This window comes from Paenibacillus sp. FSL M7-0656, from assembly GCF_038003225.1.
Classification (GTDB): domain Bacteria; phylum Bacillota; class Bacilli; order Paenibacillales; family Paenibacillaceae; genus Paenibacillus; species Paenibacillus amylolyticus.
In genome coordinates, this window is record NZ_JBBOOT010000001.1 from 5,997,823 (window position 1) to 6,055,493 (window position 57,671).

Genomic DNA, 57,671 nt, shown 5'->3' on the forward strand with positions numbered 1-57,671 from the left:
TGTTTGGAACGGTAGAGACATGTCAAGTCATGGTAGACGAGCTTGTTCATATCGGAGTCAATGAAATTGCAAGCCTAATTGATTTTGGAATTGATTCTGTAAAAGTCTTGGAAGGGTTAGAACGATTAAACGAATTAAGGATGAAGAGTTTCAAAGAATACGAGAAGCTTCAAGTTCATAAGGAGAAGATGAGACCCATTAATTATTTTCAAACCACTCCTTCTCGGCTACAACATATTCTAAATGATTCATCCTCACACGAATTTTTAAAATCTCTGACAACAATCATTATTGGTGGGGAAGCATTTCCAGTGGAAATGTTCCACAAGCTCCGTCATATTACGGATGCCCGAATCGTAAATGCTTATGGCCCTACGGAGACAACGATCTGGTCGGCGTTATTGGATGTGGAGCAGAATAAGCGTGATTTTATACCGATCGGAAACCCATTACCCGGCGAAATGATCTATGTGGTGGATGAAAAACTCAGACCTTTGCCCCCTTACATTCAAGGTGAAATTGTAATTGGTGGAGGTGGGGTTTCGAGAGGTTACTTGAACAGAGAGCAACTAACGAACGAAAAATTTATTTACCTTCCTTCTGACCTGCGACAACAACAAGGAAAGTTCTTTAGAACTGGAGATCTTGGAGTCATACGGTCCGATGGATCGCTTGAATACCTCGGAAGAAAAGATAATCAAGTGAAAATTTCTGGATATCGCATCGAGTTGGAGGAAATAGAAGCTTTCATCCGTGCGATTGAGGGAGTTGTGAAAACCGTTGTGTTCGAAGGTGAATTCCAGGAAGGGTCAGATGCAGTGTTGCACGCCCTAATTGTTGTTCAACCACCTCTTAACAAAGAGTATATTCGTGAAATATTATATCAGCGGTTACCACGGTATATGGTTCCAAGGAACATTGTTCTCGTTGATGATATCCCCCTCAACACAAGTGGCAAAATTGATCGGGGTGCAGCAAAAAAAATGGATTTGCGGCAATTTTATGTGGAGGAAGAGAACGTTCTTCCCCAAAGTGAGGAAGAAATATTAGTCGCTGAAGTCTGGAAGCAGGTTCTTGCCCGTGATGAAATCAGTATTTCTGATGACTTTTTCTCACTCGGTGGAGATTCTATCAAAGCTATGCGCGTTGTAGCACTATTGAAGAAAAAAGATTATGAGATTGATGTGAAAGATATATTCCAACGCTCTACCATTAAAAGTCTCATTGCGAGCAAAAACAGTATTGGACGGAGTACGATACCTAGCGTAGATACTGGCAAAAAAGTGCCTTACAGCAAGCGGAGAAGTCATTATCAATATGGTCAATTAAATAATGAGCAATTGCAACAGGTGGAACATATCATTCAAGAAAATAAAAAAATGGGAGGTTCACATCCATGAGTGATGTTCAAAGAATAGATGTTGTCCCCCCAATACAGGCAGGATTGATGTTCCATCTTATTAACGATGAACATCCTGATGGGACATATATTGAACAGTTTGTTGTTCAGATCGAGGGACTGTTCCAATACGATAAATTTATAGAGGCTTTGCACGGCATCACGAAACGGTGTGAAGTAATGCGAACTACTTTCTTACATGAAGATCTTGATCAAGTGGTAAGGATAATCAGGAAGGAAGGATTCACAAGAGTGAATCACATGGATGCTTCCAAACTGGAGGGAGACGATGTTGAAGACCTCTTATGTAAGCTGCTGGTTGAAGACCGTACAAAGCCTTTTGTGGTATCAGAAGAAGCGCCCATACGATTTTCTATCCTCTCGACCAGCGACAACTCATTTAAACTGATTTGTAGTTATCATCATATACTCATTGATGGTTATTCCTTCAAAATTTTGTTGAGGGATCTTTTGGTTAATTATGACAATGTGTTGCATGCCCGTGGAACGGATATCCAGCTGTTGGGTATGCCAGATGCCCATTTCATTCAATGGTTGAATGAGCAAGATTGGATGGGAGCATCCGATTATTGGAATTCTTATTTGGCCAATTACGATTCCAATTATTCAATTCCAAAGAGAAATTATCAAGATGTTATATCCGAGTATAAAGAATTGAAACTTGTAGTTGATCCAGAATTGTTCAAGAACTTAAAAACCGTTGCTGCTGCATATCGTGTAACGATTAACGTAGTGTTCCAAGGAATATGGGCAATGATGTTACAACGATACGCTAATTCGGAGGACGTTGTATACGGATTGGTCACTTCACTTAGAGATCCCGGAATTGAGAATATCGAACATGCCTTAGGGGTATTCTTAAACACGATTCCAATGCGAGTGATATCAACCTCAAATACAACTCTGGTAGATTTGCTTAGAAACATTCAAAATGACATGTTCAAATCGAGAGAGTTTTCATATTATCCGCTGCACCAAATCCAGGGGGAAAGCGAAATTTCTCAGGATTTAATTGATCACATCTTAATTTTTAATAATCATGGGGATATTCCTGCTGAGGATCAACTTTCTTTTGATCTGAACGATCAAATTACAGGAATGAATGTGAGTAATGTGACATTTGCTTCAAAATCACACTATCCATTAGAAATGATATTTGATATATATACTAACCATGCTGAGGTATCCATTATTTATGATCGTAACCGTTATGATTCGGAGTTGCTCAACTTGTTTAAAGGCCACTTCCTTCGAATTGTCCAATTGGTAGCTGACCAAAAAACGGAATTGATCAGAAATTTTGATATGTTGACTGCTGAGGAAAAAGGGAAGTTATTGAGTAGGCAGGAGCTTACTAGCATGCCGGAGTTCTCATCCGTTTTTCATATGTTTGAACAACAGGCTAATGCTCATCCTAATGAAACTGCTGTAGTCAGTATACAACGGACTATGACCTATAGAGAACTTCTAAGGGAATCAACCAATCTCTCCAATGAAATGATTTCAATGGGGTTGCCTAAGGGAACGGCAGTGGGTTTGTTGTTTGATCGTAATGAATGGTTCATCATTGGTGCTCTGGCAATATTAAGATCTAACTTACGTTATGTTCCTTTGGATCCGGAAGCGCCTGAAGATCGGAATCTATATATTATGCAGGATAGCGGTATTCAATTATTGCTTTCGGAGAAGAAACTATGGGAAGCACAAGACAGGAATTATGAAGGAATGAACTGTCTGTTTATTGACAAAGCTTCCCTTTCCGATTCGGACCAAAAACCGAGCGCTTTAACTTATCCAGTTCTGTCTGATGACGGAGCTTACATTATCTACACTTCCGGAACAACAGGAAGGCCCAAAGGGGTTGAGATGCAACATAAGAGTATTATCAACCTAGTAAGAGGCCTATCTCTTGAGATATATGCACCCTTTGAGAAGAGATTAAATGTGGCTCAGCTTGCGCCATTTTTCTTCGACCAATCCATAGAGGAAATTTTCGGTTCTTTATTGCTTGGTCACACCCTGTTCGTTGCGACAAACGAAGAACGTTTGAATCAGGAGCAATTAGTTCACTTCCTTGATAATCATGCAATTCAAATGATGAATGGCAGTCCTAGTTATATCAGATCTGTTCTTTTTGAAAACAAACAACCACGATTTTTGCGCCGCTTATTAATTGGTGGTGAAAAGGTGCCTCATCAGTTGCTGGAGGACTTGTTTCAATTATACGGGCAGGAAGATCTGGAAGTATTTAATGTATATGGTCCAACGGAATGTTGTGTGGATGCAACGTACTACAAAGTAAACCTGAATGAGATCAAGAGTTGGCAAACTACGCCTATCGGTAAACCAATGATGAATAAAACGGCATATATTCTGGACAAATATGATCGTTTGCAGCCAGTTGGCATTTCAGGAGAACTCGTAATTGGAGGAGAGGGCCTCTCTACGGGTTATATACGCTTGCCGGATATGAGCCGGGCCAGATTTGTGCCGAATCCTTTTTTGCATAATGAACAAATGTATCGTACAGGAGACCAAGCTAAATGGTTATCGAGCGGTTATATTGATTTTTTAGGCCGTAACGATCGAATGGTAAAGCTGCATGGTTATCGAATTGAATTGGAAGAAATCGAAAAATGTCTGTTATCTCATAGTGCTATAGAAGAAGTCGCTGTCTTATTGAAAGATACCGAAGATCGAAAATTTCTATGTGCATTTGTTGTTGTAACTGAGGGGAAAGAGATATTGGACCATGACTTGAAACTATGGGCCTCACGGACTTTACCTCCTTATATGGTGCCAACAAAAATAGTCTTTTTAGAGGAGTTTCCTCTCTCTGATCGTGGTAAGGTGGAACATCATCTACTAGAGCGAATGAATGTAACGGGTGGTAGTTCAGAACAAGTTACTCGAGATCCTGAAGTGATGAAAATCATTCATCTATGGGAGGGGATTTTTAAGTTTGAGGGCATTGGGCCACAGGATCACTTTTTCGAGCTTGGAGGGCATTCTCTATATGCGGCTAACTTCATTTCTAAGTTGAAAAAAGAGATGGGAATCAATGCAACACTCAAAGAGTTATTTCTATATCCTACACCCGCCGATTTTGCAAAATTAATCAAACACAAACTTGTTCAGGGTTCCTCTGTTGAAGAACTCGAACCGATGTTTGAAGCAACGTCTACGCAATATTCGTTGACACCTGCTCAGACACGTATGTTCCTAATGCACCAAATGAACATGAACAGTACAAAGTACAATATCTCTGGGAAATTTAGGATTAATAAACCGTTGGATACTAGTAGACTTCGGACTTGTTTTCATCGTTTGTTGAAAGAACACGAGATTCTAAGAACACGCTTTTCGGTCGTGGATGGGACCATCATGGCAAGCATATTGCAGGAGTGGAATTTCAATGTACATGTGTGGCAATCTGAGCCAGCTGATGACGAATGGATAACAAGTTTTGATTTGAATGATGCTCCTTTGCTGCGAGTCTCTGTTTTTGAAGTAACCGAAGAGTGCTTTGACTTATTTATTGATATGCATCATATCATAACTGACGGCATATCAAACTTGAATTTAATCAATCAATTCATTCTTTTATATGATGGCGAGCCTGTAGAAGTAAATTACAGCTCTTATAAATATTATGCCTTATGGTTTGAAAGTTATATGAAATCGCAGAAATCTCGGGACGATCAGGCGTACTGGTATGGAAAACTAGAGGCTGAACGGACAGATTTCACTTTATTACCTGACTACTCAAGAACATCGGAACAAGATGGAAAAGCCGAGACTGTTTGGATTGAACTGAACGCTGCGATGACTGCTTCACTTCGAGAGTTGGCGAAGGGGCAAGACGCGACCTTATTTAGTGTATTGCTGGCCGCTTATAACGTGATGATATACAAGTATAACGGACAAGAAGATGTATTATTGGGTACAGCTGTGTCAGGACGGACTCAGCCCGGCTTTGAAGAAAGTGTGGGCTTATTTGTAAACACCATCGCTTTAAGGAATTACCCATCTGGTGGGAAGACATTTACCGATTTTTTGAATGAAGTAACGGATTCATTAATGAATGATCTTGAACACCAGGATTATCCGTTTGATCAGCTTGTTGACGATCTCTCAATCAAGAGGGAGCAATCCCGCAATCCTATTTTTGACGTCATGTTTATTATGCAGAATAGGACACATGCAGACAATCAAATGAATGAACATGATGATATTGTTGAACACGTCGTTGCGAGCGGTGATGCCAAATTCGACTTATTGATCGAAGTATTCGAACATACAGATGACATGTTAATCAAACTTGAGTTTAATAGCAGTCTGTATACAAAAAATACGATTGAAAAACACGGTGAATATCTCGTTCATTTAATTGCAGATATCTTGTCAAAACCTCATGAGAAACTTGCTAATCTTAACTTTATGAGACAAGTAGAGGTGGACGAGATCATCCATGCGTTTGATCGTACACAGATGGAATTCCCTGTTGGCAAGACGATTCAGCATCTTTTTGAACAACAGGTTGCAGCAGTACCTGACCATATTGCTGTTAACGATCAAGTTGAAGCGCTTACGTATCGTCAACTGAACGAACGTAGCAACCAATTGGCAAATGCTTTACTAAACAGGGGCGTATCTGCTGGGCATTTCGTTGCCTTGCATATGGACAGATCTATCCATGCAATCGTCAGCATATTAGCCATCCTAAAGGTCGGGGTAGCATATGTACCCATTAATACGAAGTATTCCGATGATTTGATTCGTTACATTATGGAAGATTGCGGCGCAGAATTTGTTATCGCTGACTTACCATCTGACGTATGGGATGCACTCGATACATCCGGAAAGAAAATAAGCTTGAGTGATCTGGTTGAGATCTATGAGACCGGAGATACAACAAATCCGGGGATAGCCCTTACACCTGAACATCTCGCATACCTAATCTATACATCTGGAACTACAGGCAAGCCTAAAGGAGTTATGATCACGCACGCCAATATCGTTAGATTGTTTGAGAATGAAGCACCGTTCTTCCCATTTCATGAGCAGGAAGTCTGGACCCTTTTTCATGCATTGAGCTTTGATTACTCAGTATGGGAAATGTACGGGGCTCTTCTCAAAGGTGCCAGATTGGTCATTGTTCCAAACGAGGCTGTGTACGATAATCGTGAATTTTTGGAGTTGCTAATTCGGGAGAAGGTAACCGTGCTTAACCAGACCCCGGGAGCATTGTATGCATTAATTAAGGTCATTTTGGAGCAAGACGTGGATCTGCCTTTGAGATATGTTATTTCTTCAGCAGAAGCGGTTCACCCGATAAGATTGCTTGCTTTTCATGAAGCTTATCCCGAAATAAATATCTTAAATATTTACGGGATCACGGAAACAACCATTTTTACAACATATAAGGAACTTCGACATGAGGATATGGCTAAGGATAATCGGAGTGTTGGAAGACCAATTCCTACTCTAAGCACGTATTTGCTGAATAAAGATGGACAGCTTTCTCCACAAGGTGGAATAGGCGAACTTTATGTGGGTGGAGCAGGTGTGGCAAGAGGTTATTTGAACCGAGAAGAACTGAACCAAGAGAGGTTCCTGGACAACCCATTCGCTGCGAACCAAAAAATGTACAGGTCCGGAGATTTAATGCGTATGTCGTCTGCGAAGGAGCTTGAGTATGTTGGTAGAATTGACGATCAAGTAAAAATAAGAGGATACCGCATAGAGTTATCAGACGTTGAAGAAAATTTAATGACGTATCCTGATATTGACGAAGCTTCGGTTCTGTCCCTGGGAGAACACCCAAATAACTACTTGTGTGCTTTTTATGTTTCACAGAGCCAGCTGCCAATCGAGGAGCTGAAAAGTCACCTTAACCAAAAACTTCCTTCTTATAGTGTGCCCTATAAATACGTACATCTAAATACCTTTCCCCTTACATTAAACGGGAAAATAGATCGTCGAAAGCTGATTGAGTTAGCCGAGCGTACGGAAGCGAATCCCAAAACTTTACCAAGGAACGAAATGGAAATGAAGATAGCCACGTATTGGTCTGTTCTCTTGGAGAAGCAAGGATTCGGGATTGAGGATGATTTCTTTGAATTAGGCGGAAATTCGTTACAAGCTATGCAGTTGGCGGATTATTTGCAGAAGGAATATCAGATCAACTTCACAATCAAAGATGTATTTGATAATCCAACGATTGTTTCGTTATCAAATGAAGTTGCTAAATCGGCCAGAAGGAATAGAGATGACCTTATAGCGACGAATGTAATTACCGGAGCTCGGTATCCATTATCTCTAGCCCAAAACAGAATTTTTCTACTGAGTCAACACCCTAATATCGGGATGTCATATAACATTGTAAGTAAGTTTGATTTGTTTGGGACATTTGACTTTTTACGCCTTGAATCTGCTCTCAAAACAATCATAGAGCGGCATTCCGTATTGCGTTATCGTTTTGGATATCACAAAGGCATGCCTGTGCAGTTTATGGGCGATTACGATAATTTCTTATACTGGTTTGATTCGACACTCGAAACGCGAGATCAGTTAATGGCTCAGTTATTGCAACCTTTCGATGTTGTTGGGGAAGAACCTCTCTTCTCAGCAGCAGTCATACGGATGGAGAATCATCATCATATATTGGTTATAAATATTCACCATCTGATCAGTGATGGAATCTCTATGGGGATTTTGGAACGTGAGCTGATGGCGTTGCTTAGGGGAGAAACATTGCCATCCATTGAATACCAGTATCATGATTATGTGATTTGGGAAACGGAGCGTTACAAGCGACAAATGTTGGACATTGACAAAAACTATTGGCTTACGACCTTCAGCGATTTTAAGCCTACTATCGCCTTGAATACAAATACTCATGTTCAGTCCTTTAGAGGCGGAGCGGTTTCATATAGCCTGCCCCAATCCCTCCTCGAAGACTTGGCAACTTTATCAAACGACAAGAAAACAACCTTATTTAATGTGCTGCTTACCTTATACAAATGTACCTTGCATTTACTATGGGGATCTGAGGACATCGTTGTAGGAACACCAGTCTCAGGAAGGGTGGACCAGGAATTTTCCGATACCATGGGTATGTTTGTTAATACATTACCTGTACGCAGCAAGCCACATGGAAGCATGAACTATAATGACTACTTGAATCACATAAAAATGGTTATGCAGGAGGCATTGAAACATCAGCTTTATCCGTTGGATAAGTTGGTGGAAGAGCTTGGGATTGCCACCGTTCCGGGACGATCACCTTTATTCCGTTTCATGTTTGCTTATGAAGTATGCCGGCCTTCTGTGTTCTACATTGACGAATTGAAGATCGTCGCTAATGAGACTATGGATGATGGAAGCGCCATGATGGATCTTTCATTTGTAATCCTGGAGAGCCCTACAGGGACGGAAATTCAGGTCGAATATGATACCTCCCAATTCAGCAAGGATATGGTCGAGTATATAGTTGAAACTTTCGTTGAGATTGCGGGCCAAGTTCGAGATGATCATGATATTAAATTGAATCAGATTAAAATTAGGCAGCAGAACGAGAGTGAAGGCGGATGGAATACGCAGCAGTTCGAGTTTGATTTTTGATCTACTGATCTACTGTAATTGTAACAGTCGTCGGCAATATGATTGTCGACGACTAATCAAATGGGAGAAAGCGAGGGATTATGGTGCCTACTGAAAAGAACATGGATGAAGCAAAACAGTTTTGGGAAAACGTGCTGGGGAACGAATCATATCCAGCTACAGATATAACCATGCGAGTACACCCGTACACCTTGTCAGAAGGACAAGGGATGGTTCGAAGAACGGTGGATCAACAGACAGCCGATCTTTTGAAACAAAGATGCAAGCATAATGATTCATTAATATTTACTTATCTTCTCACCATATGGAATACGATGTTCGGCCAGTATACAAGAAGCAGACGTATCGCTGTTGGTATTCCTAATATGAAATCTAATTACAGAATCCCTCAAGTGAGCCTGACATTACCTTACTTTCAAGACTTGAAGCCCGAGGCTAGTTTAAAAGAAATGTTGATTGAGACCAAGAGTAAACTGGATACTCTGTATGCACATGCTTCATTTCTTCCATTCGTTGAAGAAAATAATCAGCCTATGGACACACTGTACAATGTAATTATCGGCTATAAGCCTCTTCATGGAAGCCACATCATGGATAGTCTCTCACGACAGTATCCGATCGTTCTTTGGATGAGTAGCGCGTTGGACGAATTGGAAATAAGCGCAGCTTATCAAGCCGATTTTAGTGAAGAGCAAGTGCGAGTGATGTTGGGTCATTATGAACAACTACTTAGTAATTCACTTAAAGGTTCATCGGACGTCAAAATAAGTGAACTGTCAATGTTATCGCAGGAAGAACATACACAAATAGCTTACGTGTTCAACGAAAGAAAAATAGTGGAGGAACCAGAATTACCGCTACATAAGTTGTTTGAGGAGTATGCTCTTAGGTTTTCTCAGCGGAGAGCCGTACAAGATTCATATGAAGCATTAACTTACGAACAGCTGTCTGAACGCTCAGATCATATCGCTTATGCTTTGCTGGCTCAAGGCTTGAGACCAGGAGAGGTAGTTGCTTGTATCTGTGAACGATCTGTTAATACCATTTCCAGTTTGTTGGGGATACTGAAAGCGGGTGGCGTCTTCTTACCCATTGACCCGTCATCTCCAGCAGGAAGAATGGAATACATGTATAGAGATAGTGAGGCTAGAATGGCACTTGTCTCGGCAACAATGGTTTCCAAAATGGAAAAATTTGAATCTGAGATCCTCGTCATAGAGGATGTAATACAGTTTGCTTATGAAAAAAATCAAGAATTCCCCTCTATTCCAATTCAGCAAGGTGCATGCATTGTATACACATCTGGAAGTACAGGAGAGCCGAAAGGCATTTTGTTCGAACATCAGATGTTACTGCATCACACTAGTGCTTTTGGTAAATATGTCGTTTCATACGAAGAACCTAAACATATTGGTTTGATTGCACCTTACTTTTTTGATGTTTTTTTGGAAGATGTATTCTATGGTTTGTTTAACGGACATACCCTCATTGTCATATCTGATGAAGCTCAACGAGACGGTAGATTATTAATGGAATACTTAGGTGATAACGAGGTTCATACATTGAATGCTACACCTACTCAGATTCGCATATTAATGTCTTCCCCCCCTCATTTATTTCAGAGGTCCCATTTAGAATTACTTTTAATTGGGGGAGAGCTCCTAAAGGAATCTTTAGTTCATGAGATTCGGGCAGTTTTTGGACAAACTGCACCAACCATTATCAATTGTTATGGACCAACAGAATGCTGCATTGATGTGACGGCTTATAACGTGGTTGAGACATCGGACTTACAGGGTGGCGCCATCCCTATAGGTAGACCTATCAAAAACGTAGGTGCATACATTCTTGGGTCGAACAATGAAATCTTGCCTGTTGGGGTGATAGGTGAACTCTGCTTTAGTGGAGACATATTGGCCAAAGGCTACATCGGAATACCTGCGGAATCTGACAGGGTCTTCATGCCTTCGCCATTTGTGTCAGGTGAAACATTGTACAAAACCGGTGATTTAGCGATGTGGCTCGCTGACGGTAACATTGTATTTATGAATCGGATGGATTCACAAGTCAAAGTCCGGGGTCATCGAGTCGAACTCAACGAAATTGAATGGGTTATTCAACAGCATAGCCAGGTTAAAGAAGCAGTGGTATTACATCAGAATGAGGAACTTTTTGCGTTCCTTGTTATGAAAGATGACTCTGCATTGATGGAGCTTGAAAAGGGAATTAAAGAAAAATTGCCATTATATATGCAACCTAAAAACTTTACATTGTTAGAGTCTTTCCCCACAAATGCCAATGGAAAGTTGGATAAAAAGGCATTATATCCGTTGGTGAAATCAGAAGTTTCGGATAATGGGCGTTCAGAACTCATAACAAATACCGAGAAAGTGCTTGGAACGATATGGAAGAATGTACTGGATATCGAAACCGTAGGCAGAGAGGATCACTTCTTTGAGCGGGGTGGACATTCTCTAAGTGCAGCTGTATTGAGCGGTCAAATATATAAACAATTTCAGACAAATGTATCGATTAAACAATTGTTTGCGACACCTGAGCTGTATCATTTGGCCAAGTTTATTGATGACAGCGAAAAGGAGCAGAATACCCCAATATCGCCGGCTCCTGTGGCAGCGTTCTATCCATTATCGCTGGTCCAAGAGAGACTATTCACCTTACACTCAGCCCATCCTGACAGTACGGCATACAATATGCCAGGGATCATTGAAATAAAAGGTGCTTTGGATCGTCAGCGGTTGGATATGGCCTTGGAAAGAATAATTCAGAAGAATGAAATACTTCGAACCAAGTTTGAGGTGCATGATTACGAACCTGTTCAACGTATCTTGGATATTACAAAGTTCAGTTTAGACTGGCATCAGCTTAACTATGATAAGCTTCAATCTTTCATTGATTCATTTGTGAAGCCCTTCGATTTGGCGAATGCTCCGCTATTCAGGGTAAGTGTGGTCGAGTTGGATAAAGATTGGTTCTATGTACTGTTTGACATGCACCATATTATCGCAGATGGACGAACCTTCGAGATTTTAGTTCAAGAAATATTTGATTTTTATAATGGCACAGATGTTCCAGAAAAAACGATCCAATACAAAGAATTTGCATATTGGGAGAAAGAGCATACGAATAGCTCCGAGTACTTCCATTTGAAGGATTTCTGGATGAAATACATGGGTGGAGCTCTTCCCCAATTGTCTTTACCTTATGATTATGATCGTAGCGAACATCAAACGTTCACAGGCTCCGTATGTTTCAAGGAGATCAAAGGCGAGACCGTACACATGCTTAAACAGCTTTCCAAGAAAAATGAGACCACGATGTTTATGAATATCCTTGCTGCTTACTATGTATTATTGAACAAATATTCAGGAGATCAGGAATTTATCGTAGGAACAACTTCATCTATACGCGATGATAGCAACCTGGATATGGTTATGGGACCGATGATTAATGCCATAGCTATCCGGCAAAATGTTGATCCCGAGATTGCCTTCTCGAAGTTGCTAGACCAGGTGAAGGAAAACGTGGTGAATGTATATGAGCATAAGAGCTATCCATTCCACCAACTGGTAGAAAATATTTCATTTGATCGGATGAACAATCAGAATCCTATATTTAATACCATGGTCATTATGCATCAGTTTAAGGAAGACTTTGATACCGTAGTCGAAGAGATGACGATCAAACCTGTAGCATTCGAAAATAAAATTTCAAAGATGGATCTTTCATTGGAGTTAACAGAACATCAAAATAGCATGACAATCTGCTTTGAATATAACACGCAGTTGTTTGCTCAAAGCACTATAGAAAGATTAGCCTATCATTTTGTTGAACTTTTAGATTGTATTGCGCAAAAACCTGATGAATGTATCAAAACATATAACCTTCTTTCTACAGATGAGCAAAATTGGCAAATCTACGAATTGAACCGTAACGAAGTTTCATTATCATTCGAGAAACCAATACATCATCTGATTAGAGAGCAGGCAAGGACAAATCCTGAACGAATTGCAATACGAGAAGGAAATGAAAAGTGGAATTACCGGGAGCTGATGCAGCAAGCTGATGCTTTAACCAATCAATTGGTAATGAGGGGCGCTAGTGCTGGGAAAATTGTCGGCATCATGATGGAAAGATCCTCTTCATTGATTGCAAGTATTTTGGCGGTGCTTCAAACGGGAGCAGCCTATTTACCAATAGATCCAATGTATCCTGAAGAGCGAATCAGTTACATTTTGGAAGATAGTCAATGTTTTGCATTAATTAGCGATAAACCTGTTGAGAAATTAGTAGGTGAGTGCAAATTCAACTTGGTTGTAAATTCAGAATTGGAACCTTTCGTGGAAACCCAGTGTGATGATACACCCGAAATTAGCATTCTCGAACCGGCGTACATCATTTATACATCAGGTTCTACTGGACAACCCAAAGGCGTAACGATTAGCCACCGGTCATTGTTGAATTATTCTTTATGGGCTGCCAAGGTGTATGTAGGCGGAGAACAGGATATCGCCTTCCCTTTATATTCTTCCATCGCTTTTGATTTGACGATCACCTCTTTATTTACACCATTGATCACAGGAAATAGCATCGTTGTATACAACGATCCACCCGAGGAGTCTCTCAAACGGATCATTCAGGATAACTTGGTCGATATTATCAAATTAACTCCGTCCCATCTGCGACTAATGAAAGAAATGGAACTTGAGGGTAATCGCATTAAACGTTTCATTGTCGGGGGAGAAGCTCTGGAAACCAAGTTAGCTCGTGATATTGAGTCGATATATGGTAAGGGTACAATTAAAATATATAACGAATATGGCCCAACTGAAACAACCGTAGGTTGCATGATCTATGAGTTGGAGCCTGATTATGATTCACCATTCGTATCTATAGGTGTGCCAGCGGACAATACAAGGGTTTATGTTTTGGATGAGTATCTCAAGCCTTGTCCTTTAAGCGTGATTGGAGAATTGTACATCTCCGGAATGGGAGTTGGGATGGGGTATATTGGACAAGAAGAGCTCACTAGAGAGCGCTTTATTCCAAATCCATTTGAGAACGGAGAATGGATGTATAGAACAGGAGATTTGGCCAGGTTAATGCCGGATGGCAAACTTGCATATGTGGGTAGGATAGATACCCAGGTCAAAGTAAGAGGATATCGTATTGAACTAGGCGAAGTGGAGCATTATTTGAATCAGAACCCAAATATTAAGGAGTCAGTAGTATTCGTTGAGAATGATTCTATTGGTGGATATGCATTAATAGCTTGTGTAGTACCGGCTAAATCGAACTCTCCCGATGGATTGAAAAACGTCGAAGAAGAGTTGCAATTGTATTTACCCCGGTACATGATACCGGACCAAATATATATTATGGATGAAATTCCGTACACTTTAAATGGAAAAGTGGATCGTAACGCTCTCGCCAAAAAACAGATTTCCACCAATCTTAAAACGAAGGAAAGCACAGATATCTCTGATACAGAACGTATGGATACGTTGACAACGGCATTATCTGAGATGTGGACTCCTTTATTAAATGTTTCGGAGATAAGCATCAATGATAATTTCTTTGATCTAGGGGGGCACTCGCTTAAAGCAATCATGCTCCTTTCCAGAATCAAAAAGAAATTCGAAGTTGAGATTAGTTTGGAATTGTTCTTTGCCAATCCAACGATTGAGATGTTATCGGAACTTGTTGTGAGCCGCCAAAAACCAGTTATCCCAGCAATTAAACCTGTCGAGAACCAAGGTCATTACCCGTTGACATCTGCACAAGTGAGAGTATATTTTCTTCAACAATTCAATAATGGAACCGTCTATAACATCGTTGAAAGCTTTGTTATTGAAGGTAACTTAGAGAAGGAAAAGTTCGAGTTTGCCTTGAGAAAAATGATTGAACGACACGAAATCTTACGAACCAGTTTTCATTTTACAGAACAGGATGGTTTGGTACAAATTGTTCATGATCCAGATCGTGTTCAACCACTTTTGGAATGGTGTAACTCGGCGTTGGATATCTCTGAATATGTACAACCGTTTGATTTATCTGCTGCGCCATTATTTAGAACAAGAGTGGTCCGATTGGGAATGGAGCGCCATGAAATAAAATTTGATTTCCATCATATTATTTTTGATGGCATTTCTATGGAATATTTCATCCGTGACTTTGTGAGTTTTTACAATGCAAAACATGAACTTCCTCCACTTAGCATTCAATATCGGGATTATTCCGTATGGCAGGAAGCGTTTTTACAAACGGAAACCTATGCTCAACAGGAAAAGTATTGGTTGGAACAATTGTCTGGAGAACTGCCTGTTCTTGCTTTTCCGACAGATTTTCCAAGGCCAATGGTAAAAAGTTTCAAAGGATCAGCTTTTCGATTCGAGGCAGATTCGTCCGTATCATCCCAGTTTTCACAGTTGTGTAAACGGAACGGAATTACATTATATATGGGACTGATTAGCCTCTTTGGATCGACCCTGTACCGCTACACTCAACAAGAAGATATTTTAATAGGGACACCTCTAGCTGGAAGAAAGCAACAGGAATTGGAAGGCCTTATAGGGATGTTTGTAAATACGACAGTACTTCGTCTTGCACTTTCAGGAGAAATGACCTTTACACAACTGATAGAAGCAGTCAAGAAAAATACTGTTCAGATGTTAGAGTACCAGGATGTTCCTTTTGAACAATTGGTTGAACGTCTCCATGTGGAGAGAGATACTTCGCGTAACCCCATTTTTGATGTTATGTTTGCTTTGCAAAATTATGATGATGGGGGCCTTGCAATTCAAGACTCCATAACGATTGTACCTATAAGTCCAGAAATGGAAAGTTCAAAATTTGATTTGACACTGTTTGCTTGGGAAGAGAATGAACAGATCTCGTTCTGTTTTGAATACAGTACTGATCTTTTCGAAGAACAAACGATTAAACGTCTCTCGACGCATTTTATCAATTTAATGCTCGATGTCATTGGACAGCCCAATGCGCCTATAGCACATTTAAATATGCTTGCAGATCATGAGAAGAGACATTTGAATGTGGATATTCGTTCTAGCGGGAAGGAAACCCAACCCATAACACTCTATCACTGGTTTGAACAGCAGTGTGAGCGTACGCCAGAGGCTGTTGCATTAATTCACGATGACATTCAACTTACGTATTCCGAATTACATCGGCGTACTCAGACGGTGGCCGGAGCGCTTGCTTTAAAAGGAGCTGAAGCAGGGACGATTGTGGGTGTGATGATGGAGCGTTCCCCAGAAATGATTATCTCGATTCTGGCGGTGCTTCAAACGGGAGCAGCTTACTTGCCATTAGATCCCGAATATCCCGATCAACGTCTGCAATACATGCTGGATGATAGCATGACGGATGTGTTGATGACGGATAATCAATCCAGCACAAAGATGCTTGCAGATTTTCAGGGACAGCGCTTTAACGTGCAGGATATCGAATACGATTATGTATCGGAGACTATTTCTGGAAGTTATCCGGACACCGAAGCATTAGCCTATGTCATCTATACTTCTGGATCAACAGGAAATCCAAAGGGAGTCAAGGTAAGCCATGCAGCCATTTGTAATACGCTGAAATGGAGAATAAACCATTATTCGTTTGGGTTAGGTGATAATACGCTTCAAGTACCTTCTTTATCCTTTGATAGTTCTGTAGAAGATATTTTCTGTGCATTATTGTCAGGAGCAACGTTGACATTAATGTCGTCGAAGGATCGATTGGATGTTACAGCACTAACTAAAATTGCAGAGCGACATAAAATTACTCATTTTCTGATGGTCCCTAGTATGTATGCCGCTATATTGGAAACTAAGCCGGATTTCAATTATCTTAAATCGGTAACTGTAGCTGGAGAATCAGTTCATGCGCATCTCGTAAACAATCATTTTGCATTAATCCCTGACGTGAGGTTGTTTAATGAATATGGGCCAACCGAATGCAGTGTTTGTACGACAGTTCATGAATTCAAGGCAGAAGATACACAAATTCGCATTGGAAAACCTATCGATAACATGGAAGTTTATATTCTGGATAACCATGAAAGAATAGTACCCATTGGAGTACCTGGAGAACTGTATATAACAGGAAAGGGCCTTTCCAAAGGTTATTTGAATGACGATGTAAAAACGAGTCACCGTTTTGTTCATGTAACCGAATTGCCAAATCAATTATTGTATCGTTCGGGTGACCGGGGGAGATGGTTATCAGATGGTACACTGGAATATTGGGGTAGAACTGACAATCAGGTGAAAATCAGGGGATATCGGGTTGAGCTTGAAGAGATTGAACGCAGTGCAATGCAGATGGACTGTGTTACACAAGCTGCTGCAGTAATGAAGAAAACCGATGACAGCCAACGTCTTGTTCTTTATGTCATCATGGATGCGAGCCAACCAATAGAAGATTCACAATTAAAGAAAGAACTTGCTCAGAAATTACCACCATTTATGACACCCGAAGATGTGATATTCCTGAATGAATTCCCTCGAACGGCTAATGGGAAGATTGATAAGTTGGAGTTGTCCTTGCGTGAGGATCTTACGGGTTTGATTGATCGTCCAATGGAGAATGAGTCGTTGAACCAAACGGAGGCTGTTTTGTTTGATGCATGGAACATTGTATTAAAACATCATCATATAAGCAGACATGACAACTTCTTTGAGGTTGGTGGTAACTCGCTCCTGCTAATACAGTTGCATGCCAGACTAAATGAAGCATTCTCGGGATTGTTGACGATTACGGATTATTTCACTTATCCAACCATTCGAGAAATGGCTCAATATCTGGATGACACAGTTACGGGTAAGGAAGGGTCCCGAACCAATGAGGCAAGCAGAGTTACTTTGGGAAGCGACCTTGCCGCTATGGGATTATCGGATGGAGCAATGTATCGGGTGATTTTGGCTGAGGAGAAAGTAAGTATTTTGAATGAAATGGCTAAAAGCATGGCTGTGGATATTCAAGATATTACGTTTGCTATTTGGGTATATACACTGAATCAGTATGCTCAATTGGAGAATATCTCCATTGATTTAGGGGTTTCCGAAGATTCTATCGTGCATTGTGATGTTCACTTGCCTGAATTTGAAAGCTTGGAGGAATTGGTGAGCTATCTCTATGAAAAAAGATATGATCCGAAGTCAAACAAACATGACTTTGAGATGCATTATCCAGATGGAGAAGCCAGTATTTTATATACATGGAAATCGTCCAGTTCCTTGTATCAAAAATACGATATTACATTGTTAGCACAAGAAAATGAAGAAGGACTAACCATTCAATTTATCGGCAGCTCCAGAATACGTGAGCAAACAATACAAGAGATTACCGAACTCTACGTCGCTATGATATCGGCTGTTTGTGACCAGGTTTCTAACAACACAACAGTTTGAGGAGGGGTTATATTGACAATTGCAGAAGAGAACACTCGTAAATTAGTGATTACATCGACTTTTGAATCGGACCCTATTGTGCCGCATATGGAATGGTGGGCAGAAAGAATGTTACCTTTCAAACTGAACGTTACGCTCCATAAGCAGCGGATGTTACCTGATTTGTTATACCCTAGAAGTCAGTTCATGAACTCATTCGATTATCGCGTTGTTTTTAATAGATTTGAGGATTGGATTCGTGACGATGACCACATGATGGAACCACAAAAATGTGAAAAGTTAGAGTATGCCTTTAAAGAAACATTAAATGCTATTGAGAGTGCCTCCCAAAAGGAGGCGCTCATCGTAGCCATCTTCCCTATATCCACCGAAGCAGGTTTAAGTAACACGCTATTTAGCTATATTACAGAGTTGAACCAACGATGGAGAAATGCTCTAAGTGGCATTTCCGGTGTTCACCTTGTGGATTTTGAACGCAGCCAAAAATTGTATGTCATTGAGAATCCGTTCGATTATGTCAAGGATAATCTGGCGCAGATGCCATTCTCCCAGTCGTTTGATGCAGTAATGGGGGCTTATCTCATAAGACAATTGCACGCTTTGAATAATCAGAAATTCAAAGTCATTGTGCTGGATTGTGATAATACCTTATGGGAAGGTATATGTGGTGAAAACCAGACAAATGTAGGAATAGATAAGCCGTTCCAATCACTTCAGCAGACCATGATTTCCAAAATGGAAGAAGGTATGCTCTTGTGCATAGCCAGCAAAAATAACGAATCAGATGTGTGGAATGTGTTCGAAAACCATAAGGATATGTTACTGCAAAAAAAACATTTCGTAAGTTGGAGGATTAACTGGAAGAGCAAGGCAGAAAATATTCGCGAGATTGCCCAAGAGTTGAACCTAGGAATGGACAGCATCATTTTCATAGATGATAGTCCACATGAGTGTTTAGAAGTTATGAATCAACTGCCTGAAGTTTTGACTCTAAAACTGCCAAAAGATAAAATGCAAATTCCTGCATTTTTATCCCATGTATGGGCATTAGACAAGTTGTTAATTACAAATGAAGACCGAAAACGCACCCAAATGCAGCTGACCAATGCACAGCGGAAAACATTGGAAACAAAGTCGCCGGAAGATTATATGAATGAACTGGGTCTCCAATTGTATATGGATGTGGCCGACTCTAGTATGATTCCAAGACTGGCACAATTGACTCAACGAACCAATCAATTCAACTCAACCATTATCCGAAGGTCGGAAAAGGAAATGTATGGATTGATGCAAGATCGGAATTATGTCTGTTGGGCGATTGAAGTTACAGACCGTTTTGGATCATACGGCCTTACGGGGTTAATCATTACGAAAATGATGCAAGAAGCATTGATTATTGATACCTTTTTGCTGAGTTGCCGAGTCCTTGGAAGAGGTGTTGAGGTTGCAGTATTCTCTTTGTTGAAAAAGTTTTGCTTGGAACGGCAACTAACCAAAATTGAACTTGTATTGATTAACGGAGATAAAAATAAGGCCATCCAACAATTTATACGAGATAACGATTGGATGGAACATGAGGTAGTGCACGAAGGAGAGCGAGTGATTACGATACCTGTGTCACGTATACCCGATGAAGTAAGCCATATCGTTTGTGTATATGGACAAGGTCTGGACGACGAATACTTGGAGAATGAAGAGCCAGCAAAGGAAACTGAAAGCAAAAGCGAGTGTATCGAATCTGTGGGTGAGTGGGATATATTCATTAATAATGAGAAGGAACTAACTCATGCTGAACAATATATCCCGCTCCTACATAGTCAACCAGCTGAGTTGAAATTTTTGCCTATGGAATCCAGGAGAGTAGAGCACGTTCAACAAGAGGGACTTTCTGAACTTGAAAAAATTGTGGAAAATGCCATATACAACGTTTGGGGAGAAAACGCCGTTTCTTGGAATGACAGACTTAATCTGAATAGTGAGGAAGTTTGGCATAAGTTTGCATTCCTATCTGAAATCTATCAAAAATTCGGTGTTGTCTTGCCAGAAGAAAAATGGGAAGAGTTCATCACGCGAGGTGATATCATCGATTTCCTCAAATTGGAATTGAGAGGAATGAACCCGTATTATGCATAAAACAATGATTCTTTTTCCCGGTCAAGGAGCACAGTTTACCGGTATGGGGAGAGCCCTTTATGACCATTACCCCATTATAAAAAGGACATTTGATGAAGCAAGTGATATCTTGGATTTTTCAGTGTCTAATCTATGTTTTAGTGGAACGTCAGAACAATTAAAGAGAACAATAAATGCCCAAATTGCTATTTTTGTGTTAAGTGTCGCAGCATACCGTCAACTTCAGAACATGCATCAATTGGCTCCCGAAATTATGGGGGGCCATAGTTTAGGAGAGTATTCTGCACTTGCATCTTCTGGAGCCGCATCGTTCGAAGACTTACTTCGCGTTGTACATTATCGCGCGCAAGTCATGGAGGAAGTAGCCGACTCGGGGAACGGAGCCATGTTTGCCTTAGAGTACGAAGTAAAAGACTTGCAGCATATTGAACAGGAGTGCGCTGATTTACGTTTAAACGATATGCAGATTTGGATTGGGGCGTACAATTCGGATAATCAGATTGTGCTGACAGGTAAGAGAAGTGATCTTATGAGTGCAGAGACGAAATGGAAAGAGAGAGGTTATAAGGTAATTCCTCTTCAGGTTTCCGGTGCTTTTCACAGTCCGTTGATGCACGAGGCAGGAGAACTTCTTGGAAGGCGTTTAAGAACAGTAGAATGGAGCCCTCCACGATGCACAATTATCTCTAATGTAACGGGTCAAGCTTATACGGGCGCTGATTGTATCGTGGAAAACTTGGAAATGCAACTGACCAAACCTGTGTTATGGACAAAATCGATGGAAACGGCCATTAGGCATGGTGTTACACACCTAACGAGTATGCCGCCTAAAAATATTTTTCAGAAGATGCTTCAATATATCGAAGGTGTAAACGTACATGCACTATCGAGCGTGGATGATTTCGAAAATTATCAAAAGAATGATGAATCAGAGATTTATAATCATCTATTGTCTATTGCAGTTGGTACTCGGAATTACAATAAAGATGTAGCTGAATATGATCGGACAGTTGTGCGAGCATACAAAGAGTTAGAGGCCATAAAATACAGCTTTTCAAGTGCAACGGGAACTGCTGAAGATCGAATCCATCGAGCGGGTCTATTGTTCTTAACTATTCTTGAAAATAAGAAGATACCTTTGGAGAGTAAAACAACGATCCTCCATGCCCTCCATCGCAAATATAACTTGAGAATAGAAAGCCAGGGTTAAACATCGAGCAGAGGAGGAAGGTAGCCACGATGATCAAATTGACTGACCTTAATATAAAACCATCTAACGCCCCACTCAATGAAATGACCATTCAGAAAATGGATAATAAAGACATTGCTATTATTGGGATGGAAGGATATTTCCCAGGCGCGGATTCCTTAGATGAATTCTGGGCAAATCTTCGTGAAGGCAAAGATCTGATCGGTGAGTTGCCGGAATACAGAAAGAAAGATGTAGACGACTATTTAAAGTATAAGAACATCGAGAATCCCCAGTATGTAAAAGCTGGGTTTTTAAATCAAATTGATAAGTTCGATTATCCCTTTTTTGGACTATCGCCAGCTGAAGCAAAAGCAATGGACCCCAATCAAAGGTTGTTTCTGGAGGTAGCATGGAGAGCTATAGAAGATGCGGGGTATGGAGGAAGGAAGTTGAGAGGAAGCGAAACCGGAGTGTATCTCGGTTTTAGCGGCAACGCTGGAGGGCTATATCAAGATTTTGTGCAGGATATCGCTCCTGAATTAGAAAATGTCGCAGGTAGCCTGAATGCGATCATCGCCAGCCGAATTTCCTACGTGTTGGATTTGAAGGGACCGAGTATGGTAATTGATACCTCTTGTTCATCTTCACTAGTTGCAATTCATACTGCAGTTCGAGCGATAAGAAACGGGGATTGTACGGCCGCTATATGCGGCGGAGTGAATCTGAGTATTTTACCGACAGAAAGTCAAAGCCAGATCGGTATAGAATCCTCTACGTCCCGGGTTCGTGCTTTCGCGGAGGGGGCAGATGGAACCGTGAGTGGGGAAGGAGTAGCTGCCCTTATATTAAAGCCGTTACTTGCAGCTAAAAATGACGGTGACCATATCTATGCGGTTATCAAGGGAAGCGCAATAAACCAAGATGGCAGATCCGCTGGAATAACGACGCCTAATGTAACAGCGCAGGAAGAAGTGCTGATTAAAGCGTGGAAAGATGCTCGAATCGATCCGAGTACCCTATCTTATATTGAAACTCATGGGACAGGTACAAAGATCGGAGACCCTATTGAAGTTGAAGCTTTGACAAAAGCAATGAGAAGATTCACAGATCAAAAACAATTTTGCGCCATAGGATCTTTAAAATCTAATATTGGTCATTTGGATGGAACGGCCGGAATTGCAGGAGTCATTAAAAGTGTGTTGTCTTTGAAAAGGAGAGCGATTCCTTCTTCTCTACACTTTGATTCTCCTAATGAACTGATTGATTTTATTAATTCTCCCTTCTACGTGAATCGGGATTTCTCTTTATGGGAAGCAGGTTCCGGCATCCGGCGTTGTGGAATCAGTGCCTTTGGTATGAGTGGGACGAATTGTCATCTTGTCCTTGAAGAGTATGTGGAGAACGAACAAAAGAGTGCAATTATCGAAAAAACAAGTCAAACCTCGTTTGAGTTTTTAACTATTTCTGCTCACAATTACAGCACACTAGTTGAACTGATGAACGCCTATGCTTTGTTTTTGTCTTTAAATCCAGATGTTGACTTGAAAGCGCTATGTTATACAATTAATACGGGCAGGGGACAGTATGCGGAGCGAGTATTAATTATGTTCCATAATTATGAAGATCTTGTCCAGAGATTGGAGTCGATCCGCTTAAATCCGCAAAACAACGAGATAGAGCATGTGTACTATACTAATCCTGCGGCGGAAGCGCCGTTACTGTTTCATCCGTTAGCGTTATCGGACTCAGTAAGTACGCTCTTGCATAGCTACTTGCAAGGTGACCAGGTTCAGCTTGAAAGTCTGTATGAGAAACCGGTGCCTAAAATATCATTGCCTGTGTACCCATTTGAAAGAATTCGATGTTGGTTGGATGTAACAAACCAATCTCTTCTGAATAATTCTTCCAATGCAGGAGACGCCGATACCATTCAACAAAAGGTGATCCAAATTTGGAAAGAGGTCTTAGGATACAGCGAAATCAATGTAGACGCAAATTTTTACGATTTGGGTGGAGACTCTATATTTGCTTTGAAAATCATCAATAAATTAAGAGAACAACTTCATATAGATCTTGAAATTAGCCAATTATTAGTCAGTCCGACACTTTACGAGTTCGCAAGTTATATAGAATCACAATGGGACAAGAAACAGATGGTATCCCTCGACCATATTCATCGAACCCATAAAAAAGAAGAATTTATACCTCTTACGTATGCACAGAGAGGGATATACTACGCCCTTCAAAGAACAAAGATCAATACAAGCTACAATATGCCTGGCTCCCTGGACATTTATGGGACCTTGGATGTAGAGAGAGTGGAGCGCTCTCTTCAAGAACTGGTTCTTCGACACAGCCAACTACATGCATCGTTCCACTATATTAATGATATGGCTATGCAAAGGATCGAAAAACACGATTTGGTCATTGAATACTTACATTTGGAACCCCAATCGACCATGGAGTCATTATATAGAAATTTTGTACGTCCATTTGATATTACGAGCGATTTTTTGTTTCGGGTGGCTATAGTAAAATGTGCGGCGACACATCATTGCCTCTTTTTCGATGTACATCACCTTGTATCAGACGGTGTTTCTATGAATATTCTAATGGAGGATTTTGTTGATTTATATCATGGTCATCCGATTGAATCTAGCAGGTATACCTATGAGGATTATATAAACTGGCAGAAAGGTGAAGAAGGGAAACAGACGCTAAGGAAACAACAGCAGTTTTGGAGAGGACAATTCAAGGACGGAGTCCCTCTTCTTGATATGCCCACAGACTTTAGCCGTCCGAATGTAAGAAAGGGTACCGGGCAAGATTTACGAATGGATATACCCACCTCTTTAATTAGAAAAATTAAGGACATTGCCCATGAGGAGCAAACGACCTCGTATACTGTGTTGCTCTCAATATATGTATTGTTATTACACAAGTATGCAGGGCAAGAAGACTTGGTTGTAGGTACACCGACTTCGGGGCGATCCCGTAGTGAGTGGGATAGAATTGTTGGAATGTTCGTTAACACGCTAGCACTTCGCATGAAAATAAATAAAGAGAATACATTTAGGGTGTTTTTGCAATCTATTCGTAAAACAGTTCATGATGCACTCAATAATCAGAGTTACCCTTTTGAACTCTTGGTTGAAGAGATTGATTACTCTACTCCATTAAATCGAAACCCGCTATTCGATACGATGTTCATCATGCAAAACAATAAGTCTAGCATTGGAGATATCGAGGATTTATCTTTTATAAGCAAACCTTTTGTCAATGATACTGCTAAATTTGATTTCAAAATGGAAATCTATGAACAAGATGAGCAGATGGCGATTGTATTTGATTACAGCACAGAGTTATATCACGAAGCTACTGTGAAAGCATGGTTAGATGATTATATTTTCTTAATAAATCAAACATGCGGAAATATGGATCAACGCATTGTTGAGCTTGAGCTAACGGGAAGTGAGAAAAGTAAACAGACCATGATCAATTTTAATGACGATCTGACCTAGTGATGGGTCATAAGCATCTACATTGGATTAGAATTCACTTCTGATTGAATCGTTCTCATTGATGTGGAAGTCTCATCGAAGAAACTATGCAAGAATGTGTGGAGGGTCATATGTGCGGAATATGTGGAGTATATAACATGCGTTTTAAAGAACAAGTCATCGTTCCAGGTACGTTGGAACAAATGACGCAAGTTCTTCATCATCGGGGCCCTGACGATCATTCTAAATATATTGGGAATCGAGTTGCTTTTGGATTCACTCGCCTTAGTTTGATGGATTGGGAACATGGTCAGCAACCGTTCTCTAATGAAGACGGCACAGTTATTGCTATATGCAATGGTGAAATTTTTAACTATGAGAGCTTGAAAAGCTCCTTACAATCTGAGGGGCACGTTTTACACACAAAATGTGATATGGAAATCATTCCTCATCTATATGAAAAATATGGTATGAAGTTTATGCAATATATAAACGGGCAATTTGCTATTGCATTATATGATTCAGTTCGAGAAGAGATGTATTTGATTCGGGATCAGGCAGGAATATGCCCTGTGTTCTACACGGTGAATAACGATGACTTTATTTTTGGATCGGAGATCAAATCCATCCTCCATCATCCATCTGTGGAAAGAAAAGTAGACTTGGTTGCTTTAGATCAATTACTGACTTTTCCCAGTATTATAGCTCCCAGAACATTATTTCATGGAATTTCCAGCTTGGAAAGCGGACACTATTTACATATTACTGGTAACCGCATGGAGAAGGTTCAATATTGGGATCTCGTTTATCCCAAGTCGCACGAAATAGAAGATTCATTGTGCGAGGAGCAGGATTACATTGAAGAACTGGACCATATTTTTTCCGAGGCTGTTGGAACTCGGCTAACGGCTGACTTCCCGGTAGGACTTTATGTCAGTGGGGGGTTGGATTCTTCCATGATTGCTTTGAAAGCTTCTCAACTTTCACCATCGCCAAGGAAGTCGTTCTCCGTTACATTTGCTGATAAAAGTATGAATGAGTCTATCTATCAGAAGTTAGTTGTCGATGAGATTAAATCGGAACATTTCCAACACGAATTCGATATTCGTGATATCACTGAACATTTGAAAAGTGTGGTTTGGCATTCGGAAACAGCACTTAAGGAGAGTTATAATACAGCGTCCTATATGCTGTCCAAGCTGGTGAACCGTGAAGGTATTAAAGCGGTCTTAACCGGTGAAGGAGCAGATGAGCTTTTTGCAGGCTATGTAGGCTATCGGTTTGATCAATTTAACGCCAAAAAGGGGACTCACTCCATCGCTGAAGAGGAGGTTGCCATACGAGAAAGGTTATGGGGGGATGGCAGCTTTTTCTATGAACGGGACTATAGTCAACTGAGACAATTGAAGTTAAGGCTATATGGGGAGAAAATACTTCCTGACATTGAATCCATAGATTGTCTCCGGTATCCTGTAATCTCTAAAGAGAAGATTGCGGATATCCACTTGCTGCATAAACGTTCCTACATTGATTTCAAGTTGAGACTACCGGAACATCTATTGGCAGGTCATGGCGATCGCATGGCATATGCGCATTCGGTTGAAGCGCGTTACCCTTTTCTGGATTATAAGTTGATGGAATTTGTCTCCCGAAAATTGCCACCCCACTTAAAGCTTAAAGGGTTTAATGAAAAATATATTCTCAAAGAAATAGCACGAAGTATGGTTCCTAACGAGATTATCAAACGGCCGAAATTCGCTTTTGTCGCTCCCGGAAGTCCCGACTTAATTAGAGAGGCAGACGAGTATTTGATTAACCTCCTCTCTAAAGAGCGATTAAAGAAGCAAGGCTACTTCAATCCAGATTTTGTGCATGAATTGGTGGAGCAGTATAGTCGTAATGATTTCAAATTAAACCTCCCATACGAAAGTGACATACTTATCATTATAATTACTTTTTGTGTATTTTTAGATGTGTTTGATATGCCTGATTTATAAAAGAAATGGGTGATTGGATTGGATGACAAGGTTCGGAATACGATTCAGAACAGAATATCAGAAAGTTTCGCACAATATAAGGACTACTGTGCGGTGGAATATTTAAGTCGTCATATCACGTATTCAGAGTTATATAAGGACATGAATCGAATCACACAGTGGCTGCACGTGAACAATGTTGAGAAGGGCACATTTGTTGGTGTGTGCTTCCAGGATCGTTATATGGTAATTGCATCTATGCTTGGAATCTGGCAAGCCGGTTGTGTATTTGTGCCGCTTGATGCAGACTATCCTGACCAAAGATTGTTGTCGATGGCGGTCGCTTCCGATTTGAAATTGGTCATTACAGATTCTATGCCTGGACTTGTTTCACTAGAGCAAGCTGGTCTTAAGGTTCTAACGCTAGATCGAAAGCAATTGGACGATTTGTTATTTTCCGAACCAATGGAATCCGTTGAATATGATGAGGATGATGCAATATATATTTACTTCACATCGGGAACAAGCGGAACTCCCCATGCCATACTCGGTAGAAACAAAGGGCTCACTCATTATGTAGAGTGGGAAACTAGTGAATTCAAGTTATATAGAAAAAAGGTAAGTCAACTCACTTCTCCAGGTCATGATCCATTCCTTAGAGATATTTTAGTGCCCTTGTTATCAGGGGGGACAATCTGCATTCCCGAATCTAGGATGACTCTTCTGAACACCAATCAGTTAATGGATTGGCTAGAAAATAGAGGAGTTCAGTTAATTCATTGTACACCAAGTTTGTTTAAGAACATGACTTCTTTCAAGCCCAACAGAGAGCATTATAAGAGTTTGGAATATATCTTTTTGGCAGGAGAAGAGATCGTTCCGCAAAAGCTGAAATCTTGGTATGAGGCCATTGGAGATCGGGTACAGCTTATTAATCTGTATGGACCTACTGAAACGACGTTGGCTAAATTGTTTTATAGAATCAAACCCCAAGATGTGTATCGAGCTAGTATACCCATCGGTCAACCTATATCCGGAACTCGTGTCATTATATTGAATGATGATTTGCAGATGTGTCCAGTTGGAACAAAAGGTGAAATCATTATACGTACTCCGTATCGAAGTTTAGGGTATCTCCATGAGGAAGGTCTCAATCGCGAAAAATTTATACAGAATCCTTTTTCAGAGCGCGACAACGATTTGGTTTACAAAACTGGAGATATTGGAAGAGCATTACCCGACGGGAATATTGAGTTTTTAGGGCGAAAAGATAGACAGGTCAAAATTAGAGGACATCGGGTTGAATTAGCTGAGGTTGAGCGAGTGATCATGGCTTCCGGTCTTGTGAAAGACGTCGCTGTTATAGTGAAAGAAGCACCTTCCGAGGAGTTAGTTCTCATTGCTTACGTTATTCCGAATACGGAAATTAAAGCAAATGACGAACCTGTGTATCCATACGAAACCTATATCCGAAAAGTTGAGAACCATTTATTAGAACCAATGATTCCTTCGTACTTTATTGAGCTTTCTAAATTCCCTATTAACGCGAATGGAAAGATTGAGTATTCAGCTTTGCCTGAGCCTGAGATGGTTGAATATGTTTCGCCAGTCGGTCGCTTTGAACAAGAAATCTCCGAGATCTGGACGGAAATTTTGGGGGTTGAATTCATTGGAAGAGAGCATCACTTTTTACATTTAGGCGGGAACTCTATCAATATTATGAATATGATTGCTAAAGTATACGAAAAATACGAGGTGGATTTAACACTGGAAGTTATTTTTGAAAATTCTCGCCTCTCTGATATTGCTCGGTATGTAGAAGCGGAATATGTGGAAAGAAAAGAGGCGGGAGAGGAAGTACATGGCATTAAAAATCATTCAGGAGATTAAGCCGTTCAACCAATTTTTTTACAAAAGCTGTTTTTATAACGCCCTTTTCTCCGTGCTGGAATGGATGGATAGAAGCATCTATCCACATATTTCTAATGATATTATGTTTTATAGTCAAGACGAAGAAGTGCCTGGCATGCTGGATATGACATATTATCCTTTTCGAGATCCGGAATTAATATTTAAGGAAGAAAATTATGAAGTCTGCACAAGCCGGCGACAAGAAAATATTATAGAATACCTTGTCAGTTCAATACATCAGAATAAACCTGTTATTATATGGGTCGATTGTTTTTATGAAGATATTCGATTGGATATGTATCACAAGGAACATTGGGCCCACACGTTATTGATTGTGGGTTACAACGATGATACGAAGCAGTTTGCTATTATGGAACACTCCAACAAAGAATCCCTAAATTATGGATTGAAATGGATTTCTTATTCCAGTCTTAAAGAAAGCTACGATGCTTTTTTTCAACTGGATCATGCGGATGAGAATCTTATTTCCACGTATAGGTTTGAATCGAAGCAAGAGCCTTTTGTCTCTGATTGGATCGAAACATATGAGTACAACATATTTAAACATCGCGCTAAGTACACAGAGGGTATCAAACAACTGGAACAATATTCGGCTTGGTTTGGCGAAAAATGTCTAGAAGAAGGTGAGATACAGGCATATGCCGAGTCCATATTTCTAGGATTTAATCGCATTGTTGCAGCCAAACAAGTAGAGTGTGCGAGGTACTTTTATTTTGATAGTAAACCAGATCGGCTTCAGACAATAGGAGAAATATTGGACGCATGGAAGAATATCCGGGCAATTTGGGGCAAATTATATTTTTCCGATATGTACTCTCCTAATCAATTGATGGCTACCAAAGACATCTTAAACAGAATCATGGAAATGGAGAAGAGACTGATTAAAATTAATGGATGGGAGCACATCAATGAATACTGAAATGAAACCAGTATTATTTTGCATTCCTTATGCCGGTGGAAGCTCCTCTATTTATTATAAGTGGAAAAAGGAATTAGAGAGTACTATAAAGGTTATTCCGCTGGAAATGAGTGGTCACGGAAGCCGTCTAAACGAACCACTGTATTCCAATATTGATGAAGGTGCGCAAGATTTGTTAAGTCAATTAAAGAGAGGGGATATAGATACACCTTATATTATATTCGGCCATAGTTTGGGAGGAATGTTGGCTTACGAAGTTTCTAGAAAAATTCAAATAAATGGGGATCCTCCACCAACTCGCATCATTATATCAGGATGTTTACCACCAGGTAAATTCGGGACTTCCAGGCAAGAAAAAGTCAAGGATATGGACGACGATCAACTAATAGAAACACTAAGGGATTTGGGAGGCACTTCGGAAATGTTGCTTGAGGAACCAGAGCTCCTTCGTTTGTTTTTACCCATTATCCGCAATGATTTCCATATAGTTGACAATTATCAGCATATACCAACAGAACCTCTTAATATCCCATTGTCGGTGTATATTGGCGAGCGGGATGTACCTTGTGACCTGAAGTCGGTGATGGAATGGCAACATTTCACTACGCTTCCTTGCACGGATGTTAAGGTTTTTCGGGGTGGTCACTTCTTCATTCATGAAGATGAGCAGTCAGTTCTCCAGCAAATCTCAGTTGAAACAAGTAACTTATCATGTACAGGGAGTGAATAAATATGAAGAACATAGAGCAACGTTTTTTCAATGTGATCCAAAAAGAATTTCCGGAGGCAGATATTGAATTTTCCATGGATACTAACTTGATCGACGCAGGAGTAAATTCAATCAGTTTTATTAAGCTTGTAATTCTCATCGAAAATGAATTTGATATTCAATTCGAAGAAACCAAATTAGACTTAAGTTACTTTCCAACGATTAGAGAAATCTTAGAGTATATTGAACAACAATCCAAAAGTGAAGACACGAACTAGAGGAGCCGAGATGGGAAAGACAGCCGTGTATTCGACACGTAAAACTTTTGCCAGACTAATCAAACATTCTAAAGCCTATGTTTTTCATTATCTTTGTTTATTGCTTATCATCTCATGTTTAGCCTTTGTTAACATAGGATATCTTGAATCTATCCGTAGAATCATATCAGGTGCAACTACAAAATCTCTTGATAGCGTTTATATGGGTGCCATTTTGGCGATAGGTGCAACCATTTTACAAGTTTTTTTAGGTCTTTTACAGGGTAGAGTCATGATTCGAGTGAAGAATAAATCTGTAACCGATATGCAACATCGTGTCTTGAATCAATTGCACGGTAAACAGCATGAATCCTTAGAAGGCTATCATAGTAGCGATCTTGTGGGTAGATTACTTCATTCTGTCGATAAAGCTCAATCAGGTGTAAATGAAAAATTTCTGGTTTTTTTCCAAAATGGCTTGCAAGTAATTTTAAGCTTAGCCTATTTCAGTTGGCTTAACCTTCCACTGACGATTGGATTGATTGGCTTTACTTTACTCTACCCGATCATCACGTATCCCATTTCACGTGTTCTGCGAAAGAATTATGACCATCAGGGGGATGAGATTGCTCAAAGAGATGTAGTTTTGCAGGAAGCGGTTCAGGGAGTTGAAGAAGTTCGAACATATCAATTGCAAAACTATTTTCGATATGTACTAGAAGGCAGGTTAAACAAAGTTTTAAGGCGGACACTTAAAATTTCCTTGTACGAGAGATCTGTCGATTCTCTGAATCGATTTGCTACCTTTGGTGGTATGATTTTCACGTTGGGTTTCGGTGGGTATCAAGTCATTCAAGGGGAGTTACTTGCAGGGACATTAGCTACATTTGTAGTCACCAGCGGTCAACTTATCAATCCTCTATTGTCCATATCCAGTTTGTGGACTGAGATGATTCAATCTATAACACAAGCACAGCGAGTTTTCACCATTAGTGATCTGCCAGAGGAAAATAATAAAACTTTTACTGGAAATTCGAGCTCCGTTTCTCAAACTTCCCATTCTATTATGTTTAGTAACGTAGGTTATCGTTATTCGAACGGAAATAATGGGGTGAAGAATATATCTTTTCAAATAGAAGCAGGTCAGATGCTGGCCGTTGTCGGACCAAGTGGAGCAGGCAAATCGACTTTGATGAAGTTGATGTTACGACTGTATACTCCTTCAGAAGGAGTAATAAAAAGTGGTCAAGTGTCCATAACAGATATGGATCTTAACGAATGGAGATCTAGTCTGGGTTATGTCTCCCAGGATGCAATCGTTTTTAGTGGTTCTGTTAGAGAGAATATCTGCTTTGGACTAAGCGATATATCTATGACCGAAGTGGAGAATGCAGCGAAGCTTGCACATTTGCATGATCGAATATTAATGCTCCCTCAAGGTTATGAGACATGTATTGGAGAGCGAGGAGTTCAGCTATCCGGAGGAGAGGTTCAGCGGCTTGCACTTGCAAGGGTATATTTACGGAAATCACCTATCCTGTTATTGGATGAACCGACTTCCGCATTAGACCTCGAAAATGGAATAAAGTTCAGGGAATCACTGGATCGTTTAGTTCAAAGTTGTACAACGATTGTCATAGCTCATAATTTGGATACAATACGCTCTGCGAACAAAATTGTCTACATGAACGAAGGAACTATTGAAGAAATGGGGAGCCATGAAGAACTGATGAATAATAAAGGGAAGTATTATCAACTTATACAGAGCAAGGTTTTGTGAGGGGGAAGGCACTTGGAACTTCGTTTTAGCACACGACAGACTGTATCTCTTATATGGTCTTACACTAAGAAATACGGAATTTTGCTTGTGTTTCTTCCTTTTTTAATGTTAGTTGATGTCATTTTTGAATTAGGCGTTGCGAAAATCCAGGGATTATTTATCGACACGGCAACCACCAGTACTAAAGAGCACTTATTTTATCTTGTTCAAATTGTGGTCGCTTTATTAGTTGCAGGTATCCTGTTATTGGCTGTGCATCGTCATATTATTGTCAAAGTTTTGGGCAATGTCCATCGTGATTTAACGTTGAAGTTGTTTGCAGTACTAAATCATATGCCTTATGAAGAAATAAAGAAATATCATTCTGGCGAACTCACTTCACGCTTAAAAGAGGATATTGAACATGGTTCGCAAATTATTGAAGCTATAATTGAATTTATCACCGTGTTGTTGCTTATTATCTTATCTTTTGTTTACTTGATTCGGATTGATCTGGTATTGGCATTGTTGGGGGCAGTGGGTTCCCCGGTTCTTTTTCTGATTGGTCGTATATTTGATCGGAGGATTCGATATCAGGCTAGTCGTGTACAGGAAGATGAAACGAAGTTAAGAGAAACATCACAAGAATTTATTCAAGGTTTGCCAGTTATCAGAATGTATGGTGCCAAATCTCTTTACCTTAACCAATTTATGGAACAAAGGAGAACGCTTAACCATTCCCAAACAAAGCTTGCCATGTCCAACGCGATGAGCCGGATTTTTACGGAAAGTAGCTTTCAGCTTGTGTATGTAACCGCTCTGATCTTTATTGCTATTGCGGCTTCCAGAAATACGTTAACGCCAGGAAGCATAGTGACATTCAGCGTTCTATTTGAATTAGTGATATGGCCCGTGATCGGGTTGTCCGATCAGTATAGTCGTTTGCAAGAAGGAGTAGGAGCCTTTCAACGCATTAATAAGTTTTTAAATACAAAGAGTAGCACAGATGAGATCGAACCCGTTCATTCGAATGATAGGAAACCAATTCAGGAAGATACGATAATCTTCATGAGAGATGTCTCTTATCAACCTCAAAATAGTGAACAAACGATTCTAAGACATATCAATTTTGAATTGAAAAAAAGAGAGAAAGTTATTGTTATAGGAAGTAGCGGTTCGGGTAAATCGACATTTTCGAAAATATGCTCTGGACTTTACCAACCTACCAGTGGCGAATTCAGATCAGCAATTGATAAGTCCGTTTACGTTGGTCAATCCATATTCTTGTTCTCGGGTACAGTAGGAGAGAATATTAAATTAGCTATGGACGAAGCCACGGAACTGGATATTCGTTATGCAGCCTCCTTGGCGGGAGTAAACGAAGATATTGAACGGTTGCCTCTATCTTATGACACATCCTTAAGTGAGAAGGGAGACAATTTCTCCGGTGGGCAGAAACAGCGTTTAGGCTTGGCAAGGGCATTTATTCATCAGAATAGTCCATTGATAATTATGGACGAACCCACATCAGCATTGGATCAAGGGAAAGAACAAATCATAATAAATGCCTTGGAGAATTTCCTGCAAAATAAAGCTGCAATACTGATTACCCATCGTTTGAATCTAATTCCTTTGGCAGATCGCATTATCCTCATGGAAGATGGTCGAATTGCTGAGGATGGGACTCACGACGAACTAATGAAGTTAAATGGAAAATATCGAAAGCTCCAAGACATAAACAATACAGATGAATGATAGATTGTTAACTTCGAATGTGCATTGACTTAATGAATTTCTCCTAATCTTCTTGGCTGGTGGAATCGCAAGATTCGTTGATTTTCGATTCAGTTTGATGAGGATCGGGCTAAGAGGATGGGGGATGTTAGGGAGGCTTAGAACAACGAAATGTTGAGCAGACATAATAAAAGATTTTTATAATATGTAACCGTTTACATAAAATACTAATGTTCATCCATGATCTGTGAAGGGAGTGAAGCTTCATGTAAGTGGAATTCGAACAGATGGTCTATATTATGTCGTCTATACCACGCACTGGTCAGGTAATACCATCGGGATACCGGGTTATTTCCTGCGCAATAATAATTTTGTGTCCAGGAAAGTCCAAGGATAACAGCGATCGGCAAGTTGTTCTGACATCGGAGTGCTAGATACAAATATTCTTTAATTGAACTTATATCGTTGTGTTCATTCAAAGGGACTTAATCATATCCCGTAAGGAGTGAAGTGCATGAAGGGGTTGAAACAAATGAACGCATATGCTGCAGGAGCCTATACGGCTGTTGCCGATCCATCGAAGCAATATCAGACGATGGAAGGATGGGGGACATCCCTCGCGTGGTGGGGAAAAGTGGTTGGAGAATATTCCAATCGGGATGAGTATGTGGAGAAAATGTTCAACGCTAATACCGGACTCGGGCTGAATATCCTGCGGTACAACATTGGAGGCGGGGATAATCCATCATCCAATATCCTTGAATATCGCAAAGCCGTTCCTGGTTACCAGCCTTCTCCGGGCGTGTATGACTGGAATGCAGATGAAAACCAACGATATATGCTGCAAGCTGCCAAAGCTCAAGGCGTGAATGTCATCGAAGCTTTTGCGAATTCCGCACCTTACTGGATGACGATCAGTGGTAATGTGTCCGGTTCGGCCAATGGTGGTAACAACCTCAAGCCTGATTACTACGATGATTTTGCCGATTACTTAACCGAGGTTGTAAAGCATTTTCGGGATAACTGGGGGATCACATTTGATAGTGTAACTCCGCTGAATGAACCGATCTCGACGTGGTGGAAGCAGGGCAATGACCAGGAGGGCATGCACTTTGACCGGGCGGATCAGAACACAATTCTGAGTCAGGTACAAGCTTCGTTGAATGCAAAGGGCCTGTCCACAAAGCTGAGCGCACCGGAAGAATACAGTATCGATGATACCAATGTGTCGTTCAACAGCTACAGCAATGCGGTTAAATCAGCGATCACTCAGATCAACACTCATACGTATGGCGGAAGCAATCGTACTGCTTTGCGCAACACAGCGACGTCTGCGGGCAAACATCTGTGGACCTCGGAATATGGAGATGGGGATGCAAGCGGACTTACGATGTCACGGACCATCCTCAAGGATATTCGCAATATGGGCGCAAGTGGATGGGTGTATTGGCAAGCCGTCGATAGTGCAGAAGGATGGGGATTTTTCAAGAACGTGTTGAACAATACGCAAACGACCAGTTACACCGTGAACCAAAAATATTATGTTATGGGCAATTACAGTAAATTTATTCGTCCTGGATACAAGATTATCGGCATGAGTGATGCCAATACCCTTGCAGCTTATGATGCAGCTTCCGGCAAAGTTGTGCTGGTTACAACCAATTCGGAGTCGACGGATACAACGGTAACCTATGATCTCAGTCGTTTTACTAACACAGGCACGTCTGCTCAAGTATATCGGACCTCTTCAACAGAGAAGTTGCAGCAACTGACCAATATTTCAGTGCAAAACAAAACCTTTACCGCTACGGCCAAGGCCAATTCGGTCACAACCTACGTCATTTCCGGTGCAACTTACAATGGCGGTGTACAGGATATGAATCCGGGGCCATCTACAAATTAATCAACCGCAACAGTGGACTTGCACTCGATGTTAACGGTGCTTCTTCTACGGGTGGGGCAACAATCATTCAGTGGAATGATAATGGAGCAGCCAACCAACAGTGGAAGCTAGAGTCCGCAGGTAACGGATATTACAACATCCGCAATGTGGGCAGTGGGCTTTTGCTGGATGTGAATTCGGGTTCTACACAAGGCGGAGCCGCTCTGATTCAGTGGCAGGATAACGGGGGCAACAATCAACAATGGCTGCCAATTGATGTGGGAGGATATGTGGTACTTGCGAATCGAAACAGTGGCCTGACGGTTGACATCAATCAAGGTTCTCTGACCGCAGGTGCCTCCACTATTCAGTGGGCCGACAATGGCGGGGCCAATCAGCAATGGAGCCTAGTCAAAGTTAATTAGTGTGAGTACACATGAATTAAACGTTATTACGTGTCCTTTTTTCTTGGAGGTGCAGTGCTCTAAGCAACACTGCACCCTCAAGAAAAGTAGCTATTTTAGACATACATATATTCATCCACCCAGCTGGTACTTAACGAAAACGGGATAGGGTGAACCTGCTAATATCCTGATCCGTGTGCCCCGTTTGCACCAAGTCGGATAGAATCTGCCCAACGGCACTTGCAAACTTGAAGCCATGGCCGGAGAAACCGCCTGCGAGCCACACACGTTCATGGGCAGGGTGTCGGTCGATAATAAAATCTTCATCCGAAGTGAATTCATACTTGCACACACTACCACGTTTCAATTCTCCAGCTGCCTGAGGCATATGAAGTTCGAGCAGCCTGCGCAGATCCCCCTCGTCCGTTTCTTCCGTACCAAAAGGAGCCATTGTACTTCCTGGTGTCCACACCTGGCCCGTATCATGACGACCCATCTTCAGACCTGATCCGCCAATGCTTGGAAATCCATAATATGTACCTTCTTTTCCTGCCAGTGTAAAACCGGGGAAGTGCTCCTCGCCGTATAAAGCTTCTGGTGCATCAAACCATCCAACCGTTTTACGCACTGCCTGAATGGGGAGATCCACGAAAGGTTTTAATGTCTGAAACCAAGCGCCAGCGCTCAGGATGATTTGATTTGCATGGTATGTCTCACCACCGGAAGTCTGAACTGCCACGGAATGTGGTCCGTATTCGATATGCTCCACCCGAGTGTGTGTTAACAAGGTGGCACCATGAGCCTCGGCTGCTTTGCGAAAGGCACGAATACAAGGTTCACTATACAAATAACCCGCATCCGGTTCATACATGCCCTCGTAATGTTCAGGTATTGTAATACCTGGCCAGCGTTTCATCACCTCGGCTGCATGCAACGTTTCATACCGAATACCTGCATCATCTGCATGGCTCAATCGGTTGTGGAAGGAATGAATCTCCGGATCAACCACATTTATTACACCGGAAGGAACAAACAGTTGGTCTCCGGTCGTTTCCTCCAGCTCGTGCCATAACTTCTGTGCAAGTAATGCCATGGCAATATAGTCAGGCCCACCACTGTACACATGGCGCATCAGTCTGCTATCCCCGTGATGACTTCCTTCCGTATGCGGAGGATCAAAGGCATCGATTAATAAAGTTTTGTATCCACTGCGCGATAGATAATACCCAGCACTCATACCCATGGAGCCGGCTCCAACGATAATAACGTCATATGATTGTGTGATAATAGCACGTCCTCTCCTATGTATCCTTTTCTACAGTAATGCCTTAATAGAACATATTAATAGTAAAAGCTTGATGAAGGCAAGTGTAGTAAAATGGACTTCTACAATGAATGTTGCAAAGGAGACTTCGCATGAGTGAGCAATTTAGGTTTGATCTATTTCCATTAATTCAGACAGAACGATTCATCCTCCGGTCAGCTGTGGCTGGAGACAGCCATGATCTGCTCGCGTTATATTCCGATGAAGCTGTGGTTCAATATATGCCATTCACTCCCTTTGAATCCGTAGAGGATGCACAGGGTGAGATGAATTGGTATACGAAGATTTTCAAGGAACACACGGGTTTACGCTGGATGATTGAAGACCGTGAAACTCGTAAAGTGATCGGAACCTGTGGGTTCCTGAACTATGAAGATGTACATAACCGTGCAGAGATTGGATACGATTTGCGTTCCTCTTTCTGGGGCCGCGGTGTTATGACGGAAGTGGCCCGTGCTGTGTTACATTTTGGATTCACAAGCATGCAGCTCAACAAGATCGAAGCAAAGGTTGAACCGGAGAACGAGGCGTCAATTCACCTGTTACATAAACTTGATTTTCAACAGGAAGGTGTACTGCGGCAGCATGAGTTTGAGAAAGGCAGATATATTGACCTTGCGGTGTTCTCTAAGTTACGAAGTGAAATATAGGCAAGCTAGCCCCATAAGGATTCCAATGACTCCATCTCATTCCAGAGCCGTAAGGCTTGTCCCTCTGAATGAGCCCATGCTATATTGGAGGGATGTGAGGAGATGAGGATATGAAGCTGGTGTCCTGGAATGTGAATGGCTTAAGGGCATGTGTGACCAAAGGATTCATGGATTATTATGGGGAGAGTCAGGCAGACATTTTCTGCCTTCAGGAGACCAAATTGCAAGCCGGACAGATTGAGATGGACCTGGGGGAAGATGTTTATCAATATTGGAATTATGCGATCAAAAAAGGTTATTCCGGTACGGCTGTATTTAGCCGAATCAAGCCTTTATCCGTTCGTTACGGGATGGAGGAGGACAGCGAGCCGGAAGGACGGGTGCTTACACTCGAGTATGATGAGTTTTATCTGGTGAACGTCTATACCCCTAACGCGAAGCGGGATCTGACCCGGCTGCCTTACCGTCTAGAATGGGAGGATCGATTCCGGGGGTACATTCTGCAATTGGAGCAGACTAAGCCGGTTATCGTCTGTGGTGACCTGAATGTGGCTCATCAGGAGATTGACCTGAAGAATCCGAAGCCCAATCTGGGCAATTCCGGATTTACCCTTGAAGAGCGTGGCAAGATGACTGATTTGCTTGCTTCCGGGTATGTAGACAGCTTCCGCCATCTGTATCCGGATCGTACGGATGTATACAGCTGGTGGTCTTATATGCCTAAGGTTAGAGAACGGAACGTGGGCTGGCGCATTGATTATTTTCTCGTATCCAATCAATTGGCACCTAAGGTGGCAGATGCGCATATCGACTGCCACGTGATGGGCAGTGATCATTGCCCGGTGGGTCTTACGTTGCAACTATAGGTAAGGATCATCATGAGATAGATTGAGGTAAGAGTTTTAGAATACAAGTATAGATGAACTGCAAGTTTCCTGAATGGGAGATTTGCAGTTTTTTTGCGTCACAGGTAGGGGAGGGACACTGGACTTTGGTTGGGGAAAGAACTGGACTCGGGATTGTTTCAATCCCGCTATTTCTTGGGTACGATTGAAGCATACATATATAGATGAACCTTTGGGGTAAGGGGTAGAGAAGATGAAGAAGGGGTTACGGAGAGGGTTAAAAGTGCTGGGAGGCATCATGCTTGCCACAGGACTTTTGCTGCTGGCAGGTACAGCGTATGAAGCGTATCAATCCACGCAGGATATGAAGTCCTATCCCCCGCCAGGCAAGTATTATGAAGTGAGTGGTCGCAACATGCACCTCTACTCTGCTGGCAAAGGAGAGGTAACCGTGGTGTTTGCCTCAGGCTGGGGTACACCTAATCCGTATGTAGATTTCAGTCCGCTATATGACAAGTTGAAATCACAGGTGAAAATTGCGGTATATGATCGGTTCGGGTATGGATACAGCGACTATACGGATGACCCTCGTGATGTTGATACCATCTCGGAAGAGATCCACCAATTGCTGCGCACATCCGGTCAACGTCCCCCTTACATCATGGTCGGTCACTCCCTGGGGGCGCTGGAGACACTGCGGTTTGCGCAAAGGTATCCTGATGAGGTGGCCGGCATGGTCATGATCGATGGCGGAAGCCCGGAGTATTACAGTCGTACAGGCTTGAATACACCAGAATGGATGATGGATTGGTCCCGTTTTCTGGTGAAAACAGGCATCGCACGAACATTGCTGCAATCGGATCGCATGATGGCATCTCTGGTCATTGACCCAAATCTGGTAACGGAACCGATGAAAAAAGCCGTCACGATATCCACGCTGAGACATGCGTACAATGACAATGTCATGGAAGAGGTTCGAAATTCCAGAACAAATGCAGCGTGTGTGCTTGAGAACAAAACGAAGTTTGGCTTCCCCCTGACGATCCTCACAGCCGGTTCGGAGGAGTCGGATGAGGACAGTCATGCTTGGCAGGCCGACCAAGCGAATTTTGCTTCATGGTCAAGACACGGAACACAGCTGACAGTTCCACAAGCGACACACAGTATCCACAACAGTCAACCGGATATTGTCGCCGCCGAGATCATGAAATTAGTGACACCGTCCAGTGACCTATGAGTAACATGATTCCACAAATACATGATGAACAGGAGGAGGAGGGATGGATGAAAAAGTTTAAAGTAATCACCCGCTTCCTGTCCATTCTTGTAGTCAGTTGTCTATTGTCTCTAAGTGTATTATCTGTATCTGTGATATGGGTTAAAAATAACGTTCATGCGTTGCCTGTGATCCAGCCGTTTGAACGTGATTAGCACATGAAACTAAGAAGAAGGAGTGGTAACGGATGGTAAAGAGAAGGAAATATGTGTTGGCCTGTGCGGCATTAGCGATGATGGTGGCCTTGAGTGCTTGCAGCAGCGCGGCAGACGAACCGACAGGTGATACTGAGAAGGTGGACACCGAAGTTACCTCCGGAACTGGTGAACAAGCGACTAATGAAGGTGCAAGCGAAGCAACAACAAGTGCAGTGACCGAAACGGAGGGTACGACTGCGCCAACCGATTCGGATTCAGAGCGTGGTGAGGAAGCAACTGCTGGAACCAATGAGTTGCCGGAGAACTTGCCAAGTGATTTCCCGTTGCCGGAAGATGCTACGATTCGTTTAGCCAATTCTGGTGAGAATGAAGGCAATCAATCGGCCATGGTGATTTTCTCCACTGAACAAGATATGAAAACCGTATCCCAGCTGTATAAAGATTACTTCAACGCCAAAAAGTTGACCGATGCAGGTCAGACGATCGATGACAAAAATATTATCATTCAGGGAACCGATCCGGAAACGCAGGATGCCTGGTCCTTGATTGGAGGAACATTGGCGGGACAGGAAGGCGTCATTGAACTGACGTTGACCTGGACAGAATCATAAGCAGAAGATAAGGGCTATTTTTCTTTCCTGCTAACTTTCTTCCTAAAATAACGAATGAACGCCATAATACCTTGCATACGGAGCCGCATTATTGCTGCACCGCTGCAAGGTATTTTTATTTCGAACTGGAAACCTGACAGGTTACATGATATGTTATATCATTATAAACAGAGTAATAGACAACTATAGAAGAAGACAGGAGAGGATTGAACATGATTAGAGTGGGTATTGTTGGTTACGGTAACTTGGGTAAAGGTGTAGAGAAAGCCATTTCCCAGAACGAGGATCTGGAACTGATTGCTGTGTTTACACGTCGTAATCCGGAGCAGATGGTCGCTGAAAGCACAGAAGTACGTTTTGAGCATATCTCTGTAGCGGAGCAATACATAGGCAAGGTTGATGTTATGATCCTCTGTGGTGGTTCTGCAACCGACCTTCCAGAGCAGACACCAGCCATCGCCAAGTTGTTCAATACGGTAGATAGCTTCGATACACATGCAAAGATTCCTGAATTCTACAAGGAAGTTAATGCTGCGGCAGAGCAAGGCGGTCACGTCAGTGTCATTTCCACAGGTTGGGACCCAGGCTTGTTCTCCATGAACCGTCTGCTTGCACAGTCCATCCTGCCAGAAGGAAAAGAGTACACGTTCTGGGGCAAAGGTGTGAGCCAAGGCCACTCGGATGCTATTCGTCGTGTTCCAGGCGTTAAGGCGGGTGTACAGTATACTGTACCTGTTGAAGAGGTGATCAACCGCATTCGTGCAGGGGAGACACCAGAGCTGTCTACACGTGAGAAACATCTGCGTCAATGTTATGTGGTAGCAGAAGATGGTGCTAATCAGGATGAGATCCGTGAGACGATTGTGTCGATGCCTAACTACTTTGCAGATTACGATACAACTGTAACGTTCATTAGCGAAGAAGAATTGAAATCCGAGCATGAAGGTATGCCGCATGGTGGATTTGTAATTCGCAGTGGGGTTACAGGTGCTGGTCAAAAGCAAATTATTGAATTTGGTCTGAAACTCGACAGCAATCCTGAATTTACAGCAAGCGTACTTGTAGCGTATGCAAGAGCCGCACAACGCTTGAGCGTGGAAGGACACAAGGGAGCGAAAACGGTATTTGATATTCCGCTCGGTCACTTGTCTCCAAAATCTGCTGAAGATCTTCGCCGCGACTTGTTATAATTCTGATTCGTTCCAGTGATTTTATAGAAACAGCTCGTCCTTGGATGTATAGGACGAGCTGTTTTTTTGCTGTTGCTGTATACGATTCATACATTCATATGAATTGGCAGGTACTATCCTGCTTGTATCCCTGCCCGTGCTCTTGTGGAAATGGCACCCTACACCCAGTGTGAGGGAATGTTAAGATGATCCGGCAACTTGGTATTCACATTACCTTTGGCTGCATTAATCTGGGATTGCGTCAGGAAGATGCCACCTCTCAGGTCTGCATCGCCCAGATCCGTATCCCGCAAGTCCGCGCCAATCCAATCCGCATTTCGTGTATCTGCATATCGGAGATCGGCTGCGATCATTAAAGCCCCTCGGAAGCTTGCACCCCGCAGGTCAGCCCCTTTTAAATTGGCACCAAAAAAGTCACTTCCGGTACGTTTTTTACTCTTCTTCGACTGTCCTTGTCCTTGAGCGGTGGGTGGCACATTCGCGCGTACCATCTCACTTGCCTGGACCAAGAGTTGATTCACACTGGACCGATAATTGGCGATGTCCAGACGGAGGAGTGCCGCAGGCTCCAGATTGCTCAAGCGCTCAACCTCCTCATATAACTCACCAAATGCCGAGTGAAGGGATGACGTCTCCGGTCTCATCATCATTTCCTTCATATAACTGAGCAACTCGTGAAGTTGTCGCAAGGCAGGCAGACAATCGAACATCTCGTTTGCAGACTCTGGATGATCACGCCAATCTTTGCCCGCGTAGGTCACTTGGGACAGCTTCTGTCCAGCTCCGAAACAGTCGTATACCGTGCAACCTTTGAACCCTTTCTGCCGAAGCTGGGTATGGATACCGCAGCGATTGTCCGTGCGCAGATTGGGACAGGGTGTGCCGCTGGCTTTATCAAAAGCAAAGTCAGATGACTTGCCATAGGGCAAGGCAACACAGCACAGGCCAAAACATTGCTCACAGTCTGCGCTAAGATGAGGACTCGCAGTGCTGGCAAATGGTTGGTTAGACAATGTAAACACTTCCTTATAATAGTACAAATAGATGGAATTACGTCAGTACCACTTTACCATTGCATTGCGATTAGAGCAATTGAAGACAAGGAAAAAAGGGCAGTTACCCAAATGGATGGGAACGCCCTTTGATCGTGGAGAATCACGTATTTAAATTAAACTACACCTTGAGCAATCATGGAATCCGCTACCTTGAGGAAACCGGCGATATTCGCTCCGGCTACGAGGTTGCCTTCACAGCCATACTCTTCAGCAGCTTCTACACAGCTGGTGTAGATGTTCTTCATGATGTCATGCAGCTTGGCGTCTACTTCTTCAAATGACCAGGACAACCGCATGCTGTTCTGTGACATTTCAAGAGCAGACACGGCTACACCTCCGGCATTAGCCGCTTTGGCTGGACCGAACAGCACGCCTGCACCGTGGAAGACGTCAATGGCAGCCAGGGTGGAAGGCATATTCGCCCCTTCGCCAATGGCCTTCACGCCACCTTTGATTAGAAGGGCCGCAGCTTCTTCATCGATCTCATTTTGCGTTGCACATGGAAGAGCAATATCACAAGGGATAGACCAGATGCCTTCACAGCCTTCGGTATATGTAGCATGCGGGTGTTCTTTGATGTATTCGCTGATGCGAAGACGATCAACCTCTTTCAGACGTTTCACAGTATCCAGGTTGATGCCTTGTGGATCGTGTATGTAGCCACCTGAGTCACTACACGCCACGACTGTAGCTCCAAGCTCCTGTGCCTTCTGAATGGCATAGATGGACACATTACCAGAGCCAGAGACAACGACTGTGCTGTCTTGGAAGCTGAGCCCCTTGGATTGCAACATCTCCTTCACGAAGTACACACAGCCGAAGCCAGTAGCTTCCTTACGTGCCAAGCTTCCTCCGTACAGCAGACCTTTTCCTGTCAATACGCCTGCCTCATGCCCGCCATGAATACGTTTGTATTGGCCGAACATGTAACCGATTTCCCGTGCGCCTACACCAATGTCACCTGCCGGTACATCCGTATCGGAACCGATATATTTGTACAGCTCTGTCATGAAGCTTTGCGTGAAACGCATGACTTCCAGATCCGATTTTCCTTTGGGATCGAAGTCAGAACCACCTTTACCGCCGCCAATGGGCAGACCGGTCAAAGCATTTTTGAAGATCTGTTCGAAGCCAAGGAACTTGATGATGCCCGAGTATACAGAAGGATGGAAGCGAAGTCCGCCTTTGTAAGGGCCAATGGCACTGTTGAATTGCACCCGGAATCCACGGTTAACCTGAACTTTGCCCTGATCATCTACCCATGGGACACGGAATGTGATTACACGTTCAGGTTCAACAAGCTGTTCCAACAGACTATGGTTCTTATACTTGGGGTGTGCTTCAATAACAGGAATAAGGGAATCCAGAATTTCTTTGACAGCCTGATGGAACTCGTCTTCGTGCGGATTTCTGGCGACAACCGACTCGTAAACGGAATGAACATATTCTGCGGCAGTAACTTGAACGGACTCTGTAGTTTCTTTTGTTATCGTGGACACTTTTTCGATGCACTCCTTTATTGTGTTAAAGTCTGTAGAGGCTTATTTGCATAAATTGAATAAAAGTTTGTAGTTAAATATACAGGAAAGCAAATAAAAATACGAGATAAAAATTCATAAAATGTTTTTTATGTAGTAATTAAAATGTTCTATGGATCTACCATATGATGTGAAGAATTAAGTTATTAAATGGAAGATATGACCACAAATGATAATAAAAAAGCAAGTTAGACGAATATACTGGATTAAAATATTAGTTTTGGTAAGATGGTAAGAAGGTCTCGTATTCCGGGGTCTTTTTAAAATATAAAGGAGGAAAACAAGATGATGAAGAGAAACATGCCAATCAACATGGAGAACAAGGCTTGTATAGGGGGGGAAATCTACTATGAACCATAGGACCTCCCGCCATAATTGCAGAGAGAAGCTGGTGAGCCAGCTATTTACATTCGGTGAAGAGAAAAGAACATTTCTCGACGACTATTTCGACGCGCGTGATCCAGAGCGGATACAATTGGAAAAACAATTGTCCGCATATACAGAGTATGTGGAAAAACTGCTCCTGGGTCCTGATGAAGATCTGGACTCAGCTGTATTGATCGGCAGTCATATTGATTTTGAATATCTCGATTTTCATACGTCAGATTCGTTCATGATTGTCATGCCAGAGGATACTAATCCTGATGAGGGTCGTATTTCCTTCCTCTCTCCAGTAGGGAGTCAATTACTGCTTGGCAGTAAAGGGGAAGTTAGGTCTGTTCATACACCATCAGGTTCCATGAGAATCCGCATTACGGGGATCGAGCTGAGGAGCGAAACCTTGAACGAGCCGGCGCTAGGGGGTGCAGATCATGCACTTTAAAGAGACGGACTTACCAGGGATTGGACGTAAATACTGGCTGCATACCCGTAGTGGTGAGCATTTGGTCATAGTGATTCATAACGACGAGCGACGTGACCTGTTCCATATGGAGTCAGGGGATACACCTGAAGAGGTGGGTGATATGGTATCTCTGGTCACCCTGGACGATGATGAAGCCCGGGCGGTAGCCGCTATTGTTGGTGGTATGACCTATAAACCGAAGTTTCAGGATGAGCGTGAAGTGATGCTTGAAGGGCTGTTAATCGAATGGCTACGGATTGAGCCCCACGCCGCAAGCGTAGGCATGACGATTGGTGAACTGGATATCCGTCAGGCTACGGGCGCCGTAATTCTCGCTGTTGTGACCAAGGATAAGGAGAAGCATTTTAATCCAGGCCCGGATTATGCTTTTACCGCTGGGGCTACAATTGTAGTTGCCGGTGAACGGAATCAGATCAAACATCTCAAACAATTGTTAACTGATGGACGGACTTAGCCTATGGATATGCTCATATTCGAAGTGGGAATTGCCGTTGCGCTGATTACACTTACTGGGCTGATATCTTCACGATTACGATTTTCAGTCATTCCTTTCTATATCCTGATTGGTATGGCTGTTGGACCACATGCACCACAGATTGGCATAGTGGATTTACGTTTTATCGAAAGTTCGACCTTTATTGAATTTATGGGCAGGCTTGGCATTTTGTTTCTGCTATTTTATCTGGGTTTGGAGTTCTCGGTCTCCCGGTTATTAAAGTCTGGCAAAGCCATTCTGACCGGGGGCATGTTCTATGTTGGTCTGAATTTTGTCTCTGGATTGCTGTTGGGGTGGTTCATGGATCTGCCCCTTCAGGAGACACTTGTTGTCTGCGGGATCATGACCAGCTCTTCTACAGCCATTGTAGCTAAAGTGCTCGTTGATCTGAAACGCACGGCAAACCCTGAAACAGAGATTATTATGGGCATGATCATGTTTGATGACTTGTTCATCGCGATTCATATCTCCATCCTGACCGGGCTTGTGCTCAGCGGGGCAACTTCATTCTTAAGTGTTCTGTTAGTATCGCTGTCTGCCCTGCTGTTTATTGTGCTATTCCTGATTATTGGCAGGAAAAGCATCAAATATATTGATAAGGCACTGAATATCAAGTCATCAGAGTTGTTTCTGCTTACCGTCATGACACTGCTCTTCCTGGTGGCTGGTTTCTCGGAGACACTGCATGTAGCAGAAGCCATTGGAGCATTGATGATGGGGCTTGTGTTGGGCGAATCAAGACATGTAAGTCGGATTGAACATCAGATCATGCCTTTCAAAGATTTTTTTGGTGCAATTTTCTTCTTCAGTTTTGGCCTGACCATCGAGCCGGCTTCACTTGGCGGAGCTGTTGGGATGACGATTATTGCCGTTATTCTGACGATTGCCAGTAACTATGGTGCAGGTATGATCGCTGGCAGACTGGCTGGAATGAGCCCTAAGGCCTCATTGAATGTGGGCTTTACCCTGGTCTCGCGGGGCGAATTCTCCATTATCATGGCGAACATCGGCAAGGCCGGAGGGCTGATGGCATCCATCCAATCGTTTGCCGTGTTGTATGTGTTAATTCTGGCTGTGCTGGGGCCTATCCTGACAAAAGAATCTCCGCGGATCTATGCTCAGTATGCGCGGCTAAGGAAGCGGATGAAACGAAGGGAAACGGGTTGAGTCAAACGCTGTCTGTCCTAGCACAGACAGGTTATTCTGACCGTAGTGTTTAATAGGCGCCACACCATTTGGAGAGCGAAATTACTCCAGGGTGTGGCGTTTTTTTATTACTGGGAACCCATCCAATACAGCCTTGTTATTATACCTATTTCACCAAATTATGGTATGTATCCATATCTTGTGCGTGGTCGTGAATGTTCAAGTCCACGGGCAGGACTATAGTTGTGATTTGGTAGAGAGGGATTGAAAATAAGAACATATTATGTAAAATAATGTTATATTCAAATCTAGCAATTGAACGCACTATGTACACGAGAACGAACGAGGAGGAATAGCTCATGAACAAGAAAAGTAGATTTCAACGGTTAAAATGGGCTGGTACAGGGATGTTGCTCAGTCTCGTATTATTTGCTCTACCTGCATCTGCCGCATGGAACGATACATATCAGGGTTACGCGACGTATACAGGCTCAGGTTACTCGGGAGGTGCAGTGTTGCTTGATCCCATCCCGGCAGACATGAAGATTACTGCACTTAATCCGTTCCAACTCAATTATAACGGAGTCAAAGCCGCTTTAGCGGGAGCCTATCTCGAGGTGCAGGGTCCTAAAGGCAAAACAACCGTCTATGTAACAGACCTTTATCCAGAAGGCGCCAGCGGAGCGCTGGATCTCTCACCGAATGCCTTTAACCTGATCGGTGACCCAAAGGCAGGCAAAATCGATATCAGTTGGAAAGTGGTCAAAGCTCCAATTCAAGGCAACGTCTCTTATCGGATCAAGGAAGGCAGCAGTCAGTGGTGGGCAGCCATTCAGGTTCGTAATCACAAATATCCGGTGCTGAAGTTCGAAGTGAAACAGAAGGATGGTACGTGGCTCAATCTTGAAAAGCAAGACTATAATCATTTCCTCGGAACTGGACTGGGCAAAGAAAAACTAAACGTTCGTATTACCGATATTCGCGGTCAGGTATTAAATGACACGATCCCGGCTCTGCCTAATGATGGGTCAGGCGGTGCATATATCGTACCGGGCAATGTGCAGTTTCCCGATTGACAGATATACGAAGGTGTTATAAAAAGAAGTATGGTCATAGACGTATTCTTAACGAAAAGTCGTACACTGTACGGCTTTTTTTGTATACGAGAAGAGGAGAATGTAACGTATGAAAAAAAGTTTGCCTTCATATCAGACAACACATCCCTATTGGAAACAGTATCAGGGCTTTTTCCCGGAAGAAGTGAGGTTAGGGGAGCATACAGCTCCTGAGGAAGAATGGTGGGAGTCAAATGGGGTTCATCTGCATATCGATCGCTTGCCTGCGCCGGAGTCTTCAATCAAAATTCTGTTCATTCATGGTGCGGGAGGCAATGGCAGGTTGCTCGCTCCGTATGCCCGCATGTTGCAGCGACATGGATACGAGGTGGTATCGCCAGATCTTCCGCCATATGGGTTAAGTTACGCAATGTCTGGTACACGTATTAACTACGAACTATGGATAGAGTTGCTTGTGTCACTCATCGAACGGGAATACAAGAATGATGGCAAGCCAATCGTTGTATTGGGAAGTAGCATCGGAGGTATGCTTGCCTATCACACCAGTGCACGCAGCAAGCGTGTTAAGGGTTTGATCGCAACTACATTTGTAGACACGAGTAATCAGGAAATGCGAGATCAGCTTGCACCGAATCGTCTGGTAAGCCGGGCGGGAAAACGGATGATGGATCTGTTCCCTGGTCTGCTGAATCATGTACGTATTTCGGTCAAACAGGTATCCCGAATGCAACTGATTACTAATAACCAGGACTTAACCGGGCTTATTATGAATGATCCACAAGCGGCAGCTACACGTATTCCGTTGGAATTATTAAGAACATTCCTTAATAAAAAACCGGAGGTAAGCCCGGAACAGTTCAGCCAGTGTCCGGTCCTGTTGGTTCACCCTGAACTGGACCCCATGACACCGATCAGGTTCAGCCAATCTTTTTTTGATCGTCTGGTGGTGGACAAGGAATGTGTGATCTTGGAAGGGGCAGGTCATTTTCCTATAGAGCAGCCAGGGCTGAACCAGTTGGAGGTAGCGGTACTACGATTTTTACAACAAATTCAATGATGAACACAGGCTACTACACTGCTTCGCATAAGATAGTTTACATATCCTAAGTACGTAAAACACCTCCCACTAAGGGAGGTGTATTTGAATGTTTTTGATATGAATTGCACTACCGCCAACCTGAATCTGTGTGATTTCATTAGAGCTGTCCAGTGTTAATCTGGATCGGATCTCAGAGGGGCGGTTCATGGTATACCCTTGTCTGATCGTGTACGTGTGAAGATGAGGATCTGTAAGCTGGTTGTATTGGGATAAATAACAGAGCATGGCACCATTGGATGTGCCTGTCGCGCTCTCTTCCGGTATATCATAAAGCGGTGCAAAATTACGGCATTCTGCCAGAACGTCCTCAGCATCTGATTCGAGTGTAAACACATGATAACCTATGGCATGATGAGCCTTGCATATTTCAGTGATACGCTGGAAGTCAGGGTCGATTTTGGTCAGAACATTAACATCTCTAACAGCTATCAGGATATCGGGTAGCCCGGTAGATACGATCTGTACAGGTAGTTCGGCGTTCAAATCCTCCATAGAAATACGTAACGAATCGGCAATCTGCTGTCGATCCACGATCTCCCCAAACTCCGGCAACGTCTGAGACAGATAGACTTCTCCATTGACTTCGATATCAACTTTAAGAATTCCGGCCAGTGTCTCCAGTGTATATGTACCAACATTAACGAGATGTTGTGTCTTCATTAGATAAAATAAAGCAATTGTGGCATGTCCACATAGATCGACTTCATCACTTGGGGTGAAATAACGTACTTTGAAATCAGCCTGATCCGACGGCATGACAAACGCAGTCTCTGAAAAACCGACTTGTCTGGCAATCTCCTGCATCTGGGTTTCAGACAAATGCGCTGCTTGTAAAACAACACCTGCGGGGTTTCCGCCATGAGCCTTGTCCGAAAATGCATGTAATGTACTTACTTCCACTTCCATCGTGTTACCTCGCTTGTTAAGTTATTGGGTTAAGATTTAACGTAATCGATAATCGATATTATATCACGATTGTTGAACGGGCTTGTGAATCCCAGATTGCTGTGAATTTTGAATGAATAGGTCAAGTGACGGCAGGGAAAGGGTAATGAAGGGAGAGAGCATAACGATAATCCATTGGAAAGGCTGGGATCTCTAATGAAAGCAATTGTGATTGAGGAATTTGGTGGAGCGGAACAATTGAAGGAAAAGGAAGTAGCCAAGCCAGTATGTGGAGTGAATCAGGTGTTAATTCGAACACATGCCACGTCGGTGAACCCGGTGGACTTCAAAATCAGACAAGGTGATATGAAAGAAGCAGCGGAGAATTTTCCGTTGATTCTGGGCGGCGATGTTGCGGGTATTGTGGCTGAAGCAGGTTCAAATGTCACGCGGTTTAGAGAAGGTGATCGGGTATTTGCGCGTCCGCGTCAATTCGGAACTTATGCAGAATATGTTGCTGTTGATGCAGACATTATTGCCCGTATACCGGAGAGCTTGAGTTTCGAGGAAGCGGCAGCGATCCCCCTGGCAGCGATGACGGCTTGGCAAGCCCTTGTGGATCATGGACGTTTAGGCAAAGGGCAGAAGGTACTCATTCATGCTGGTGCAGGTGGTGTGGGAACGTATGCCATTCAGATTGCCAAGTCCCTCGGCGCTGAAGTGGCTTCCACGGCAAGTGAATCAAACGAAGCGTTGCTTCGCTCGTTGGGTGTGGATCATTTTATCAACTATAAAAAAGAAGATTTCTCGGAGATTCTCTCCGGTTATGATGTTGTGCTGGACACCATGGGCGGTGATATTCAGCGCAATAGCTTCAAGGTGTTAAAGTCTGGCGGGCATCTGGTATCCTTGGTGGAAAAACCGGATGAGAAGCTTGCCAAGGAAGCCGGAGTAACGGCCAACGTCTTCATGATGGAGCCCAAAGGGGATCAACTGGATCAGCTGGCTGAACTGGCTGCGGAAGGCAAGCTCAAATCGATTATTGATGGAACGTACCCGCTAACTCAACAGGGAGTAAGGGAAGCACATGAGAAGAGTGAAACCCATCATACCCGCGGGAAACTGGTTATTCAGGTGCAATAGAATTCATTAACTCGTAGAAGTATTTGGACTCATGAGTCTGATATAGATTGTACCAGGCCTGTAAGGTTTCTGGTGTATAGACATTCAACAGCTTCAACACATGCATTGTAAATTCTAACGGAGCTATTCCAGATGCAGTAACTAGATTTCCATCGGTTACTGCAGGCTCCGTTACATAATAGGTTTCTCCAGTATAATCTGGGCATATCATCTTCAGGTATTCTAAATCATTGCTTGTATGCTGTCTGGAATCCAGTATTCCTATTTTTGCAAGTGCAACTGTAGCACCGCAAATCGCCGCAATAACCGTACCCTCTTCTATAGAGGCAGCAACTTTTTTCAATAGGGGATCATGGATGGTGTCCATCCAGGTGTTTCCTCCTGGAAGAATGATGAGGTCGTCACCTTTCAATGTACATTCATCAATAGAAATATGAGGAAGGATGTTCAATCCGCCCATGGTAGTTACCGGATGTTTATCCACGCCTACGGTTACGACCTGTAAAGGCTGGATCTCTTTCCTGAAATACCTTCCCGAGTTCAATTCAGCAGTTAGATATCCTACCTCCCAATCTGCCATCGTATCAAATACATATAGATATACGTTCTTCGTTTGCATCATACATGCTCCTTTTGTTTTCATGATTGAATGGATTACTCTTGTATTATAAATTAACTTCACTGACATCTACGGTCAGTGAAGTTTTTAAATTTGAAAATTAACAGCCCTAAGAACCAATATAGGGACTGCTCCCCAATTGTAGTGGAATAAGATATAATAGGAGAAATTTATTCCATTTTGTGCATGAGGTGATTAGGATGTCCAACGAACTCATTCAAGCCATTCAATTGTTAAAAGAAAAGAAATGGGTGGATCTGACCCATACGTTTGGTCCAGGCTCTCCACATTTTTCAGCTTTTGAGGCAGCACAATTCGATACACTGTTTGATCACGATCAAGGTTTCTTTGCCCAGAGCTTCAAGTTCCCGGGTCAATACGGGACACATCTTGATGCGCCGATCCACTTCGTTCGGGATACCCGGTATCTGGATGAACTAGGTTTGAAGGAGCTTGTATTGCCACTTGTGGTCATTGACCAGTCCGCCGAAGTAGAGAACAATCCGGACTTTACACTGGATGTGGAGCATATTCTTGAATTTGAAAGACAGCATGGCGTGATTGAAGCTGGAAGCTTTGTAGCCTTACGTACCGATTGGAGCAAACGCTGGCCTAACCATGAAACATTTGATAACAAGGATGCGGAGGGCAACAGTCATGCACCCGGCTGGTCGGTTAGTGCGCTCATGTTTTTATTTGAGGAAAGAAAAGTGCAAGCCATTGGGCATGAAACCTTTGATACGGATTCAGCGGTGGATTATCAGAAGAATGGGGCACTTCTGGCAGAATATTATGTACTTGCCCAGGATACATACCAGGTCGAGCTGTTAACAAACCTGGATCAGGTGCCGGCTAAAGGCGCGGTAATCTTCAACATTGTACCCAAAGCGGAGAGAGCTTCTGGTTTTCCAGTCCGGTCCTTTGCCATTCTGCCGTAATACGGGGTAGATCAAAAGCTGAAATAGTTAAATCAGGTACAGAACTCAGAATGATACTCAAGTAGAAAGCCGGCTAAATAGTCGGCTGTTTTTCAGCTAAGGGGCAGGATAGTGGCAAGGTAGCTCTTTGATACGGCTCATCGTAAATCATTCTATAACTTATTGAAATTGCCTGCAGATTTAATATTGACGGTAATTGCAATTTAGCCTCACGTAATGTAAAATTACTTAACGGAAAAACATGGAAGGGGTGGGGGTATGAGGTGGAAAAGTAAGACTTATATTCAGTCGACTTGTGTAATTTCATATTTCCATTCCTGTAGGACACTAAAGCATTTATTGCTTTAGTGTTTTTATTTTATGGGGGTGTATTAATTGTCAAGGTATAAAAGAGTTCTCGTTAAGCTAAGTGGCGGAGCAGTAGCCGGAAACTCTGAATTTGGTTTTGAACCGGAAAGATTGGACCAAATCGCTGATGAAATTATGTCAATAGTAAACTTAGGAGTTGAAGTATCATTAGTTATTGGTGGGGGTAATATTTTTCGAGGTAATATGGCGGAAAGCTGGGGGATAGAAAGGGCAGAAGCTGACAACATTGGAACACTTGCGACTGTAGTAAATAGTTTAATGCTTCGTGGAGTTCTTAAAGCCAAGACCAAAAAGGAAGTACGGGTAATGACCGCTATACCTATTACTTCAGTTGCAGAACCATACATCCGTCTAAGAGCAGTTCACCATCTAGAGAAAGGCTATATTGTAATTTTTGCAGGAGGGAACGGTCAACCTTACGTTACAACAGACTATCCTTCAGTACAAAGAGCCATTGAGGTTAATTGTGACGCCTTATTAGTTGCAAAGCAAGGTGTTGATGGTGTTCTTAATGCAGACCCTAAATTTGATAAAAATGCAAAGAAATTTCGTTCGCTTCATTACAACGACGTTTTAGAACGCAACTTAAAGGTAATGGACCAATCAGCTTTCATTTTGGCAAGAGACTACAATTTGCCAATGCATGTGTTTAACTTCGATAAACCAGGTTCGATGAAAGAAATCTGTGAGGGTAAGAATAATGGTACGATAATTAGTGGCGAATCAATTTTAGAGTTGGAATGAAGTATGTTAGAAATACTACTCTTCCTTGATTTAGCGGAACGATAGTTCCACAAAAGAGAAGTTCTATTCAAAATCCCACTCGGCCATGGAGTGGGATTTTGTTTATGTTGATATGTATATCTTGTGATCAAAAGATACTTTATGTTTTGATTCATTACGGTGATCCGTATCATAGGTAGAAGTACAGAACGTTACGCTAACGGGAAACGATAGCTCAATAAATCCAACAAAGCATCTGACCAACGTGATCGGCTGCTTTAGTTCAACTAACGGGCAGGATAGTTTAGGAATAGTCCAAGAATAGTTTGCCACCACAGTTGTTTTTCTTAAGCTATTGGGCAGAACTCTTTCAATATGTGTTAATATAAATCAAAATATGGGTTGTTAATCGGTCAGGAATGCTACATGCTGAAGCATTACATACAAAATTTCTCGTTTTGTACTTGAATTTCTAGACAAAATAGAGCATTTCTAAACAAGAAGGTGTTTAACGGTTCTTTTATACTGTAGGAGAAAGGAGATGAGAGATCCTGGAGATGCTTAAGCAGCTTAGTCAATCCATTGATTATGTGGAGCAACATCTGCACTTGCCGATTGAGATTGAGGACATTGCTAGGTCAGCAATGAGTTCAAAATATCATTTTCAGCGAATGTTTCATGCAGTAACCGGTGTTACCGTGACTCAGTACGTGAGGAATAGGCGGCTAACGCTTGCGGCGCAGGAGTTAGCGGGAACGGATTGTAAAGTCATTGATGTCGCGCTTAAGTACGGTTATGACAGTCCGGCGGCATTTACAAAAGCTTTTCGGCGGATGCATGGGGTAACACCTCTTGCGGCTAAGAAAATGAATGTGAAACTTAAAGCATTTCCTCGAATTTCCTTTCAAATTCAGATTAAAGGGGAAACCGAGATGAATTATCGAATCGTGGAGGAAATGGAATCAACAGTATTTGGTAAGAACGTTACTATCCATAAAGATGCCTATGAGGAGATACCCGTGTTTGTGGAGGTAATTTGGAGGAATGGTATTCATGATCAGATTAACGAGTTGGTAGGGAGACCAGCGGGATCATTGCTGTACGGTTATCATTTCGACTTTGACGAGGATGGGTCAAAGTGCTATTTGTTGGGAGCGGAACTGCCGGAAGGAAAACAGGTTCCAGATGAATTTACCGTCCTTAATGTTCCTAGTCAAACTTATGCGGTATTCGATAGTCGTGAGACGATTCCGAACGATGTAGAAATCGGATTGGGTATTCAAAATATCTGGAAACGCATCTACACAGAATGGTTCCCCTCGGTGAGTTTTGAACAAGTTGAAGGGCCATGTATAGAGAAGTATTACTGGGTTGATGACACGCACAAAGATTCAATCTGTGAGGTATGGATTCCGGTTAGTAAAAAGTAGAGACGGTTTCTTCCAGTTATTGGTCACCATTAGGTGGCCATTTTTTAATTAATACAATCAATGTCAAGTGTTTGAAGGACTTTGATGAACGATAAGAGTAAACTAATTATTATAATTAGCTCCAATATTTCTTTATTAAACTAACGGGAAACGTTAACTCAATAAAACTAAGAAAGCAGCCGATCATTGTGATTGGCTGCTTAGTTTGACAAGGTACTTAGATTGGTCGAACTGGGCGGTTTTGTACAGTGTGAGGAAGTGATCAGCTAGTGGAGTTGGCAATGAGCTCAAGCTCGGTTACAACTTCATCAAGCGGCTTCCTGATATCGATCTCAACAGTAGCTCCAGCACGTAAGAGAGGCTCAACACTAGCGACGTTTTGTATAATTTCTTCACGTTGATCGACGGTTTTTCCATAATCGTTCGTCTTACGGGAAGCTACACGTTCAAGGATTACTTCGAGGGGGGCACTTAACAACACTACTGCATCAAACAGCGGGTAAAACTTCCCCTGATTTGATACACAACCCGAAATGAATAAAGTACCTTCGCTATGTTCAGTGAGCAGCTCATCAATTCGATTCTCGTGCCATAACCACCCAGAACCATCCACATTCTCACTCCAACCATCATAATCGGTATCGATAATTCTATGCCCCCTATGAGCAAGTTCGCTTAGAACCGTTGATTTACCTGTACCCGACATCCCTGTCACCAGAATTATCACCTTCTTTTTTGATACTGAACCCGAAGTATTTGTCATATTTTCACTCCCTTTATAAGAAAGTCCTTTGGACTAGATTAACACATAAAGGCAATAAACTGGCAAGAGGCAAGTAAGCTTATCAGGAACCAAGTTCAGCTAGGATTTGACCTATTGGAAGCATAAATGTTTACTTTGGCAAACTTATGGGTTGAGTCACAACTAATGAATTCTAAATAATTCACTTATGTAAATAGCAAGGGAGGCGTATTCCGCCTCCTTTTTATGTTGTTACTTTTGATCCGAGTGAGGATCTTGATTAAATCTTTGAGAGATTTTTTTCTCTGTTTTCTTACGCCGTATCCAGCGCTTGAGTATGCCTTCTTCTTTGCGTTCTTGCAGTGTTTCCTTCAAACCTTGAATCATAAATTCCGATCTTCGTCTGTCATCCCGACTAATCTCGCGTAATTCCTTAATAAATTTGTCGTCCATATCTGCCTCTCGCTTATTCAGGATAATCCCATTATACCGAACGTACGTTCTTTTATCAAGTTTTTCCATTACGAATGATTTTCGAGACCAATATAGTGAAAAGAAGCACAGGAACAATACGCGGCATGTGTGAGAATGGTACTAGAGGGTTTGAGCA

Annotated in this window: 37 protein-coding genes (1 of these 37 running past the window's edge); 30 read left to right on the forward strand and 7 right to left on the reverse strand. The window is 42.3% G+C overall.

The window, feature by feature from the left end; translation table 11 throughout:
* The 15 genes from MHI01_RS31055 to MHI01_RS26495 form a co-directional block, all read left to right on the forward strand.
* Positions 1-1,400: the 3' portion of a MupA/Atu3671 family FMN-dependent luciferase-like monooxygenase gene (locus MHI01_RS31055; protein ID WP_445744934.1), read on the forward strand. The gene continues 976 nt to the left of window position 1, outside the view; the window shows 1,400 of its 2,376 coding nt (coding positions 977-2,376); the start codon falls outside the window, past its left edge; the stop codon is at positions 1,398-1,400.
* Positions 1,397-9,046: an amino acid adenylation domain-containing protein gene (locus MHI01_RS26430; protein ID WP_340984486.1), complete on the forward strand. Its 7,650-nt coding sequence runs from the start codon at positions 1,397-1,399 to the stop codon at positions 9,044-9,046. Before MHI01_RS31055 ends, MHI01_RS26430 begins: the two co-directional genes overlap by 4 nt.
* A 101-nt stretch (positions 9,047-9,147) precedes the next feature.
* Positions 9,148-18,486, forward strand: a complete 9,339-nt coding sequence (locus MHI01_RS26435; RefSeq protein ID WP_340984488.1) for a non-ribosomal peptide synthetase — start codon at positions 9,148-9,150, stop codon at positions 18,484-18,486.
* 12 nt (positions 18,487-18,498) lie between these two features.
* Positions 18,499-20,619 carry an HAD-IIIC family phosphatase gene (locus MHI01_RS26440; protein ID WP_340984489.1) on the forward strand — a complete coding sequence of 707 codons (2,121 nt, stop codon included), beginning with the start codon at positions 18,499-18,501 and terminating at the stop codon, positions 20,617-20,619.
* A complete protein-coding gene (locus tag MHI01_RS26445) occupies positions 20,612-21,829 on the forward strand; it encodes an ACP S-malonyltransferase (protein ID WP_340984490.1) in 1,218 nt (405 codons plus the stop codon). Before MHI01_RS26440 ends, MHI01_RS26445 begins: the two co-directional genes overlap by 8 nt.
* A gap of 29 nt (positions 21,830-21,858) precedes the next feature.
* Complete coding sequence (locus MHI01_RS26450; RefSeq protein WP_340984491.1) at positions 21,859-25,332, forward strand: condensation domain-containing protein; 3,474 nt, start codon at positions 21,859-21,861, stop codon at positions 25,330-25,332.
* A gap of 110 nt (positions 25,333-25,442) precedes the next feature.
* Positions 25,443-27,308 (forward strand): asparagine synthase (glutamine-hydrolyzing), encoded by a 1,866-nt coding sequence (asnB, locus tag MHI01_RS26455; protein WP_340984493.1) that lies wholly within the window; start codon positions 25,443-25,445, stop codon positions 27,306-27,308.
* Positions 27,309-27,317: 9 nt separating this feature from the next.
* The gene (locus MHI01_RS26460) at positions 27,318-29,177 is read left to right on the forward strand and encodes a non-ribosomal peptide synthetase (protein ID WP_340984494.1); all 1,860 of its coding nucleotides are present in this window, start codon (positions 27,318-27,320) and stop codon (positions 29,175-29,177) included.
* A complete protein-coding gene (locus tag MHI01_RS26465) occupies positions 29,149-30,138 on the forward strand; it encodes a C39 family peptidase (RefSeq protein ID WP_339283870.1) in 990 nt (329 codons plus the stop codon). The genes MHI01_RS26460 and MHI01_RS26465 overlap by 29 nt, the downstream gene beginning before the upstream one ends.
* Entirely contained in the window at positions 30,128-30,868 is a 741-nt protein-coding gene (locus MHI01_RS26470) for a thioesterase II family protein (RefSeq protein WP_339283868.1), read from the forward strand. The genes MHI01_RS26465 and MHI01_RS26470 overlap by 11 nt, the downstream gene beginning before the upstream one ends.
* Positions 30,869-30,870: 2 nt before the next feature.
* Positions 30,871-31,125 carry an acyl carrier protein gene (locus MHI01_RS26475; protein ID WP_127550003.1) on the forward strand — a complete coding sequence of 85 codons (255 nt, stop codon included), beginning with the start codon at positions 30,871-30,873 and terminating at the stop codon, positions 31,123-31,125.
* A gap of 10 nt (positions 31,126-31,135) precedes the next feature.
* Positions 31,136-32,884 carry an ABC transporter ATP-binding protein gene (locus MHI01_RS26480; RefSeq protein WP_282320543.1) on the forward strand — a complete coding sequence of 583 codons (1,749 nt, stop codon included), beginning with the start codon at positions 31,136-31,138 and terminating at the stop codon, positions 32,882-32,884.
* 12 nt (positions 32,885-32,896) lie between these two features.
* A complete protein-coding gene (locus tag MHI01_RS26485; RefSeq protein WP_340984495.1) occupies positions 32,897-34,618 on the forward strand; it encodes an ABC transporter ATP-binding protein in 1,722 nt (573 codons plus the stop codon).
* A gap of 493 nt (positions 34,619-35,111) precedes the next feature.
* On the forward strand, positions 35,112-36,500 hold the full coding sequence (locus MHI01_RS26490) for a glycoside hydrolase family 30 protein (protein WP_340984496.1): 1,389 nt from the start codon (positions 35,112-35,114) through the stop codon (positions 36,498-36,500).
* The gene (locus tag MHI01_RS26495) at positions 36,500-36,904 is read left to right on the forward strand and encodes an RICIN domain-containing protein (protein ID WP_340984913.1); all 405 of its coding nucleotides are present in this window, start codon (positions 36,500-36,502) and stop codon (positions 36,902-36,904) included. The genes MHI01_RS26490 and MHI01_RS26495 overlap by 1 nt, the downstream gene beginning before the upstream one ends.
* Positions 36,905-37,034: 130 nt before the next feature.
* Here the strand turns inward: MHI01_RS26495 and solA are convergent, their stop codons facing one another.
* A complete protein-coding gene (gene solA, locus MHI01_RS26500; protein ID WP_340984914.1) occupies positions 37,035-38,168 on the reverse strand; it encodes an N-methyl-L-tryptophan oxidase in 1,134 nt (377 codons plus the stop codon).
* A gap of 131 nt (positions 38,169-38,299) precedes the next feature.
* Here solA and MHI01_RS26505 point away from each other — a divergent pair, with 131 nt between their 5' ends.
* The 6 genes from MHI01_RS26505 to MHI01_RS26530 all read left to right on the forward strand — a co-directional run bounded on the left by MHI01_RS26505 (position 38,300) and on the right by MHI01_RS26530 (position 42,937).
* Positions 38,300-38,857, forward strand: coding sequence for a GNAT family N-acetyltransferase (locus MHI01_RS26505; protein ID WP_340984497.1), 558 nt, complete (start codon positions 38,300-38,302; stop codon positions 38,855-38,857).
* Between the two features lie 110 nt (positions 38,858-38,967).
* Complete coding sequence (locus MHI01_RS26510; RefSeq protein WP_340984498.1) at positions 38,968-39,723, forward strand: exodeoxyribonuclease III; 756 nt, start codon at positions 38,968-38,970, stop codon at positions 39,721-39,723.
* A 232-nt stretch (positions 39,724-39,955) separates the two neighbouring features.
* Positions 39,956-40,939: an alpha/beta hydrolase gene (locus tag MHI01_RS26515; protein ID WP_340984499.1), complete on the forward strand. Its 984-nt coding sequence runs from the start codon at positions 39,956-39,958 to the stop codon at positions 40,937-40,939.
* Between the two features lie 47 nt (positions 40,940-40,986).
* Positions 40,987-41,133 carry a hypothetical protein gene (locus MHI01_RS26520; RefSeq protein ID WP_340984500.1) on the forward strand — a complete coding sequence of 49 codons (147 nt, stop codon included), beginning with the start codon at positions 40,987-40,989 and terminating at the stop codon, positions 41,131-41,133.
* Positions 41,134-41,165: 32 nt separating this feature from the next.
* On the forward strand, positions 41,166-41,747 hold the full coding sequence (locus tag MHI01_RS26525; protein ID WP_340984501.1) for a hypothetical protein: 582 nt from the start codon (positions 41,166-41,168) through the stop codon (positions 41,745-41,747).
* Positions 41,748-41,959: 212 nt separating this feature from the next.
* Complete coding sequence (locus MHI01_RS26530) at positions 41,960-42,937, forward strand: diaminopimelate dehydrogenase (protein ID WP_445744913.1); 978 nt, start codon at positions 41,960-41,962, stop codon at positions 42,935-42,937.
* A 158-nt stretch (positions 42,938-43,095) separates the two neighbouring features.
* Here MHI01_RS26530 and MHI01_RS26535 read toward each other — a convergent pair whose 3' ends face one another.
* Positions 43,096-43,950 (reverse strand): pentapeptide repeat-containing protein, encoded by an 855-nt coding sequence (locus tag MHI01_RS26535; protein WP_282320555.1) that lies wholly within the window; start codon positions 43,948-43,950, stop codon positions 43,096-43,098.
* A 155-nt stretch (positions 43,951-44,105) separates the two neighbouring features.
* A complete protein-coding gene (gdhA, locus tag MHI01_RS26540; protein WP_174806476.1) occupies positions 44,106-45,491 on the reverse strand; it encodes an NADP-specific glutamate dehydrogenase in 1,386 nt (461 codons plus the stop codon).
* Positions 45,492-45,879: 388 nt separating this feature from the next.
* Between gdhA and MHI01_RS26545 the strand changes: the two genes are divergently transcribed.
* From MHI01_RS26545 to MHI01_RS26565, 5 genes are all read left to right on the forward strand, one after another.
* A complete protein-coding gene (locus MHI01_RS26545) occupies positions 45,880-46,353 on the forward strand; it encodes a GreA/GreB family elongation factor (protein WP_051449595.1) in 474 nt (157 codons plus the stop codon).
* On the forward strand, positions 46,343-46,849 hold the full coding sequence (locus tag MHI01_RS26550; protein ID WP_036617317.1) for a cation:proton antiporter regulatory subunit: 507 nt from the start codon (positions 46,343-46,345) through the stop codon (positions 46,847-46,849). Before MHI01_RS26545 ends, MHI01_RS26550 begins: the two co-directional genes overlap by 11 nt.
* Positions 46,850-46,852: 3 nt before the next feature.
* Positions 46,853-48,058 carry a cation:proton antiporter gene (locus MHI01_RS26555; protein ID WP_017687037.1) on the forward strand — a complete coding sequence of 402 codons (1,206 nt, stop codon included), beginning with the start codon at positions 46,853-46,855 and terminating at the stop codon, positions 48,056-48,058.
* Between the two features lie 338 nt (positions 48,059-48,396).
* Entirely contained in the window at positions 48,397-49,113 is a 717-nt protein-coding gene (locus MHI01_RS26560; protein WP_036668609.1) for an expansin EXLX1 family cellulose-binding protein, read from the forward strand.
* Positions 49,114-49,222: 109 nt separating this feature from the next.
* Complete coding sequence (locus MHI01_RS26565; RefSeq protein ID WP_340984504.1) at positions 49,223-50,170, forward strand: alpha/beta hydrolase; 948 nt, start codon at positions 49,223-49,225, stop codon at positions 50,168-50,170.
* 69 nt (positions 50,171-50,239) lie between these two features.
* Here MHI01_RS26565 and MHI01_RS26570 read toward each other — a convergent pair whose 3' ends face one another.
* Positions 50,240-51,118 (reverse strand): PhzF family phenazine biosynthesis protein, encoded by an 879-nt coding sequence (locus MHI01_RS26570; protein ID WP_340984505.1) that lies wholly within the window; start codon positions 51,116-51,118, stop codon positions 50,240-50,242.
* Positions 51,119-51,313: 195 nt separating this feature from the next.
* On the opposite strand from MHI01_RS26570, the gene MHI01_RS26575 reads away from it, so the two are divergent.
* On the forward strand, positions 51,314-52,240 hold the full coding sequence (locus MHI01_RS26575) for an NADP-dependent oxidoreductase (protein WP_340984506.1): 927 nt from the start codon (positions 51,314-51,316) through the stop codon (positions 52,238-52,240).
* Here the strand turns inward: MHI01_RS26575 and MHI01_RS26580 are convergent.
* Positions 52,224-52,859, reverse strand: coding sequence for a type 1 glutamine amidotransferase family protein (locus MHI01_RS26580; RefSeq protein WP_036668712.1), 636 nt, complete (start codon positions 52,857-52,859; stop codon positions 52,224-52,226). The two genes, MHI01_RS26575 and MHI01_RS26580, sit on opposite strands and share 17 nt — an antisense overlap.
* Positions 52,860-53,059: 200 nt before the next feature.
* Here MHI01_RS26580 and MHI01_RS26585 point away from each other — a divergent pair, with 200 nt between their 5' ends.
* From MHI01_RS26585 to MHI01_RS26595, 3 genes are all read left to right on the forward strand, one after another.
* Complete coding sequence (locus MHI01_RS26585; protein WP_340984507.1) at positions 53,060-53,797, forward strand: cyclase family protein; 738 nt, start codon at positions 53,060-53,062, stop codon at positions 53,795-53,797.
* A 375-nt stretch (positions 53,798-54,172) separates the two neighbouring features.
* Entirely contained in the window at positions 54,173-54,910 is a 738-nt protein-coding gene (gene pyrH / locus MHI01_RS26590; protein WP_340984508.1) for a UMP kinase, read from the forward strand.
* Positions 54,911-55,446: 536 nt separating this feature from the next.
* Positions 55,447-56,319: an AraC family transcriptional regulator gene (locus tag MHI01_RS26595; protein ID WP_084650057.1), complete on the forward strand. Its 873-nt coding sequence runs from the start codon at positions 55,447-55,449 to the stop codon at positions 56,317-56,319.
* Positions 56,320-56,581: 262 nt separating this feature from the next.
* On the opposite strand, the gene MHI01_RS26600 is transcribed toward MHI01_RS26595, so the two are convergent.
* Together MHI01_RS26600 and MHI01_RS26605 are read right to left on the reverse strand one after the other, a co-directional pair.
* Entirely contained in the window at positions 56,582-57,082 is a 501-nt protein-coding gene (locus tag MHI01_RS26600) for an AAA family ATPase (protein WP_340984509.1), read from the reverse strand.
* A gap of 231 nt (positions 57,083-57,313) precedes the next feature.
* On the reverse strand, positions 57,314-57,514 hold the full coding sequence (locus MHI01_RS26605) for a hypothetical protein (protein ID WP_026080945.1): 201 nt from the start codon (positions 57,512-57,514) through the stop codon (positions 57,314-57,316).
* Positions 57,515-57,671 lie beyond the last annotated feature (157 nt).

Coding starts and splice junctions, on each gene's coding strand:
- MHI01_RS26430 (WP_340984486.1), top strand. CDS start 1,397: ATGAGTGATGTTCAAAGAATAGATGTTGTCCCCCCAATACAGGCAGGA.
- MHI01_RS26435 (WP_340984488.1), top strand. CDS start 9,148: ATGGATGAAGCAAAACAGTTTTGGGAAAACGTGCTGGGGAACGAATCA.
- MHI01_RS26445 (WP_340984490.1), top strand. CDS start 20,612: ATGCATAAAACAATGATTCTTTTTCCCGGTCAAGGAGCACAGTTTACC.
- MHI01_RS26450 (WP_340984491.1), top strand. CDS start 21,859: ATGATCAAATTGACTGACCTTAATATAAAACCATCTAACGCCCCACTC.
- asnB (WP_340984493.1), top strand. CDS start 25,443: ATGTGCGGAATATGTGGAGTATATAACATGCGTTTTAAAGAACAAGTC.
- MHI01_RS26465 (WP_339283870.1), top strand. CDS start 29,149: ATGGCATTAAAAATCATTCAGGAGATTAAGCCGTTCAACCAATTTTTT.
- MHI01_RS26470 (WP_339283868.1), top strand. CDS start 30,128: ATGAATACTGAAATGAAACCAGTATTATTTTGCATTCCTTATGCCGGT.
- MHI01_RS26475 (WP_127550003.1), top strand. CDS start 30,871: ATGAAGAACATAGAGCAACGTTTTTTCAATGTGATCCAAAAAGAATTT.
- MHI01_RS26480 (WP_282320543.1), top strand. CDS start 31,136: ATGGGAAAGACAGCCGTGTATTCGACACGTAAAACTTTTGCCAGACTA.
- MHI01_RS26490 (WP_340984496.1), top strand. CDS start 35,112: ATGAAGGGGTTGAAACAAATGAACGCATATGCTGCAGGAGCCTATACG.
- MHI01_RS26505 (WP_340984497.1), top strand. CDS start 38,300: ATGAGTGAGCAATTTAGGTTTGATCTATTTCCATTAATTCAGACAGAA.
- MHI01_RS26510 (WP_340984498.1), top strand. CDS start 38,968: ATGAAGCTGGTGTCCTGGAATGTGAATGGCTTAAGGGCATGTGTGACC.
- MHI01_RS26515 (WP_340984499.1), top strand. CDS start 39,956: ATGAAGAAGGGGTTACGGAGAGGGTTAAAAGTGCTGGGAGGCATCATG.
- MHI01_RS26520 (WP_340984500.1), top strand. CDS start 40,987: ATGAAAAAGTTTAAAGTAATCACCCGCTTCCTGTCCATTCTTGTAGTC.
- MHI01_RS26525 (WP_340984501.1), top strand. CDS start 41,166: ATGGTAAAGAGAAGGAAATATGTGTTGGCCTGTGCGGCATTAGCGATG.
- MHI01_RS26530 (WP_445744913.1), top strand. CDS start 41,960: ATGATTAGAGTGGGTATTGTTGGTTACGGTAACTTGGGTAAAGGTGTA.
- MHI01_RS26545 (WP_051449595.1), top strand. CDS start 45,880: ATGAACCATAGGACCTCCCGCCATAATTGCAGAGAGAAGCTGGTGAGC.
- MHI01_RS26550 (WP_036617317.1), top strand. CDS start 46,343: ATGCACTTTAAAGAGACGGACTTACCAGGGATTGGACGTAAATACTGG.
- MHI01_RS26555 (WP_017687037.1), top strand. CDS start 46,853: ATGGATATGCTCATATTCGAAGTGGGAATTGCCGTTGCGCTGATTACA.
- MHI01_RS26560 (WP_036668609.1), top strand. CDS start 48,397: ATGAACAAGAAAAGTAGATTTCAACGGTTAAAATGGGCTGGTACAGGG.
- MHI01_RS26565 (WP_340984504.1), top strand. CDS start 49,223: ATGAAAAAAAGTTTGCCTTCATATCAGACAACACATCCCTATTGGAAA.
- MHI01_RS26570 (WP_340984505.1), bottom strand. CDS start 51,118: ATGGAAGTGGAAGTAAGTACATTACATGCATTTTCGGACAAGGCTCAT.
- MHI01_RS26575 (WP_340984506.1), top strand. CDS start 51,314: ATGAAAGCAATTGTGATTGAGGAATTTGGTGGAGCGGAACAATTGAAG.
- MHI01_RS26580 (WP_036668712.1), bottom strand. CDS start 52,859: ATGCAAACGAAGAACGTATATCTATATGTATTTGATACGATGGCAGAT.
- MHI01_RS26585 (WP_340984507.1), top strand. CDS start 53,060: ATGTCCAACGAACTCATTCAAGCCATTCAATTGTTAAAAGAAAAGAAA.
- MHI01_RS26595 (WP_084650057.1), top strand. CDS start 55,447: ATGCTTAAGCAGCTTAGTCAATCCATTGATTATGTGGAGCAACATCTG.
- MHI01_RS26600 (WP_340984509.1), bottom strand. CDS start 57,082: ATGACAAATACTTCGGGTTCAGTATCAAAAAAGAAGGTGATAATTCTG.
- MHI01_RS26605 (WP_026080945.1), bottom strand. CDS start 57,514: ATGGACGACAAATTTATTAAGGAATTACGCGAGATTAGTCGGGATGAC.